Here is a 49,053-nt window from a genome sequence, read left to right on the forward strand (position 1 = left end):
TAAGAAATATCCTACAACCTCCAAAAAATACGCGCTGCGCAGTATTTTGCGCAGCCAAACGCCCAAAACGAACTGAATTAGCTGGCAAACCCCTATGCCATCAGGGTGCGCCCTATGAGCAACTAAGTGCGCACAGATGCGCAACCAGTTCCCCTTTTATTCAATTAAATCCTGCTCTCTGAGTTTAAAATGTTTCCCCGCGCGCACTCCGACTCTTGTTTTTATTGACTTTCATAGTTTCAGGCACACTTCTTGTTATAGGCATTTGCCCAGCCGGCACATTTATCGGTTGGAACTACCTCATCATTCAGGCAAGGAAACCCGTCATGCCAACACCCGCCTATCTTTCCATCACCGGTGTCAAACAAGGTTTGATTACGGCAGGCACTTTTACCCAGGACTCGGTAGGTAATATTTACCAGGAAGGGCACGAGGACCAGATTCTGGTGCAGGCCTTCGCGCACCAGGTGATCATCCCCCGCGACCCGCAGTCCGGCCAGCCAACCGGGCAAAGGGTCCACAAACCCTTAATGATCACCAAGGTCTTCGATAAGTCATCGCCCTTGCTGTTCAGCGCACTGACCAGCGGCGAGGAGGTCAAGTGCCGCCTTGAATGGCTGCGGACCTCCTCGGCCGGGACCCAGGAGCACTACTTCACTATCGAGCTGGAAGGCGCAACCATCGTGGATATCCAATCACGCATGCCCAATTGCCAGGACCCGGACAATGCCCACTTCACCCACTTGGAGGACGTGCACTTCACCTATCGCAAGATCGTGTGGACCCACGAAGTGTCCGGCACTTCCGGGTCGGATGACTGGCGCAGCCCGGTAGCAGGCTAAACCGGAGCGCTGGCGGGAACGGCGGCCATGGATGGCCGCCACTCCTGCCTGCTGGCTACACCATCGCCAGTGGATGCTTGCGCTTGGGCGCACCGAACACACGGTCGATGGCGTCCAGGTCGTGCTCATCCAGCACCAGCTTGGCAGCGGCGGCGTTGAGCCGCACGTGCTCGGGGCTGACCGCCTTGGGGATGGCGATCACTCCGTCTTGGCGCAATACCCAGGCCAGGGCAACCTGAGCGGGCGTAACGTCGTGGCGGCGGGCGATCTGCTTGAGGGTGGTGCTGGACAGTAACTCGCCACCTTGGGCAATCGGGCAGTAAGCCATCAACGGTAAATGGTGCTGTTGCCACCAGGGCAGCAGGTCGAATTCGATACCGCGCTCTTCGATGTTGTAGAGCACTTGGTTGGTCGCACAGGCGGGGGATGCGAGTTCCTGCAGGTCGGCCACGTCAAAGTTGGAAACACCCCAGCGGCCGATCTTGCCGGCCTCGCGCAGGCGTTCAAAGGCTTCGACGGTTTCTTCGAGGGGATACTGGCCGCGCCAGTGCAACAGATACAGATCGATATAATCCGTGCCCAGGCGTTGCAGGCTGGCCTCACACGCACGCGGTACGCCTTTTTGGCTGGCGTTGTGCGGGTAGACCTTGCTCACCAGGAAGACCTGGTCACGCCTGCCGCGAATGGCTTCGCCGACCACACTTTCGGCGCCGCCCTCGCCGTACATTTCAGCGGTATCGATAAGGGTCATGCCCTCGTCGATTCCCAGTTGCAAGGCCGCGACTTCGGCGCGATGGCGGTCCGGGTTTTCGCCCATGCGCCAGGTGCCCTGGCCGATGACAGGGACGGGCACGCCGGCCAGATCGATAGTTCGCATGACAACCTCCTGGTGAATTCGCGGATTAACAGTGTGGCATTGACCGGACAAAAGGGTTCAATCGAAGTATGGTTGCCCTCTGCCAAGTCGCCAGGAAGGACCTGCCATGCTGTTTGTGGTGATGCTCGGGGGCAAGCACCCCAGGGCCAAAATTGAAGTTCACGATGTGGTGTTCGCTGCGGCGGATACGTTGCAAGACACTTACCCGCAATTGCGCGAAGGATGGTTCGGCAGCCCCAAGGGCTTGCATATCGATGCGTGGATGGCGGTGGACGGAGTCGACGGCTGGAAAGTCGAACTCAGCCATTTGGCGCCGCAGGCGGGGGCGCAGCACCTGTACTTCATCAACCTGGGTGGTTATGAAGCCAGCAGCTTTGGTGAAGCGCACCATTACTTATTGGTGGTCGCCCGCAATAAACAGGAAGCAACCAGCAAGGGCAAGCAACAGATGCTGCGGCATTGGGCCCAGGCCCACACCGACGGGGTATTGGATATCGACGATTGCCTGCCTATCGACCTGGTGGAGGGTCGCTACCTGCACCTGGTGCAAGGCGTGCATCGGCCGATCATTCAGCAGAACGACTATATCGTGCTGCCTTGAGTGTTTTGCTGTTGCTCTGTCTTTGAGGGTGACCTCAGATCCAAATGTGGAAGGGGCGGTGCGAAGATTCGGCTTGCCCCCTATGGCAGTGGGTCAGCTATAGATTTATCAGCTGACACACCCTCATCGGGGGCAAGCCCCCTCCCACATTTCTGACCGATTTCAAACCTGAAATACCAGTCGGCTCTAAGGCCGCCGCGCTTTTGATTTTGATCTGCGATCGCCCCGTCAACCACGATGCCCGCAATCCGACAGTGATTTGGGCATGCCGAGCCTAGGCGAGGCACCGAGTGGTGGGGCGTGGACCTTTTGGTTACTTTTGGGTTCTTCTGTACCCGCTGTAAGAGCGGAACCATACGCGGCCGTTACCCAAATAACGGATATGCACACAATCATCCCCCCGCCATATGCTCCGAAATCCTGGCCCGCAACCACCGTTCAGCCGGGTCATTGTCATGCACCCCACTCCACACCATCGACAACTCCGCCGCATCAATCGCAAACGGCGGGTCCTCCGCGCGTAAGGCCGTACCCTCGGTCAACGCACACGCCGCATAATCCGGCACCGTCGCAATAATCTGCGTCCCCGCCAACAGCGCCCGCAACCCACTGAATTGCGGCACCGCCAACACCACCCGCCGCGCCCGGCCGATCCGCGCCAGGTCCAGATCAATATTGCCGCTCAGGTCCCCCGAAAACGACACCATCGCATGCGGCCGCTCGCAATAATCATCCAGCGTCAGCGGCTCAACCCCGTCATCCCCACGTAACACCTTGCACGGAATATCCCGCAGCTTCTTGCGCTTGGCATTCGCCGGCAACTCCGTGGTGTAACTCACCCCCACCGTAATCTCCCCGCTGGCCAGCAACGATGACATCAACAGGTAATTGGCCCGCCGCACCACCACGACAATCCCCGGCGCCTCTTCACGCAACTGGCTGAGCAACGGCGGAAACAAGCCGAACTCGGCGTCATCCGACAAGCCGATACGAAACACCGCACAACTGGTGGAAGGATCGAAATCCTTGGCGCGGCTGACCGCGCCTGAAATGGTGTCCATGGCCGGTTGCAGCTCCTTGAGAATCGCCAGTGCGCGTGGCGTGGGCTCCATGCCCCGCCCGTTGCGCAGCAGCAACGGGTCGTCGAACAAGTCTCGCAAGCGCCCCAAGGCCGCACTCACCGCCGGTTGGCCCATAAAGAGTTTCTCGGCCACCCGGGTCAGGTTCTTCTCGAACATCAGCGCTTCGAAAATCACCAGCAGGTTCATGTCGACGCGGCGCAGGTCGTTGCGATTCATGGGGATATCCAAACGGTTAGCAGTTCATAGGATAAGCATGCAAAACGCCATTTCGATTGCATGCCTGTGCTGTCTTTTTCGACGATTTTTGCCGCTGCACCTGGCGAAATTAACAACGATTAACTCGTCAGCCAAGCGGTCCGGCGACAAGAATGCAGGCGTCTACACTGCATCCAATCACCGGGAACGCTCCCATCGACTGCGGATATCCGTCATGGCCCGACTCGAGTACTGTACGCCCCGTTTATCCGCCACCGGTGGCCTATGCCCCCGGCGCGAGCGTATCGCCAAACAATTGATCCTCGCCAACCTCGGCGAAAGCCTGGCCATTGCCGACCTGGCCCAGGCCTGCGCGTTGTCGCGCAGCCACTTTTCCCGCGCGTTCAAGTGCACCACCGGGCTGTCGCCCCAGGAATGGATTCGCCAGCAGCGCATCCAGCGCGCCAAGGAGCTGATCACTCAGTCCTCCTTGAGCCTGACGCAAATCAGCCTGGAGTGCGGCTTCTGCGACCAGGCGCACTTCTGCCATATGTTCACGCGCAGCGAGGGTGTAAACCCGATGACCTGGCGAAATCACCAATTGCGTCACAAGCTGCATCACAAGCCTCAAGAGATCGCTGCCTAGTGGTCTGCACGCACCTGGAATATGCTGGCCGCTTACTTTCCCCAGAGCACGGCCACCCATGAGTGACCCACGCGACCAGGCCGTGCATTTTGGCCCCTACCGCATCCACCCGCACCAGCGCCTGGTGCTGGAGGCGGGTCGCCCGTTGCGCCTGGGGCGGCGCGCGGTGGATATCCTGCTGATCCTGCTGGAGCAGGCCGGCAATGTGGTGAGCAAACAGGAACTGATCGCCCGGGTCTGGCCCAAAAGCGTGGTCGAAGACGGCAACCTGCGGGTGCACATGGCGGCGTTGCGCAAGGCACTCGGCGATGGCCAGGCCGGGCAGCGCTATATCGTGACGGTGGCCCAGCGCGGCTACAGTTTTGTGGCACCCCTGAGCATCGAACCGATGAGCCTGCCCACCGAAGGTGAACCGCAACGCCCGTGCCACAACCTGCCGTTGCGACGAACCCGCATGATCGGCCGCCAGGCTCTGATCGACAGCCTGGTGCAGCAGTTGCCCGAGCAGCGCTTTATCACCTTGACCGGCGCCGGCGGTATCGGCAAGACCACCGTCGCGCTGCGCGTGGCGGAATTGCTGATCGGCCATTACCGCGACGGCATTCGCCTGCTCGACCTCGCGCCGCTGATCACGCCGTCGATGATCCTGCCCAACCTCGCCGCCCTGCTCGACCTGACCCACGCCGAGCATGAGCCGCTGGCCGAGTTTGCGCGGCGCTTGCAGGAGCACCAGGTGCTGCTGGTGATCGACAACTGCGAACACCTGCTGGACGACATCGCGCTGATCAGCGAAACCCTGCTGCGCCACGCGCCCAAGCTGCACATTTTGACCACCAGCCGCGAGGCCCTGCGCGCCGAGGGCGAATATGTGCAACGCCTGGAGCCCCTGGCCTGCCCGCCCGCCACCGGCAACCGCGCCCAGGCCCTGGGCTACCCGGCCCTGCAATTGCTGATCGAACGGGCCATGTCCCATCAGGACAGCTTTGAACTCAGCGAAGCCGAACTGCCCCTGGCAATTGATATCTGCCAGCGCCTCGACGGCATTCCCCTGGCCATCGAGTTGGTGGCGGCGCAGATCGAACGCTTCGGCCTGCCCGGCCTGCTGGTGCAGATGGAAGACAACTTCCGCCTGCTCACCCGTGGCCGGCGCAGCGCCCTGCCCCGTCACCAAACCTTGCGTGCCACGCTGGACTGGAGCTTCGACCTGCTCACCGGTTGCGAACAGATTTGCCTGCGCCGCCTGGCGGTGTTCCGTGGCGGCTTCAGCCTGGCCAGCGCGGCGGCGGTGATTGCCGGTGAACAGATGGCACCGGTCGAGGTGTTGGGGTCGATCACCCAATTGGTGGCCAAGTCCTTGCTCAATGTGGAGCCGGGGGATGACGAGATGGTCTACCGGCTGCTGGACATCACCCGCACCTACGCCCTGGAAAAACTCAGCGTGGCCGATGAACTCGACGCCACCCGTGAGCGCCACGCCAATCGCTGCCTGGCCCTGATGAACCAGGCGCAGGACGATTGGGAACAGACCGCCACCCAACTGTGGATCGACCGCTATGAGCCACTGCGTGAAGACGTGCGCGCCGCCCTCGACTGGGGCCTGGGCGATCAGGGTGTGCACCTGCTGGGTATTCGTCTCACCGTCAGCGCCATGCCGCTGTGGCAGGAGCTGTCGTTGCTGCGCGAACACGGCTTGTACGTAGGCAAGGCGCTGGAGCGGCTGGGGCAATCGAGTACACCGAGCCAACGCTTGCACATGGCCTTGCAACTGGCCCATGGCAGCTTCTGCTATCACACCCAGGGCGGTACGCCGCAGACCGTCGACGCCTTCGCCTGCGCACGACGCCTGGCGGAGGCCGGCAAGGACCTCGCCGGGCAGTTGCGCGCGGTGTCCGGGCAGATGGCGGTCAGCCTGTGCGACGGCAACTACCGCGAGGCCCTGGTGCAAAGCCTGCATTTCGATCAACTGCATTTTGACCCATCAGCCCCTCATGCCGAGCCCTTGCTGGCCCTGAGTGCCCAACGCCTGCGGGTGCTCGCGCAGCACTTCGCGGGCAACCAGGCGCTGGCGCAGCACAATGCCGAGCAGGTGATCCAGCGTATGGCCCAGAGCGGCCATCTCAACCGGTTTACCCATGGTTTCGGCGTGCAGTACGACCAGAGCGTGGCTTCGTTGACGATCCTTGCGCGCATCCTCTGGCTGCGCGGTTTCCCCGAGCGCGCCGCGCGCACGGCGGGCCAGGCGTTGGCGCTGGCATTGCAGATCAACCACGGTACGTCGATCTGCTACACACTGGCCCTGGCCGGGGTGGTGATCGCCCAGTACAACGGCGATGACGTCGCGGCGCGTGATCAGTTGGACCTGCTGTTGCAGCAGGCGCAAAAGCATTCGGTGCAGTTGTTCCATACCTGGGCGCGCTGCTACGAGGGCACCCTGCCCATCGCCGAAGTGCAAGGGCTGGGCCTGGTGGAAGACATCCTAGTGACCTTCAACGCGCACGGCGTGGATGACGCCCTGTTCGAACGCGCAAGGAGCGGCGCAGCCGGCTGGTGCACCCCGGAGATTCTGCGGGTGCGCGCCAACAGCCTGGCCGATACGCACGCCGCCGAGGCGCTGCTGCTCGAAGCCCTCGGCCTGGCGCACCAGCAAGGCGCGCTGGCCTGGGAACTGCGCTGCGCGATGTCGTTGGCGCGACTGTGGCAGACCCAAGGCCGTATACAGGCCGCCCGCGACCTGCTGGCTTCAGTCTATGCAAGGTTTACCGAAGGCTTTGCTACCCAGGACCTAGTCCGCGTACGCAGCCTGCTCGACGAGTTGCAGAACAAACGGCCGGCCTGAAAACGGCCCCAGGTAATGCCCATACCCTTGCTGCAAACGCGCCACCTGCACGGGGTCGCGCAGTTGCGCCAGGGCATAGCTGCGCAGGCAATTGAGCAGGCGGTAGCGCGGGTAGCCCGGGCCGGGTTCGAGGGTCAGCAGCGACGTACCGACCAGGCGTTCGAGCAGATAGGCCAGGTCGGCGTGTTCCAGCTCGGTGCCAGCGACCAGTTCGCTCAAAGTCGGCAAGCTCATCGCCATCTTGAACAAGCCCAATTGCAGGAACAGCCAGCGCTCTGGCAGGCTCAGGCGCTGGTAGGTCCAGTCCAGGGCGGCGGTCAGTGATTGGTGGCGCTCCACCGCCGTGCGGCGGCCGCGGGTCAGCACCTGCAAACCCCTGCACAACTGCGCCTGCACCCCGCGCACGCCAAGGGCGTCGACTTGTGCGGCGGCCAGCTCGAGGGCCAACGGGATACCGTCGAGGCGCCGGCAGATATCCCGCAGCGGCGCCAGATCCTGGCGGCGCAATGCAAATCCCTGTTGGCTGGCGCAAACCCGTGCGACAAACAATTGCACGGCGGGGTACGCCAGCGCCTGTTCAACACTGGCCAATGCCGCCGGTGCCGGCAGCGCAAACGCCGGCACACGCATCAGCCATTCGCCTGGGGCCTGCAAGGCTTCGCGGCTGCTGACCAGCACGCTGACCTGGGGCGCCTGTTCACGCAACGCCCGCAGCAGATGGCGACAGGAGCCAAGCAGCAGGTCGGCGCCGTCGAGTACCAGCAATAGCTGCTTGCCGGCCAATTGGCGGCACAGTTCAGTGGCGCTGCCGGCGGGCTGCAGGTGCAGCGCCGTGGCCAGGTGGCGCAACATCGCGATGGGCGCCTCGACGGTGGCCAGGTCGACCCACCACACGCCATCGCGGTAGCGCGGCAACACCCGCTCGGCGAGCGCCAGGGCCAGGGTGCTCTTGCCCACGCCGGCGCAACCGGTGAGGGTCATCAGGTGCTGGCCGGACAAACGCCGTACCAACACGCCCAGCAGTTCATCGCGACCGATCACCGGGCTGAGCCGTGCAACCAGGTTGTGCTGAGGGGTGAATGTCTGGATCACACCCTGCACGGGCGCCGCGAAGCAATAGCCGCGCAGGGGATCATTGAGGATCAAGCGTTGCCCGTCGAGGGCACGGCGCAGTGCGGCGATGTGCACCCGCAGGTTGTTCTCTTCGACCACGCTATGGGGCCAGACCCGCTCGATCAGCTCGACCTTGCTGAAAAACTGCCCAGGCGCCTCCAGCAACACCGCAAGGATATCCAGCGCACGCCCGCCCAGAGGCACCGGCCAGCCCGCCTTGCTGACCAGTCGCTGTTGCCGGTGGAAGACATAGGCGCCGAAGCGCACCGTGCCATCAGCGTCAATCGCCTGAGGGTTATTCATGACGGTCATCGCGCTGGAACCCCCGACCTTGGGCGTTCGCGCATCCTTTTCCATGGGCTTGACGTTATCTTGCCAGCTACCGATGACAGGACAATGCTGGCACAGGGAGCGATACGGACAATCGGGTGCGCCAGACGGACATTCTGTCGTTAACTGAACTGTTGTCGGTATTGGGTAGGGTTAAGGCCGAGTTTTTCGCTGAACAGAAAGCGCATATGCCGCACGCTGCCAAAGCCTGCGTGGAAAGCCACGGTCTTGAGCGGCAGGTCGGTGGTTTCCAGCAACTGCCGGGCGCGGTCGATGCGTGCGCCTTGCAGGAAGGCCATGGGCGTCATCTGCACGTCCTTGGCGAATAGCCGCGCAAAGTGGCGCGCACTCATGCCGGCCAGCTCAGCCATCGACTCGATGGTAAACGCCTGCTCCAGATGCGCCAGCACATGGGTCTGCACGCGGGTGATCGCGGTTTCCTGCGGCGCCACGGCAGCCGTCATAGGGCTGAACTGGGCCTGACCGCCCTGGCGCTTCATCACCACCAGCAGCACCTTGGCCACGTCTACCGCGACTTGCTTGCCATGGTCCTGGGCCACGATCGACAGCGCCAGGTCGATACCCGCAGTCACCCCGCCGGAGGTGATCAAGCGCCCGTCCTGCAGGTAGATGCGGTCGGTTTCGACGATGGCCTTGGGGAAGGCCTTGATCAGCCGTTCGGTGTAGTGCCAGTGCGTGGTCACGCGCTGCTCGTCCAGCAACCCGGCGTGGCCCAGCACAAACGCGCCGGTGCAGATCGAACCAAAGCGCCGCGCGCGTGGCGCCGCCGCCTTGAGCCAGGGCAGCAGCGCAGGGTGGCATTCGTTATAGGCACCCGGGCCACCGGGCACCAGCAGCAGGTCATAGGCGCCGTCGGCCTGCTCCAGCAGCAGGTCAGTCTGCACCACCACCCCATTGGACGCGCGCAACGGGCCGGGCTCGGTGCCAATGGTGAGGATCTGGTAGTGCGCCGCCGCCGGCAGGTAACGGTTGGCAATCGAAAACACTTCGAGCGGCCCGGCCATGTCGAGCAGCAGGAAGTCCGGGAACAGCGCCATGGCCACGGTTTTCATAAAGCGGGAAGTCCATCGAAAAGGGATGCGGCGTGCATTATGGCACGTTCAAAACTGTCAACTTAAAAGAGACAGTTATTCAGATTTCAGCTTCTTAATGAATATTTCGATAACCATTAACCTTCTTCTCAACGCACAAGCCCTGCACTTCGCAGCCCGCTTGCACTTGAGGACACCACCATGCTGACCCTTCGCAAAGCTTCCGAACGCGGCGCCGCCAATCACGGTTGGTTGAAGTCGTTCCACACCTTCTCTTTCGCCAACTACTGGAACCCCGAGGAGCAGGGTTTTTCCGACCTGCTAGTGATCAATGATGACCGAGTGGCGGCCGGCAAAGGCTTTGGCCAGCACCCGCACCGCGACATGGAGATTTTCTCCTATGTGCTCGAAGGCGCGCTGGAACACAAGGACACCCTGGGCACCGGCTCGGTGATCCGCCCCGGCGACGTGCAATTGATGAGCGCCGGCAGCGGCGTGGCCCACAGCGAGTTCAACCACAGCCAGACCCGTGGCGTGCACTTCCTGCAAATCTGGATCGTGCCCGCCGTGGCCGGTGCCGAACCGCGCTATCAACAAGAGCACTTCACTGAGGCGCAAAAACGCGGGCGCTTGCAGCTGATCATTTCGCCGGAAGGTGCCGACGGCTCCCTGAGCGTGCGCCAGGATGCACGGGTATATGCCGGGCTGTTCAACGCTGGCGAAAGCGCGAGCCTGGACCTGCCGCCGGATCGCCACGTGTACATCCATGTGGCCCGGGGCAGCGTTGAAGTCAACGGCCAGCGCCTGCAGGAAGGCGACGGCGCCCGGGTGCGTGATGAACGCCAGATTCGTCTGAGCCAGGGTGAGGATGCCGAAGTACTGGTGTTCGACCTGCGCCCTCAGGAACGGCCGCAGATGCCATGACTGGCCTTGCGATGGCCCGCCCACACGGGCCATCGCTGGCGTCGATAGTCACCATCAGCGCAATGAAGTTCTCTTAAAAAATGCAACGCGTAACATCCAACCCATACCAGCAACAACCCAACTAAAACACTCGGAGCACACAATCATGAAACGCCAAATCTTGCTTAGCCTCGCTTTCTCGGTACTCGCTGCAAACGCATTTGCTCACCCTGTTGTCGCTGAAGGCGGCGCGGATCGCCTGATGGAAAGCCGTGTTGCCGAAGGTGGTTCGGATCGCCTGCTGGACCGCCGTGTCGCTGAAGGTGGTGCAGATCGTCTGCAGGAACGTGGCCTGGCTGAAGGCGGTGCTGATCGTCTGCAGGAACGTGGCCTGGCTGAAGGCGGTGCTGATCGCCTGCAGGAACGTGGTCTGGCTGAAGGCGGTGCTGATCGTCTGCAGGAACGTGGCCTGGCTGAAGGCGGTGCTGATCGTCTGCAGGAACGTGGCCTGGCTGAAGGTGGTTCGGATCGTCTGCACAGCAACAACGCTTGACCCCGTGCTGTTCGCGGGGCACCCCAAACCGGCCTGATCAGCCGGTTTTTTTTCGTCTGCACTTTAACGGCGCAGGCTTATTCAGCCTTGCTGTGTGCCGTCTCCAGCCGCCAGGCGGGTTCCTGATGGGCCCGTTCAGCACCGGACAAGCTCACCGCGACGCGGTTGAGCAGTAATTCGGCGTTGTACTTGGGCAACATTGCGCAGGCGAGCACCACCACCAGGCCAAAGCCGATAAACCGGCGGGACACCTTGATGTCGCTGGCCTCGATCCGCCAAAGAAAGGCGATGGCTGCGACCGCACCCAAGAATGCGCCGGCCAATGCTTCATTGAGGGGATGGATATAGGGCGCCACGCAATAGGCGCTGAACCCGGCACCGATCAGTAAACCCCCGAGCGCCGCCGGCCAGCGCAACACCGGGTTGAACTGGCGCGCCACCAGGCTCAAGCCTACGGTCAGCATCAGGCACGTGTTCATCGCATGCCCACTGAGCACCGCAATGTCCAGGGATTGAATGGATAAACCCCAGCCCTTGAACAGCAACTTGCTGAACGCAACAATCGAGTACGTCACGCCGACGGTTACTACCCAGGCCCGCAAGGCCCAGGGGTTGGAATACCTCAACCACACGGCAATAATAATCGCGGCCGGAATCATGACGGTAATACCGCCATAGTGTGCAAGTTCTGCCCGCATAGTGCCCCACCCTGACGCGCCCGTTTCGGCGCCCATCAGACCTCAGGCCAGGGCAAATTACAACGTTATCGATGGTCAGGGTTCAGCCCTGGGCCACGCGGCGCAGATTGATCGCCGCAGGCCGCGCGGCGGGGGTGTCCACTGCTACGCCGAGCAGGTTCAGCAGGCGTGCGCGGATGGCCTGGAACCCGTCCTGGCCGGTGTCCCGCGCGCGGGGCAGGTCGATGTGCAGTTGCTCGGCGATCTTGCCATCGGCCAACACAATCACGCGGTCGGCCAGCAGGATCGCTTCATCCACATCGTGGGTCACCAGCAACACCGCCGGGGTGTGCTTGCGCCACAGCTCGATGATCAGGCGATGCATCTTGATGCGGGTCAGGGCGTCGAGGGCGGCGAACGGTTCGTCCAACAGCAGCAGCTTGGGCTCGCGCACCAGGCCGCGCGCCAGGGCCACGCGCTGCGCTTCGCCGCCGGAAAGGGTCGCCGGGTAAGCCTCCAGGCGGTGGGCCAGGCCGACTTCGGTCAAGGCTTGCACCGCACGCGCTTTGGCGTCGGGCACCCGCAGGCCGAGGATCACGTTTTTCCAGGCGCGCTTCCACGGCATCAGGCGCGGCTCCTGGAACACCGCAGCCCGCGCCCTGGGCACGCGCAGCTGGCCGCTGTCGATACTGTCCAGCCCGGCCAGGCTGCGCAGCAAGGTGGTCTTGCCCGACCCGCTGGCACCGAGCAACGCCACGAATTCGCCCGGGGCGATGTCCAGGTCGAGGCCGTCGATGACCCGTTGCTGGCCGAACTGGCGCACCACATTACGCAGCTGCACCGGCGCTTCACTTGTCGACATATCAGTTCCTAACAAAGGATGGACGCCAGGCCAGGGCAAAGCGTTCGAGGGTGCGGATCAGGCCGTCGATCAACAGGCCGAGCACGCTGTAGATCAGCAGGCAGATCACGATCACGTCGGTGCGCATGAAGTCGCGTGCATCACTGGCCAGGAAGCCGATGCCGGCGGTGGTGTTGATCTGCTCGACAAACACCAGCGCCAGCCACGAAATGCCGAGGGCATAACGCAGGCCGACGAAAAACGAAGGCAGCGACCCCGGCAGGATCACATGCCAGATCAGCTCGCGCCGGTTGAGCCCCAGGGTGTTGGCCGCCTCGATCAGTTTGGGGTCGATATTGCGGATACCGGCAAACAGGTTGAGGTACACCGGAAAGGTGGTGCCGGTGACGATCAACGCGATCTTGGTGAACTCGCCAATGCCGAACCACAGGATAAACAGCGGCACAAGCGCCAAAGACGGGATGGTGCGCAGCATCTGCATCGGCGAATCGAGGATCACCTCGCCGCGCCGCGACAGGCCGCTGATCAACGCCGCCACCACGCCGATGCTGACGCCGATACTCAAGCCGAACAACGCGCGCTGCAGGGACACCAGCAGGTGCTTGCCCAGCTCGCCGGACACGATCATCGCCCACAAGGTGCCGCCGATCTGCGAGGGCGCGGCGATCACGCGCGAGGGAATCCAGCCCAACTGCGAGGCCAGTTCCCACAGCAGCAACAGCACGATGGGGCTGACCAGCCGCAGCAACACATCCGGGGTGCGCCAGCTGCGCACCTGGTTCGGCCGGCGCTCGGCTTTATTGATGGAGAACGTCTCGGTCATCAGGCTTCCTTACTCAAAAGACACGGCCGCAAGCGCCGTGACGGACTGATGCTAAGCGCATAAAAAACCGTCGTGAAAGTCTTTGTAGGAATAACCTAATGCAATCAACATGCAAATTACTGATACACGCTCGAATACATGATTCTACTTTTTAATAATTAGGTTAGAACCAAACGGCATTTTACAGGCCCTGCCCCTGCCCCTACTTTGGACGCGAATAACCGACCCCCTGCCCGGCGCAGGTGCTAACCGCGAACACGACAAGGACAGACCATGAGCATTGAATTCATCGGCTACATCGGCGGCCACCACGCTTCCGAGATCCACCCGCGCAGCGGCCCTACCCTGCAACCGGACTACGTGGAAACCGTGGCCCGCGCTCACGAAGAAGCCGGCTTCGACCGCGCCCTGGTGGCCTTCCACTCCAACAGCCCGGACAGCACGCTGATCGCCTCCCATGCCGCCAGCGTGACTAAAAAGCTGCAGTTTCTGATCGCCCACCGCCCGGGCTTTGCCCAACCGACCCTGGCCGCGCGCCAGTTCACCACCCTGGACGTGTTCAACGGCGGCCGCACTGCCGTGCATATCATCACCGGCGGCGATGACCGCGAGCTGCGTGCCGATGGCAGCCACATCGGCAAAGACGAACGCTACGCGCGCACCGACGAATACCTGAGCGTGGTGCGCCAGGAATGGACCAGCGAACAGCCGTTCGATTTTGCCGGCACCTACTACCAGGTCGAAGGCGCGCACTCCACGGTGAAGTCGCCGCAGTTGCCGCATATTCCGTTGTATTTCGGCGGCTCGTCCAAGGCTGCGATTGAAGTGGCGGGCAAGCACGCCGACGTGTACGCGCTGTGGGGTGAAACCTATGAGCAAGTGCGCGAAATCGTGACCCAGGTGCGCGCCGAAGCGGCCAAGCATGGGCGCACGATTCGTTTCAGCTTGTCGCTGCGGCCGATCCTCGCCGAGACCGAAGAGCTGGCATGGGCACGTGCCGACAGCATCCTGCAGCAAGCCACCGCGCTGGCCGAAAAGAATGGTTTTGTACGGCGTGAACCGCCGAATGAAGGCTCGCGCCGGTTGTTGGCGGCGGCGGCGCAAGGGTCGCGGTTGGACAAGCGTTTGTGGACCGGGATTGCCGGGTTGCTGGGGGCGCAGGGCAACTCCACTTCACTGGTAGGTACGGCTGAGCAAGTGGCGGAGGCGCTGGTGGACTACTACGACCTGGGGATTACCACCTTCCTGATTCGTGGCTTTGATCCGCTCAATGATGCGATTGATTACGGTAAGAAGCTGATTCCGCTCACCCGCCAACTGATCGCAGAGCGCGAACAGGCCAAACAAGTCGCTTAAAAACACCACAAAACAAATGTGGGAGGGGGCAAGCCCCCTCCCACATTTTGATTTTCATTGGGTTCAAGATCAGTTTTTGTAGTCGGTATCACTACGCTCCAACTGCCGAATCAACGCATTCCAATGCCGCGCCACACCCGGGCCTTCGCCGCTGCTGTGGGCCTTGGCCTGTTCTTCCACTTTATCCACCACCTCTTGTGGCGGAAATACCAACTCCGCATTCCCCGCCGCCTGCGCCGCAATCTGGATATTGCATGCGCGCTCCAGGCCTTGCAGTTGCTGGAAGGCATGCTCGACGCTGATCCCGGCCGTCAGCAAGCCGTGGTTACGCAGGATCATCACGCTCTTGTCGCCCAGGTCCGCCACCAGCCGCTCACGCTCATCCAGGTCAAGCGCAATGCCTTCATAACCGTGGTAGGCCACGCGTCCGGAAAAGGCGATGGAATGCTGGGAGATCGGCAGCAGGCCGTCTTTTTGCGCCGACACCGCAATGCCGTCACGCGTGTGGGTGTGCAACACCGCCTGCAGGTCATGGCGTGCGCCGTGGATGGCGCTGTGAATCACGTAGCCGGCGTAGTTGATACCGAGGCCGGTCGGGTCGTCGACGATGGTACCGTCGAGATCGACCTTGACCAGGTTGGAGGCGTTGATTTCATCGAACAACAAGCCGAAGGCGTTGATCAGGAAATGCTCCTCCGGACCCGGCACGCGGGCGGAGAAGTGTGTGTAGATATGGTCGGTCCACTTGTACAAGGCCGCCAGGCGGTAAGCGGCGGCCAGTTTGACGCGCACGTCCCATTCTTGCGGAGTGACGCGCTGGCGAACATTGTTGGAAACGCTGGAGATCGAGGTGACGCTGCTCATGGCAAAACTTCCTGGATGGCCTTAAGGACTTCCAGGCAAGCCTAGGGGATGCAAAAAAATAATAAAAAGCACATTTTAATCTAAGCTAATTATCATAATTTTTTATATCCCCTTTCACCCTCATGCCGCGTTGCGGATCTTGTGCAGTGAATCCGCCACCAGCTTGCCAAAGGCGTCCACCGGCCCCTGCAGATTGCCGAGGAAGTGCGGGTAGATCAGCCACAGGTCCATCACCGGCTTGAAGTCCTTGAGCGGCATCACCGCCAGTTGCTCGCGGTGAGCGCTGCGCTCCAGTAAAGGGCGCGGCACCAGGCCCAGGCCCAGCCCGTCCGCCACCAAACCCAATTGCAGCTCGGTGCCGAAGGTTTCCAGGTTGACCCGCAAGGCCAGGCCCTGGTCCGACAGCGTGCGCTGCAGGCCGGCGCGGAAGCCGCAGCCATCCGGGTTGAGGATCCAGCCGCTCTGGTACACGTCGGCCAGCTTGCAGGGCTTTTTCGGCAACTGCGCCTTGGCGCAGACCACCACCAGTTCCATCTTGCCGATGGACTCGCCCACCACGTTATCCGGGAAGATCTTGCCCGCCGGGAACAACGCCACCGCCGCATCCAGCTCGCCGCGTTCGATCTTGCCCACCAACTGGCTGCCCCAGCCGGTGGCGACCTGGGCGCGCAAGTCGGCGTACTCGGTGCGCAGGTGCTTGAGCGCATCCAGCAACACCACATCGCCGATGGTTTGCGGCACGCCCAGGCGCAACAGACCGGTGGGCGGTGCGTCGGTGGCCACCAGCTCGCGCAGGGCATCCATCTCGCGCAGGATCAGCCGGCATTGCTCATACACGCGGGTGCCGATCAGCGTCGGCTTGAGGGGTTTGGTGTTGCGGTCGAACAACTCCACCCCCAGCGCCTGCTCGAAGTTCTGCACGCGGCGGGTAATGGCCGGCTGGGTCAGTTGCAACGACTCGGCGGCATGGCTGATGGACTGGCAACGAATCACTTCGACAAAGGCATCGATATCGTCAATTTTCATTTGGGCCGCACATAGAGAACAGTCATTAAGATGTGTGCGAAGCATAGTTGCAGGAACGCTGTCTGGATAGTCCGCACTGTGATCGATAACGTCTAACGCTATTCAGACCGGTTCTAAATTACCTTCAGCTATAAGCTAATCATTAAAAAATAGCATATTAACTATAAACATTATGCTTAGATAAACCCATCACCCGTGACCACGCGATGGAAGTGCCATGACCCAGGCCCGACACCCCGAGAGACTCAGAGCCTTTATAGGCGCCCTGGCGGAATTGATTGACGGCAACCCGCGTGAAGGCGACCTGTTGCACCGTGGCGGCAAGCTGCTGGCGCAACTGGTCAGCCATGATGACTGGCTCCCCGACGAATTCGCCCAGCCCAACCCCGAGCGTTACCAGCAATTTTTGCTGCATGCCGATTCGCGCCAGCGCTTCAGCATCGTCAGCTTTGTGTGGGGGCCGGGGCAAAGCACGCCGATTCACGACCACCGCGTGTGGGGCCTGATCGGCATGTTGCGGGGCGCCGAATTTTCCCAAGGCTTCGAACGCGCCCCCGACGGCAGCCTGGTCGCCGAAGGCAAGCCGATTCAATTGGTGCCCGGGCAGGTCGAGGCGGTGTCGCCCAAGGTCGGCGATATCCACCAAGTGAGCAATGCCCACAGCGACCAGGTGTCGATCAGCATCCATGTATACGGCGCCAATATCGGTGCCGTGCGCCGCGCGGTGTACCAACCCGACGGCAGCGAGAAACTGTTTATCTCCGGTTATTCCAACGCCTTCCTCCCGAACATCTGGGATTTGTCCAAAGAAAAGAGCCCTGCCCTATGAGCACCGTATCGACCCGAAGCTTCGCCCAGATTCGCCAGGCCCTGTTGGACCGTACCGAAGTCGCCCTGGTGGACGTGCGCGAAGAAGCGCCGTTTGCCGAATCGCACCCGTTGTTTGCCGCGAATATCCCGCTGTCCAAGCTGGAACTGGAGGTGTATTCGCGCATTCCACGGCGGGATACCCAGGTCACCGTCTACGACAACGGCGAGGGGCTTGCTCAACGGGCTGCCGCACGCTTGCAAACCTTAGGCTACACCGACGTCGCCCTGCTGGAAGGCGGCCTGGCCGGCTGGCGCAACGCCGGTGGCGAGCTGTTTATCGATGTGAACGTGCCAAGCAAGGCCTTTGGCGAACTGGTCGAGAGCGAACGTCACACGCCGTCCCTGGCCGCCGAAGAAGTGCAGGCGCTGCTCGACAGCCAGGCCGACGTGGTGGTGCTCGACGCCCGCCGTTTCGACGAATACCAGACCATGAGCATCCCCACCGGCATCAGCGTGCCCGGTGCCGAGTTGGTGTTGCGTGCCCGCGAGCTGGCGCCCGACCCGGCCACGCGCATCATCGTCAACTGCGCCGGGCGCACCCGCAGCATTATCGGCACCCAGTCGCTGATCAACGCCGGCGTGGCCAACCCGGTATCGGCCCTGCGTAACGGCACTATCGGCTGGACCCTGGCCGGGCAAAAACTCGCCCACGGCCAGTCGCGCCGATTTGCCCCGACCTCGGAAGAACACCGCCAGGTCGCCGCCGAAGATGCACGCCGCGTCGCCGACAAGGCCCGCGTCGGCCGCGCAACCCTCACGGACCTCCAGCGCTGGCAGCAGGAAACGACTCGCACCACCTACCTGTTCGATGTGCGCACCCCGGAAGAATTCGAAATCGGCCACCTGCCCGGCGCGCGCTCCACCCCGGGCGGCCAGTTGGTGCAGGAAACCGACCATGTCGCCAGCGTGCGCGGAGCGCGCCTGGTGCTGGCGGATGACGACGGCGTACGCGCGAATATGTCGGCCTCCTGGCTGGCCCAGCTGGGTTGGGAAGTGCATGTATTGGATGACCTGCACGCCGCGCACTTCAGCGAAAAAGGCGCTTGGGTCGCCCCGGTGCCCGCCCCGCCCCAGGCCGAACTGATCAGCCCGCACACCCTCGCCGAGTGGCAGGCCCACGGCGACACCGTGGTACTGGACTTCACCGCCAGCGCCAACTACGTCAAGCGCCATATCCCCGGCGCCTGGTGGGCCCTGCGTGCGCAACTGCCCGAGGCCCTGGCCAAGGTGCCGGCCGCCCAACGCTATGTGCTGACCTGCGGCAGCAGCCAATTGGCGCGCCTGGCGGTGGCGGAAGTCGAAGCCATCACCGGCAAGCAAGTGTTCCTGCTGCAAGACGGCACGGCCGGCTGGATCAACGCGCAATTGCCGCTGGAAGAAGGTGAAACCCACCTGGCCTCGCCGCGCATCGATCGCTACCGCCGGCCCTACGAGGGCACCGACAGCCCCAAGGAAGCCATGCAGGCCTACCTGGATTGGGAGTTCGGCCTGGTCGAACAACTGGCCCGCGACGCCACCCACGGTTTCTATGTGATCTGATCCATGCCCCACCTGCACCCACCCCGGGTGCAGGCCACCACATCCGACCCCTCTCCAGGCGGAGGCTGAACCCACACACGAGAGGACACCCGCATGACCCTGCATATCACCCGCCTGGAACCGACCCTCGGCGCCGAAATCGCCGGCATCGACCTGCGCCAGCCACTGACCCCGGCCTTGCGCGACGAACTGCGCAACCTGCTGCTGACCCACAAGGTGCTGTTCTTTCGCGACCAGGCTATTAACACCGAACAGCAGATCGCCTTCGCCAAGGAATTCGGCGAGCTGTACGTGCACCCCACCACCCAGCAGAACGACCCCACCCGCCCCCACGCCCACCTGATCGAAGCCCAGGACGAGCGCAAGCTCTACGGCCCGCGCATCAGCGGGCGTTGGCACACCGACACCAGCTGGCTGCTGCAACCCACCCTCGGCGCGGTGCTGCGTGCGGTGGACTTGCCGGAAGTCGGCGGCGACACGCTATGGGCCGACACCGGCGCGGTGTACCGCGCGCTGCCGGATGAGCTGCGCGCCGAGATCGACGACCTGCATGTGGTCCACGACTTCAAGAAGTCCCTGGACAAGGTCGGCTATGACTACCCGATCCTCGCCCACCCGCTGGTGCGCACCCACCCGGAAACCGGCGAAGACGGCCTGTTCATCAACTTCTCGCAGAACCCCTCGGTGATCGGCTGGACACCCCAGCAAAGCAAGCAGTTGATCGACCGCCTGCTGCTGGAATTCAACAAGCCGGAACACCAGGTGCGCTTCAAATGGCGCCCCGGTTCCGTGGCGTTCTGGGACAACCGCTCGACCCTGCACTACCCCGTCTACAACTACGGCGACTACCCGCGCCGCATGGAACGGGTGCTGATCGCCTATGACGATATTCCGCATCGGGTAAGAGCTGCCAACGCGGCCTGATCACTTATTCCAACTCCACACAGATCCCACTGTGGATTGTGGTCCCTTGTGGGAGGGGGCTTGCCCCCGATAGCAGAGTGTCAGCCACAGGTGTTGTGACGGATGCACCGCCATCGGGGGCAAGCCCCCTCCCACAAGGGGTCGCAACCACAGACGGGGTAGCGGCGCTCTATCGTCTTCAGGAATCTGCTCCATGCCTCCATCGCGCTTCCAGTATTGCGCAGCAGCGCTGAGCCTGCTCGCCGTCACCGTCCCGGCCCAGGCCGAAGACCCCGACAAAACCCTCGGCACCGTGGTGGTCACCGGCAACCGTGGCAACCAGGCGCGCACCATCGCCGACAGCCCCTCGCCCATCGACGTGATCAGCGCCGAACAACTGCAGGCCAGCGGCAAGGTCGGCCTCAAGGAGCTGCTGGCGCGCCTGCTGCCGTCGTTCAACCTGCCGGCCATCAACGGCGGCGGCACCTCGTGGTCGGTGCGCGGGGTGACGATGCGCGGGCTGTCGGGGGACCAGGTGCTGGTGCTGGTCAATGGCAAACGACGCCACAACACCGCACTGATCAACAACCTGGCGCGCATCGGCACGGCGGCGGTGCCGGTCAACCTGGACCTGATCCCGGTGTCGGCCATCGACCATATCGAAGTGCTGCGCGACGGCGCCTCCGCGCAATATGGCTCGGATGCGATTGCCGGAGTGATCAACATCATCCTCAAGGAAAACGACAGCGGCGGCAGCGCCGAAACCTCCTTCGGCCGCTACGGCGCCGGTGACGGCGACACCGTGCACCAGACCGTCAACTACGGCCTGGCCCTGCCCAACGACGGCTTTGCCAACCTGGCGCTGGACAGCAAGGAGCAAGAACCCTTCAACCGCACCGGCAGCGCCACCGGCCGGTTGTATGGCACGGCCGCCGCCCCCGACAGCCGTGACCAGAGCGTCAACCGCCACGGTTGGAACCCCAGCTACGGCCTGGGCCGCGAGAAGGTCACCAACGCCAGCTACAACCTCGAACTGCCGCTGCAGGACGACCTCAAGTTCTACTCGTTCTCCACCGCCAGCTACATGGAAACCACCAAGGTCACCGGCAACTATCGCCCCAACGAAATCACCTCGCTGGCTGGCGACCCGAACACGCCCTACCCCGACGGCATCCACGCCCAGCGCCGCAACCGCACCAAGGATTTCCAGGTGGCGGGCGGCTTCAAGGGCCTGGTCGGCGGTTGGGACTACGACATCAGTTCCACCTGGGGCGAGGACGACTCCACCCTCAACGCCAACAACACGTTGAACCCGTCGCTCGGCCCTACCAGCCCGACCTCATTCAACCTGGCCTCGCAGATCTTCGACCAGTGGACCAACAACCTCGACCTCAGCCGCAGCTTCGACATCGGCCTCAGCCACCCACTGCAAACCGCGTTCGGCTTTGAATACCGCTGGGAGAAATACCAGATCGAGGCCGGTGACTATGCCTCCTACACCCCCGGTAATTACGTGCTGCCCAGCGGCCCGTTCGCCGGGCAAACACCGCTGCCCGGCCTGGCCTCCTACAACGGCACCAGCACCGCGGATGCCGGCGAGATCAGCCGCAGCAACGTCGCCAGCTACCTCGACCTCGGCCTGGACGTGACCGACCGCTGGTACGTCGGCGCCGCCGCGCGCTACGAGCGCTACACCCAGGACATCGGCAGCACCTGGAGCGGCAAGCTGTCGACGCGCTTCAAGCTCACCCCGGAATTCGCCCTGCGCGGCACCATCAATAACGGCTTTCGCGCGCCGTCGCTGGCGCAGACCATTTACGCCTCGTCCACCTTCACCTCCGGCGGTGTGGTCAACGGCCAGCAGGTGTCGGTGCCGGTCAAGGTGTTGCCGGTGGACACCGCCGAAGCCCAGGCCCTGGGCGCGGAAAAACTCAAGCCCGAGAAGTCGCTGAACTACAGCTTCGGCTTCACCTACGAACCCACGCAGAACTACCGGCTGACCACCGACCTGTACCAGATCGGCATCCGTGACCGCATCGTGTCCACCAGCCTGCTCGGCGGGCCGGCGGTGTCGCAGATTCTGGCCGCCAACGGCCTGTCGCCGGGGCTCTACGCGCAGTACTACACCAACGCCGTCGACACCCGCACCCGTGGCATCGACATCATCAACGAGTACCGCCAGCAGCTCGACCAATACGGCCAAGTGCGCTGGAGCCTGGCCTACAACTGGAACCAGACCAAGATCGAAAAACTCCAGGACACCCCACCCGCGCTCGCCGGCCTGGGTTCCAACTACCAGATCTTCGATCGCCGCCTGCAAAAGGACCTGACCGTCGCCACCCCCCAATCCAAGCTGATCCTGGCAGCCAACTGGAAGGTCAGCGCCTACACCCTCAACCTGGCCCTGACCCGTTTCGGCAGCTACATCGAAGGCGACAACAACCCGATCAACGACCGCAAGTTCAGCGCCAAATGGATCAGCGACCTCGACGCCGCCTACGACATCAACAAACACTTCACCGTGGCCCTGGGCGCCAACAACCTGTTCAACGTGTACCCGGATAAAAAAGGCATCAAGGACTGGGCCGGCGCCTATGAGTACGGGCAGTTTTCGCCGTTCGGCTTTGGCGGTGCGTATTACTACACGCGCCTGGCGTACAACTTCTGAGGCCTGGGTGATGACTGAATTGAGTTGCGATGTGTTGATCGTCGGCGGCGGCCTGGCTGGCACCTGGGCCGCCATCGGCGCAGCCCGTGAAGGCGTCAAAGTGATCCTGGTCGACAAAGGCTACTGCGGCACCAGCGGTGTGACCGCCACCGCCGGCCCCGGCCATTGGTGGGTGGCGCCCGAGGGCCGCGCAGCCGCCATCGACAAACGCCTGGGCAGCGCCCACGGCCTGGCCGATGCACGCTGGATGGCACGCGCCATCGACACCACCTGGACCAGCCTGCCAGGCCTGCGCGACTACTACGCATTCCCCCAGAACGAACAGGGCGTGACCCAGTTTCGCGGCCTGCGCGGCCCGGAATACCTGCGCGGCCTGCGCCGCCTTGTACTCGACAGCGGCGTGACCATTCTCGACCACCACCCCGCCCTGGAACTGCTGCGCGACGACCACGGCGCCGTCGTCGGTGCGCGCGGCTGGCGACGCCAGGCCGGCGGCAACTGGTTGATCCGCGCCGGCGCGGTGGTGCTCGCCACCGGCGGCTGTGCGTTCCTGTCGCGCCTGCTGGGCAGCCACACCAACACCGGCGACGGCTACCTGATGGCCGCCGAGGCCGGCGCCGAGCTGTCGGGCATGGAGTTCTCCAACTACTACTGCATCGCCGCCGCCGGCAGCAGCATGACCCGCTCGATGGTGTACAGCTTCGGCGAGTACTTCGACGCAGCCGACCGCCCGCTGGGGATCGCCACCGGCCCCGCGTTTACCGAAGACCTGGCCCGCGCGCTGCTCAATGGCCCAGTGTATTGCCGCCTCAACCGCGTGCCGGCGGACATCCGCGCGCAACTGCCGAGCATCCAGCCCAACCTGATGCTGCCGTTTGACCGGCGCGGGGTCGACCCGTACCGGGAACGGTTTGCGGTGACCCTGCACCCCGAAGGCACCATCCGCGGTGTCGGCGGTTTACGGTTGATCGACGACGATTGCCAGACCAGCGTGCCCGGCGTGTTCGCGGCCGGTGATGCCGCCAGCCGCGAACCGATCGCCGGCGCCACCTCCGGCGGCGGCGCGCAGAACTCGGCGTGGGCCTTGTCTACCGGGCAATGGGCCGGGCGCGGTGCGGCGCGGCTGGCACGTCAGAAGGCGGCCTATCACGGCGCCGTGCACGGCTTTGACGGCGCGGCGGGCGGTGGCGCCGGGCTGATTCAGCGCATCCAGGCCGAGGTTCATCCACTGGACAAAAACCTGTTTCGCTCGGGTGCCCAGCTGGAACGCTCGCTGCGTGAGCTGGACAATGTCTGGGATCAGATCAGCGCAAGCACCTCCACCCACGACAACCCCCTGCGCGCCCGCGAAACCGCCGCCATGGCTGCCACGGCCCGCTGGTGCTACACCGCCGCGGCCCTGCGCAAGGAGAGTCGCGGCATGCACCAACGCAGCGATGCGCCGGCGCAGAGCGAAGGGTATGACGCGCATTTGCGGCTGTCCGGCGTGGCGCAGGTTCAAGCGCGCTTCGATCCACTTTTATCCAGTGAATGAATTCCCTGCAGATCACTCACTAGAGGTCCCCAACCATGCTCGAACTGATCTACTCCGACCTGTGCAACGGCTGCGGCCAGTGCGTCGCCGTGTGCCCCACCAATGTGCTGGCCCTGGACGCGATTGGCACGCTGCAAATCGCCAACCAGCAAGCCTGCCAGACCTGCTTCATGTGCGAACTGTATTGCAGCAGCGACGCGCTGTACGTCGACCCGGACGTCGAACACCTGCACCACCCCGACCCCGTGGCCGTGCGCGAGTCAGGCTTGCTCGGGCAGTATCGAAGGGATTCCGGCTGGGATGAATGGGCGGATGATCCGCGCCATCGGAATGAGCATTGGCGCATGGATGGGATTTTTGCGTTGGCGCGGGCGACTTCAGCTCAATGAACAGAACGTGGGCAAATTTAATATTCGTCCACGCCTGTTCCAGGCAGCTGCCCAAATGCGCCCCTAGAAAGGCAATGTTTTTCTTATTACTGTGAATTTTTCTATCACAGCACCTTTACCAACCAAATACTCCAATGCAGCATCCAAACTAAAATGCGTTTTCACCTCTTCATTTTCGTCATCCTCAATCATGTCCATTCGCGACACCTCCACCACAAAAAAATATGTGCAGTAAACATCATTTTGTTTTTTTATAGCGCATTGAAAAAAAACCTCCTCACCACTAATGTTGCGTCGCTCTTCGTAGCCTCTAATCTTCCCGGCATTAATCGCCCTTATGAGTTCGTTCATTTTCTAACCCTCGATATCAATACGAACCATTGTTCCGTCAGCACGCTTGATATTGACGTGTGGTAGTTCACCATGGCCAGTGCCTTTCGGGTCGTCATGACCGTAAACACGCCCTGTTTCCTTGTTGATTGGATAATCTTTTCTATAACGGGCTCTTCCATCTCTCTTTTTAAATTGATCCATCTTATGCTTCTTCCTTATACCGTCAGCATCTTGCGACCCAACACCCCGGACTTTTTGTATATCAGGAAATGCTGCGACCAATAACTCGCTTGCCTCTCTTTTATCCTTAACCCTTACGACTGTTTTTTGAGGGCCATTACGCAAGGCCTCCACTTTCTTTGGACAGGCTGTCAGCCCCAATGGATCTAACCACATAAATGGATTAGGCGAGTAGGCGTAAGTATTTACTCCCCCCATCAACCCAATCGGATCCGGCGTCGTAAACCGCCCCACTTCCGGGTCATAAAACCGGAAAGTGTTGTAGTGCAGCCCCGTCTCCCGATTTCGATCATTCGACCGAAGCCATCGTAGCGATAGCGTTTGTCCTGATACGCCAGCAGTTTGTTATGCCGCACCCAGCCCGCCCCGGGCTGTGGGCCGTCGAGCAAATTGGCGGCGGCATCGTAGGCAAACGTTTCCTGTTGGCCTTGGGTGTTGTCCTGGGTGGCCAGGATTCGGCTGGTGGCGTCGTAGTGCAGCAGTTGGCGCTGGCTGCCTTGCTGGCGGGCGATCAGGTGGTCGGCCGGGTCGTATTCGAAGATTTTCTGGTGCGCTGCCGGCAGTTGTCTGGGCTGGCCTGTGGGGCTGCGTTTGCGCAGGCGCAGGCGGCCGCAGCGGTCGTATTCGCTGCGGGTGGTGAGCTGGCCCTGGGTGCGCAGCACTTCGCGGTGCAGGCGGTCGCGCTCGAAGTCGCTGATGACCTGGCCGTCGAGGTTGATCTGGTGCAGGTGGCCGCTGCCGTAGTACAGGCGATTGAGCCAGCGGCCGTCGGGCAATTGGGTCTGGAGCCGGTTGCCGAGCTCGTCGTAGTAGTGGTTGAGGCGGCCGCCAGCGCTGTGCTCGCTAAGCAGTTGGCCAAGCGGGTCGTAGCTGAAAGCCAGGGCCTGAGTGGCCTCATCAGCAGCGCTGAAGCGGACGGCGATGAGTTGGTCGACGGCATCGTAGGTGTATTCGGTACGACCATCGTCGGTCACTTTCACCAACAGGCGGCCAACCGCGTCGCGCTCCAGGCGATGCACGATAGACGCCGCGTCGTTCAACGGCACGTAGTCGACAGCCGCCAGGTTGTTCAGCGCGTCATAGGTATAACGCCGGGCGCTGCCGTCGAGGTCTTGTTGCTCGGTGAGGCGATCGCCGCGATCCCAGGTAAAACCGTAGTGCTCGCCGTTTTCGTTGGTCAGGGTTTGCAGGCGGCCATAGGCGTCGTAGCGAAACCCAACCTGCCGGCCGTGGGCATCGACCCGTTGGCGCAGCTGGCCGCGGCGGTCGTATTGATAGCGAGTGGTGTGGCCGGCGGCGTCGGTCTCGATCAGCGGCAGTGACCAATGCTCCAGCCAGGCGATTGACTCGATACGGCCCAGAGGATCCTGGGTGCTGCACAGGTTGCCGGACTCGTCGTAGCTGAACTGCCAGCGGCCGCCTTGGGGGTCAGTAGCACCGAGTAACTGGCGCTGAGCATTCCAGTCGAATCGCCAGGTCTGCCCCAGGGTGTCGGTGTACTCGGTGATCTGGTACTGCGGGTTCCAGCGGCGCGTGCTGACGCGTTGTAAACCGTCGGTAATGCGCGTAACCCCGCCCGACATGTCGTAGTCGAACCTGTACTCGTCACCGTCGTCGGTCCAGTGCCGCGTCACACGCCATTCGCGGCCATCTACGCAGGCCCACTGGTAAAAGCAGCGCAGCCCGGTGGGCAGCTGGTGTTCGACCAGGCGCTGGCCGCTGTCATAGGCGAAGCGGCGCTGCGTGAGCCCTGCGGCGTCGCGAACTTCGGCCAGATCACCGCGCGCGTCATAGGCATAGCTGGCGAGGGTTTCTCGGCTGTGATCGGGATAGAGGCGCTCAATCTGCTCAACCCGTGCGGACCATTGCTGGCTGTAAGCCAGTTCGATTCCCACATCGTTGAAGGTGTCGCGCAACTGGCTCAGGCGGCCCTGGACGTCATAGTCGAAAAGGAGCCGGTTGTCATTGCGGTCACCCAGCTGGCTCAAGCGCAGGTGCGAGGGGTTGCCGGGTGTTGGCTCGAATAGCCGGTAGATGCCGTCTACACTTTCAATCAGCAGTGGGCCGTTGGCATGGCGCCGCACGCTCAACCCTTCACCGGCACTGAACACCGCGCACCCCAAAGGAATCACGCCCATGTCAATTTGCCGCGCCTGTTCATCGGTGTAGAGCAGTCGCTCGCCCCCCTCGGGGTGAATGCCAATCTCGACACAGACCTCGTAGATCACACTCCAACCGGTACCGAACAGCCCCTCGCGACGCTCATCGCGGCTGCTGTAGTAGCGCTGCCACTCAATCGCCAGCAGACCGGGTAAAGCAAAGTCCAGGTCTTCTGCACCGTCGAGGATCTTCGCGCCGGTGGCGCTGTGTACCGGGTTGGGTGAGCCCACCGCCGCCGACGTTAAAGCGCCGGTCACCTGGCTGCTGCCCCACGACACCAGCCCGCCCACCGCCATGCACGGCAACTGGCTGAAAAATCGTGTGCCACCACCGCGCAGCATCAACAGTGCCGAGACCGCCAAACCGACTCCGGGCGTCTTGCCGCTGCGAATTTCACGCACCACCACCGGCGCGCCGCCGATGCTTACATTCGAGGAGATCTGTACGTTGCCGACCTTCGCCTCGCAGGTACTTCTATCGCCGCTGCGCACGGCCGGCTGGCCATTGATGAATACAGAACTTGAGCCCTCGGCGAGGTATTGCGCGGGCATTGCCGGATGTTTATTGCACTCAATCGTGTCAGCAGGGCAAGGCATTGCGCCCGCAACCGGAGCCGCCACCGTTGGGCGCCACAGTTGCGAGAAAAAGCTCGCGGCGATATCCAGATAGCCTCACCGACTCAAATGCAATAAGAGAATAATCAATCAGCACATAATCAATTATTTTAATAATTACCTTATAACCAAAAAGAACTTCACAGCAGGTTTTTATGGGAATAACGTGAACTCCTCACCGACCCCTTCTCCAGGCGGAGGTAGCCGAACCCTTTTTCGATCTGCCTGGAGCCTGCCCCCCATGGTTTTTAGCACTCCGTTCAAACGCCTGCTCCTGGGCACCGCCCTGGCCCTTGGCCTGGCGACTACCGCCCACGCCGCCGACCTGCAACCGCTGCGGGTGGCCAACCAGAAATCCACCATCAAGGCGCTGCTGGAAGTCTCCGGCGAAACCAAGAATGTGCCGTATGAAATCCAATGGTCGGAATTCCCCTCCGCCTCGCCCCTGGGCGAAGCCCTGAATGCCGGGGCCGTGGATATCGGCGCGTTGGGCGATGCGCCGTACGTGTTCGCCCTGGGCGCCGGCGCGTCGCTCAAGGTGGTCAGCATCATCCACGCCGAAGGCCGCAACACCACCGCCGTGCTGGTGCCCAAGGATTCGCCGATCAAGACCGTGGCCGACCTCAAGGGCAAGAAAATCGTCACCGGGCGCGGCTCTATCGGGCATTACCTGGCGATCAAGGCCCTGGCCAGCGCCGGGCTCACCACCAAGGATGTGCAGTTCATTTTCCTGCTGCCCAGCGAATCGCGCCTGGTGCTGGATAACGGCACCGCCGACGCCTGGGCCACGTGGGACCCGTATACCACCGTGGTCACCTCGCAAAGCCAGGCCCGTGTGCTGATAAGTGGCAACAAACTGCTCAGCAACCACCTGTACCTGGCCGCCACCAGCCAGGCCATCGCCGACAAACGCCCGCAACTGGACGATTTTGTCGCACGCCTGGACCGCGCCTACGCCTGGGCCAACGCCCACCCCAACGAATACGCCGCCGCCCAGGCCAAGATCACCGGCCTGCCCTTGGCCGTGCACGTGGAAGTGGCCAAGGACACCCACCTGACCCCCGTGGCGATTGACGACGCGGTAATCCGCGGCCTGCAAGCCACGGCCGACACCTATCAACAAGAAGGCCTGCTGACCAAACACATCGACGTGTCGCAAGGTTTCGACAAGAGCTTCAACGCCAAGCGTGTCCCACTTTCCCAAGCGTCTCGCTAAAGGAGCAGAACATGAGCAAGCAACGTAGTTTAAAACTGGGCGCCATGGTCCACGGTGTGGGCCACGGCTGGGGCGAATGGCGCCACCCGCACGCCCAACCGAACGCCAGCACCAACTTCGCGTTTTATAAGCAGCAGACTGAGCTGGCCGAAGCGGCCAAGTTCGATTTCGTGTTTATCGCCGACAGCCTGCATATCCACGCCAAGTCCAGCCCGCATTACCTCAACCGCTTCGAGCCGTTGACCATCCTGTCCGCCCTCGCGGCGCTCACTACCCATATCGGCCTGGTCGCCACCGTGACCGTCAGCTACACCGAGCCCTACCAGGTGGCGCGCCAGTTCTCGTCCCTGGACCATATCAGCGGCGGCCGCGCCGGCTGGAACGTGGTCACCTCGTGGCTCAGCGGCACCGCCGACAACTTCGGCAAGGCCGAACACCCGCCCCACGCCGTGCGTTATCGCATCGCCAAGGAACACCTGAATGTGGTCAAGGGCCTGTGGGATTCCTGGGAAGACGACGCCTTTGCCTACAACAAACAGAGCGGCGAATTTTTTACCCCGAGCAAGCTGCATGCGTTGAACCACAAGGGTGAATTTTTCTCGGTCAAGGGCCCGCTGAACATCGCACGCTCACGCCAGGGCCAGCCGGTGATTTTCCAGGCGGGCACCTCGGAGGCCGGGCGTAATTTTGCCGCCGAGAACTCCGATGCGATTTTTGTGCACGTGGAAAGCTTCGAGGAAGGCCTGGCGTACACCCAGGACCTGAAACGCCGCGCCAAAGGCTTTGGCCGTGACGTCGACAGCCTGTCGATCCTGCCGGGCATCCGCCCGATTGTCGGGCGCGACGAGGCTGAAGTGGAAAACCGTTACCAGCAGGCCGTGGACCTGGTCACCGTGGAAGACGCGATCGTCGCCCTCGGCCGGCCGTTCAACGACCATGATTTCAGCCAATACCCGTTGGACGCCCCGTTCCCGGAGCTCGGCGACCTGGGCTCCAACAGCCAGAAAGGCGGCTCCGACCGCATCAAGCAACTGGCCAGGGACGAAGGCCTGACCTTGCGCGAAGTGGCCCTGCGCTTCTCGCGGCCCAAGCGTGATTTTGTCGGCACCCCGGAGCAAGTCGCCGATGCGATCCAGGCCTGGTTCGAAAGCGGCGCCAGTGACGGTTTCATCATCAATTCAGTGCTACCGGATGGCTTGCAGTACTTCACCGAACTGGTGGTGCCGGTGCTGCAACAGCGCGGCCTGTTCCGCACTGAATACACCGGCCACACCCTGCGCGACAACCTGGGCCTGGAAGCACCGGCCAACCGTTACAGCGTCGAGGTCGAAGAACCCCAGGAGGCACTGGCATGAGCGAATCCCTCAACGGTCAGTTGGCTGCTTTGCACGCCGAGCGTGTAGCCACGTGGGCGCCGGCGGCGCTGCAGATCAATATCGACCAGCGCCAGCGCCTGGTGGATGAAGCCCGCCCCGATGACTACGTGCAAGTCGGCGATGAGCTGGACCCCTTTACCCTGCTCAGCGTGGAAGGCGGCGAACTGACCCGCGACCTGCTGCTGGCCGACGGCCCGGCGGTGCTGGTGTTCTTCCGCTTCGCCGGTTGCCCGGCGTGCAATATCGCCCTGCCCTATTACGAACGCCAACTCTACCCGCGCCTGCGTGAGCTGGGGGTGCCGCTGGTGGCAGTGAGCCCGCAAGTGCCCGAACGCCTGGTGGAGATCAAGAACCGCCACGCCCTGCAATTGCTGGTCGCCAGCGACCCGGACAACAACCTCGGGCGGCGCCTGGGGATTCTCTACAGCTTCGATGAAGCGTCGCGTAATGCCGCGTTGGCCAAGGGCAATCACATCGGCGAAACCACGGGTACCGGCACCTGGGAGTTGCCGCAGCCGACGGTGGTGGTGATCGCCAGGGATGGCAGCGTGGCGTTTGTGGAGGTCAGCCCGGACTGGTTGGTGCGCACCGAGGCGGAGCCGGTGTTGCAGGCTGTGGAGCGGCTGCTGGAAGAGCAGCCCGTCCGCCTGGCCATCTAAGCCCACAAATCTCCTGTGGGAGGGGGCTTGCCCCCTCCCACATTTTTGAATGAGTACATTCTGATGACCCAACCGTCTCTACGCTCCGTGGAAGTCGCCAACTTCGAAGCCCTGCTCGAACGCCTCACCACCGAGCTGGCCAGCACCGCGCCCCTCTACGACGAGAGCGGCGCCTTCCCCCACGCCAACTTCCAGCTGCTGCACGAACACGGACTGGTCGCTCTCACCGTGCCCAAGGCCCTCGGCGGTGGCGGCGCGAGCCTGCCTCAAGCGCGCAAGGCGATCAGTGCGATTGCCAAGGGTGAACCCTCCACCGCGCTGATCCTGGTGATGCAATACCTGCAACACACGCGCCTGCAAGACAGCAAGACCTGGCCACATCACCTGCGCACCCAAGTGGCCGAAGACGCGGTGCGCAACGGCGCGTTGATCAACGCGCTGCGCGTCGAACCCGACCTCGGCACCCCGGCCCGTGGCGGCCTGCCGGCGACCACCGCCGTGCGCACTGCCGAAGGCTGGCGCATCAGCGGACGCAAGATCTACTCCACCGGCAGCCACGGCCTGAGCTGGTTCAGCGTTTGGGCACGCAGCGACGACGCCGACCCCTTGGTCGGCGCCTGGCTGGTGCCCAAGGACAGCCCCGGCGTGAGCATCATCGACACCTGGGACCACCTGGGCATGCGCGCCACCTGCAGCCATGAAGTGGTGCTCGACAACGTGCTGGTACCGCTGGACCACGCGGTCAGCGTCAGCCCCTGGAGTGCGCCGTCGCCGGAGCTGGATGGCGAAGGTTTCCTGTGGATGTCGGTGTTGTTGTCTTCGGTGTATGACGCCGTGGCCCAGGCCGCGCGAGACTGGCTGGTGAACTGGCTGGAAGAACGCCAGCCGTCCAACCTCGGCGCCGCGCTGGCCAGCTTGCCGCGCTTCCAGGAAACCGTCGGCCACATCGACACCCTGCTGTTTGCCAACCGCAGCCTGCTCGACGCCGCCGCCGAGGGCCACACCCCGGCCGCCAACGCCGCGCAGTTGAAGTACCTGGTGACCAACAACGCCATCCGCGCCGTGGAGCTGGCCATCGAAGCGTCGGGCAACCCCGGCCTGTCGCGCCATGGCCCACTGCAACGGCATTACCGCGACGTGCTGTGCAGCCGCGTGCACACGCCGCAGAACGACGCCGTACTGCAAGGCGTCGGCAAAGCTGTCTTCACCCAACGCCAGAAGGAACGCACATGACCCAGGTGATTATTGCCAGCCAGCTGGACGAGGACTACAACGACGTCATTCGTGCGCAACTGGCCGCCACTCACCCCGAGGCTCAGGTGATCGGCGTACCCGCAGGTGTGCCGAGCGACCTGCCGCCGCAGGCGAATATCCTGCTGCTGCGCCCGATCAACGTGCGCGGCTACACCGCCCCCGATACCCCACCGCCCGGCTGGCCGTACGGCGCGCAGTGGGTGCACCTGGTGTCGTCGGGCATCGACTTCTACCCGCACTGGCTGTTCAACGGCCCGCCGGTGACCACCTCGCGAGGCAGCGCCGCCGACAACCTGGCCGAGTTCGCCCTGGCGGCAATCTTTGCCGCGTCCAAGCACTTGCCGGATATCTGGGTGAAGGATGCGCAGTGGAATTTCACTCCGTTGCGTCCGCTAAAGGGCACCACGTTGGGCATTCTCGGTTTTGGTGCGATTGGCGCAAGCCTGGCGCAAAAAGCCTTGGCACTGGGCATCAAGGTGGTCGCGCTGCGCCAGAGCCAGGCGCCGTTCGGCGAGGGCGTGGAAGCAGCCAGGGATATCCACGACCTGTTCACCCGCGCCGACCACCTGGTGGTCGCCGCGCCGCTGACCGAGGCCACGCGGCACATCATCAACCGCGATGTGCTCGGCAGCGCCAAGCCGGGGCTGCATTTGATCAATATCGCGCGCGGTGGCTTGCTGGATCAGGAGGCGCTGCTGGAGGCGCTGGATAACGGGCAGGTCGGGCTGGCGTCGCTGGACGTGACCGAGCCGGAGCCGTTGCCGGATGGGCATGCGTTGTATAGCCATCCAAGGGTGAGGTTGTCGCCGCATACGTCGGCGATTTCGACCAATAGCAAGCAGGAGATAGCCGATACATTCCTGGCGAACCTCGAGCGGCATGTTGCCGGTCAGGAGCTGACGAACCTGGCGAATAGATAACGTCGAACAAAGTTCAAAATGTGGGAGGGGGCTTGCCCCCCGATAGAGGTATGTCAGCCAGTGCATGGGTCACTGACTAACCGCTATCGGGGGCAAGCCCCCTCCCACATTTGGTATGTGTGAACCCGGAGTGTAATTATTTTTGTGCATTTTAAGCACCAATAAGATGCATATTATTAATACTTAACATATAACAAAACGGACTTTTACGAACGCCTTTCATATCCATATCGTTACCACCAGCACCGACCCCTGACCAGGTGGAGGCCTTGCCTAACTCCACCACTTACTCAGGGATCCACCATGAGCCACACCCTCGCGCCCAACCGCCTCACCCTTGCCGTGTCACTCGCCCTGTTTGGCGCTTATGCCCAGGCCGACGACGCCGCCCTGCCGGTGGTCAACGTCACCGCCGAGCACCGCAGCGAAGACCTGCAGAAAACCCCGCTGGCGATTTCCGCATTCGATGAAAAAACCCTCGACGACAAGCAGATCCGCAGCGTGCGCGACCTTTCGGGCCAGGTGCCAAACCTGACCCTCAGCCGCCAATCGATCTCCTACAGCGCACAGACCTACGGCATTCGCGGCATCGGCGAAACCGACCCGATCCAGGAAGCGGCCGTGGCGGTTTATGCCGACGATTTGTACATCCCACGGGCGATTTCCTCGATGCTCGACTTCAACGACGTGGAGCGCGTCGAAGTGCTGCGCGGCCCACAAGGCACGCTGTACGGACGCAACAGCAGCGCCGGCGCGATCCGCGTGATCACTCGTGACCCCAACCAGGAAACCCGCGGCTTCGTCGAACTCGGCGCAGGCAACTACAACGCGCAGAACGGCCGCTTCCTGATCAGCGGCCCGCTGGTGGACAACGCCTTGTTCGGCAGTTTTTCGGCGATACGCCTGACCCGCGACGGCACCGTGTCCAACCCCACGCGGGACAAGGACGTGAACAACGTGGATATCCAGTCCTATCGCGGCAAGCTGCGCTACAAGCCGGAGGACTCGCCGTGGGATGTGCAACTGACCCTGGCCGGCACCTTTGACCGCGGCGATACCTCCAGTTACTCACCGTTTGATGCCAACGGGCGTTTCGACAAATTCAAGAGCTACAGCAGCCTCGACCCGAAAAATCGCCTCGACCAGGGCAGCTCGGTGCTGCGCGCGATCTACGCGATTGACGATCATTTGAACTTCAAGTCGGTCACCGCCTGGTCGTCCTTCAACCAGCCGGTGGACTATGACAACTCGGGCCAGGCCGCGCTGATCCAGAACAACCTGATCCTCTACAAACAAAACTACGCCACCCAGGAATTCCAGCTCAACGGCGACTACGACGACTTCAGCTTCAGCACCGGCCTGTACCTGTATCGCGAGCGCTTCGACGCCGACCGCGACAACCTCACCTACTCCATCGCGCGCAACCGCGTGATCGGCCAGGGCCAATACAGCACCACCAACACCGAAAGCTACGCGCTGTATGGCCAGGGCACTTACAAAGTCACCCCGCAACTGTCGTTGATCGCCGGGTTGCGTTTTACTCGCGAGCACAAGAACTTCGAGTTCACCAACTATGCGATCAATACCGACCGGCAGATCACCGGCACCAACTTTACCGCCGAGTCGAGCAAATCCTGGCAGTCCACCAGCCCTAAAATCGGCTTCGAATATGCCTGGACGCCGCACCTCAACCAGTACGCCTACGTCGCCAAGGGCTTCAAGGCCGGCGGCTACGACAACCGTGCGCCGACAGCCGCGGCCGCCGAGCAGGCGTTTTCGCCGGAAGACGTGACCACCTGGGAAACCGGTTTCAAGGGCGACTTTTTCGACCAGCGCCTGCGCGCCAACGTGGCGCTGTTCTACAACGACTACAAAGACCTGCAGACCAACGCCTACGACCCCGCGCTGGGGGTGAGCCTGCGCACCAACGTCGGCCAGGCTCACACTTACGGTGTCGAACTGGAAACCATCACCGCGCTGACCCAGGCACTGCAACTGACCGCCAACCTCGGCTACCTCCAGAGCAAGTACGACGACTTCCAGAACGCCAGCGGCGCCGGGGTGGACGCCAATGGCAAGCAACTGGTGTTCTCGCCACGCTGGAACGCCAGCGTCGGCGTCAACTACACCATCCCCGCCGGGTTGCCGGGCACGTGGCTGGCGGGTACCGATGCGCAGTTCCAGACCAAGTCGTATGCCAACGCGCTCAACGACGATATCCAGGAAGTGCCGCAGCAAACCTTCTGGAACGCCAACACCCGCTATATCAGCGGCGACGGCCACTGGACCACCACCCTGGCGGTGAAAAACCTGCTGGATCGCGCCTACCCACAGTCCGTGGGCTACGTGCCGTCCAGCGGCGCGCGCTATTACTCGGTCAACGACCCGCGCACGCTGCTGCTGTCGGTGCGCTACGACCTTTGAACCCAGCGTTATTTGATGCGGTAGTGGAAGGTGTTGCGCACCGACGGCACGGCAACGGGTTTGCCATCGACGATACGGGGCTGGTAGCGGAAGGTATTCGCCGCCGCCAATGAAGGCCGCATAAACAAAGGGTGGCAGCCGTCCAGCACCTTGGGGTTTTCCACCCTACCCTGGGTATTGACGCTGTACTCCAAGGTGCAATCGCCTTCGAGGTTCTTGTCCAGCGCGCGCTCGGGGTAGTCCGGCGCTTCCTTGCTCAAGGGTTGGTATTGGCGGCTGTCGAACGCTGGCGCCGGCGCCGGTGCAGGCGTGGCGACGCGGGCTTTTTCGGCGGCCAGCCGCGCCTGGTCCTGGCGTTGTTGCTCCAGCTCGCGGTTGCGCTGTTCGGTGGCCAGGCGCTCTTGTTGCTGCTCGATTTTCTTTTCTTCCACGCGTTTGCGCGCCAAGGCGGCCTTCTCGAGTTTCTGTGCCTGGATCTGCGGGTCGACGGTGGGTTTTACCGGCACCGGAACAGGCACCACGACCGGTTCAGGCGGCGCCACCGCAACGGGTTCAGGCACCGGCGCTGGCGCCGGGGGCAGCATCACCAGTTGGGTATGCATCACCCGCGGTGCGTCCACCACGGGTTTCTCCGCCGTCCAGCCGAGCATCAACGCCGCCAACACAGCCACGTGCAAGGCCACCGCCAGGCTCGCGGCGAAGCTGTTTCTCCAGAACCCGGAGGTCTCCCGGGGCGCCATCACAAGGGTTGGACTGTGCATGATCATCGCCGTCATTGCGGGGCCTCGGTCACCAGCCCCAGGTTGCTGACACCGCCCTTCTGCAGCACCGCCATGGCGGCGACCACGCGGCCGTAACCGGCGTTGTCGTCGGCGCGGATGTACACCTGGGTGTCGCTGCGCGCTGCCACCACCTGCATGACCTTGGCGCCCATTTCATCCAGGCTCAGGGCGCTGTCGGTCTGGTGTTGGGTGTCGAGCTCGCCGCCGAGGTTCCAGTAGTAACCGCCGTCGGCCTTTACCGAAAGGGTGAGGATCTGCTGGCGGGTGTCGGTGGCCAACGCTTCGGCGGCGACCTTGGGCAGCTCGATCTTCACGCCCTGGGTCAGCATGGGCGCGGTGACCATGAAGATCACCAGCAGCACCAGCATCACGTCGATGTACGGCACCACGTTCATTTCGGCCTTGGGCCCGTGCTTGCGTTGCGGCCTGACTAGCATGGGAGAACTCCTGTTCAGGCGGCCACGGCCAAGTTGATCGGCGTACCGCGCAGGCTGCGGTGCAGGCGCACTTGCAGCTCATTGCCGAAGGCGTAATAGCGGGTGAGCAAGGTCTGGCTGCGCGCCGAGAAGCGGTTGTAGGCGATGACTGCCGGAATGGCCGCAAACAAACCAATGGCCGTGGCGATCAGCGCTTCGGCGATGCCCGGCGCCACCGTGGACAGCGTGGCCTGTTGCACCTGGGACAACCCCAAAAATGAGTTCATGATGCCCCACACCGTGCCGAACAGGCCGATATACGGGCTCACCGAGCCCACGGTCGCGAGAAATTGCAGGCCCTTTTCCAGCTCCAGTTCCTGCTCGGTGATCGCCACCTGCAATGCGCGTTCAACCCCTTCGAGCACCGCCGGATCATGACTGTGCAAGTGCTGGTATTCCTGGACCCCGGCGACAAACACCGGGGCAATCCCGCCCTCGCCCGCCTGCACGGTTTCGCGGCACAGCGCCGGTAAATCCGGCGCGGCACGAAAACGTTGGGTAAAGGCGTTCATCTGACGCTCCAGGCGGCGCAACACGCTGCCGCGCTGGATAATCAGGTACCAACTGAGCAATGAAGCCAGCAGCAACGTGACCATCACCGCCTTGACCAACAGGCTGGCGTCGCTGATAAGTCCCCAGATCGTCATATGTTCCATCGTTGCGTGCATGGTGAACCTCCTATTCGATTAAAAAGTAATGACCGGGTGATGACGGCTCAGGGCAATTTCAGTGCGCGGGTCACCTCGGCCCACGGCACGAACTTGAAGTTCTGGGTTTGCTCGGGCATGCGCTTGCGCCCGTCCTGTACCACCAGCATGCCCTGGCTCCACGGCCCGCCGAGGTTGATGGCGGTGACTTCGAGACCATCGGTTTCCGAGGCGCCATCGATGCCGGCGGCGGCGTTCAAGCCAACACGGAAGGCGCCATGCACGGCAAACGGCGGCTCGGCATCCACCACCAGGTAGCTGTCGTTGCCCTGGCTGGAGATCACCAGGTAGTCGCGTTTGTCGCTCTGGTACAGCGCCAGGCCCTCGACGTCCGCATGCAACTGCGGACCGACCTTGATCACGCTGGTGAGCGTGGCCGGCTGGTCGGCGCGGGCATCCAGCGCCCACACGCCCACGTCTTCCTCGCCGAGAAACAGGCGCTGGCGCTGGTCGTCGGCCACGCAGCCTTCGGGCTGGGTGTCGACCTTGAACTGGCGCACCAACTCGCCGTGCACACGGCCGTCCGGCGCGCTGAGGCGGTATTGCAGGAAAGTGCCGTCCTTGCCGTTGGCGATGGCGTAGATCTCACCGCTGGCCGGCTGGAACAGACAGATGCCGTAGATTTCCTTGAGCGGCGTGGGCACTTCACCGGCTTCACGCAGCTCGCCGGTCTGGCGGTCGATGCTGAACAGGCTGAGGCTGTTGTGGTCGCGATTGCTCGCCACCGCCAGGTCGACGGTGTGCTGGCCGAGCTTGAAGTTGGGGCGCACGTCGACATTGTTGAGGCGCCCTACCGCCAGCTCCTGCAACAGCTTGCCGTCGAGGTCGTAAGCCAGCAGGCCCTGTTTTTTGTTGGTGCCGAGCACGCGGCTGTTGGCCGGGGTTTGCGGGTGAATCCAGATCGCCGGGTCATCTGCCGCATCGCCCTGGCGGCCCACTGGCTCGGTTTGGCGCACGGCGGCGACTTGCGCCAGCACCGGTTCGACGGCGACCGGCTTGGCCTGCCAGTCGAGTTTGGCCTGGTAGAGCTTGCCGGTATCGTCGTCGCGGACCAGCACCTGCCGGCCCTGGATCGTCAGTTGCTCAGGCTCTTTCAAACCGGGCAGCGTCAGGCTCGATTGCTCGACCCAGCGCTCGCCGGTCTGCTGAAACAGGTGCAATTGTGCGGTCTTGGGATCCAGCGCAACCACGCCGCCCGGTACCAGCGCCATGGCCCCGGCTTCGCGCTTGGGGTTGTCGAACAGCGCCACCGGCGCGCGTTTCACCTCGGCTTCCGGGTGCGCCGGGTAGGCCCACCAGCCGACGTTTTCTTCATTCACCACCAATTGCTGCGTGGTGTCATCCACCTGGCAGAACTGCGCCGACGGCGGCAATGGCATGCCGCGTACGCGCTGGGGTTCACTCAATAACGTGGCGCCATTGCCCACCAGCCATTGTTCGCCCTTGCCCTCTTCGCCCACCAGGAACACAAACAGGTTGGCCGCCGCGTCGCGGTACAGGCACAGGCCGTTCACCGGGTAGTCGCGGGTTGGCAGGTACAAGGGTTTGCCGAAGGTTTTTTTGCCGGTATCCAGGCTGATCAGCAGGGCCTGTTGGCGGTCGTTATCGAGGCTGGCGACCAGCACCTGGGAGCCGGCGGCGCGGGTATCGAGGCTGCTGAAATTGCCGTTGAAACGCGCCAGTTCGGTGCCTTTGCTGTCGAGCAACTGCAGGCCGTCGCGGGTGCTCGCGGCCAGGCGTTGGTTGCCGACGGGCAGGAAGGCCACGGCCTCGGCGTTCAAGGATGGCGCCCAGGGAGCCAAGGCCAGGTCGGCGGCGAAGGCATTGCCGCCGGTAGCCAGGGCGATCAGCAAATACAGCTTGGAAATTCTCATGTACGCACAAATCCTTCGAATACGCTGAAGATCCAAATGTGGGAGGGGCAAGCCCCCTCCCACATTTGAACCGGGGTGTGGGTTAGAAATGGGTGAAGGTCAGGCCCAGCTTGTAGGTGGGGCCGTACTCTTCGTATTGGCCGTTGTAGCTGCGGTGGCCGGTGTAGACGAAGTACGACTCATCCGTCAGGTTCTGCGCCTCGAAGCTGACTTGCAGGTTCTTGGTCAGCGAGTAACGCGCGCTGAAGTCGACGAAGGTCTGCGCGTCGACGTGCAGGTCGTGGGCCTTGTCATTGATCGAGGCCAGCTCATACAGGTAGGCAGACTTGTAGTTGGCCGACAGGCGCAGGCTGAGCTTGTCGTCTTCCCAGCCGAGCATCAGGTTGCCGACGGTGTCCGACTGGTTGGGCAGGCTGATATTGCGTTTGCGGTTCGTGCCACTGGCCGCGTCGAAGCCTTCGATGTCCGCACTGGAGCGGCTGAAGGTGCTGTTGGCGCCGATCAGCAGGCCGTTCCACGGCGCGGGCAGCCAGTCGAATTTCTGCGAGTAGGCCAGTTCCAGGCCATACAGCTTGGCGCTGTCGCCATTGGCGAAGGTGTGCGCCTCGGCGAAATTGGTCCAGGCGCCGGTACCGGCTAGGTCAGTGTTGTAGACGAAGTTCTTGATGTCTTTGTAGAACACGAACGCCGACACCGTACCGGCGTGGCCCATGAAGTGTTCGATGCCCAGGTCCAGGTTGCTCGACTCCAGGGGCTTGAGATCCGGATTGCCGAAAGTGGCTTCGTCATCGTCAATCACAAAGCCCGGCGCCAGTTGGCCGAAGGTCGGGCGCACTACGGATTTGGTCCACGCTGCGCGCAACTGGGTGTTCTTGTCGATTGTGTAGCGCGCATGCAGGCCCGGCAGCCAGTGATGATATTGGCGCTTGGTCTCGGTGGCACTGAACACACCGTCGGTGGCGCCGGTGCCCTTGGCCTCGAACTCGGTGCCCTCGTAGCGCAGGCCGGCAATGAAGCGCCAGTCGTCGATATCGATCGTGTTCATCAAGTAGCCGGCGTTGATGTCTTCGCGGATGGTGAAGTCGTTGACCCGCGATTCGGCCTCGTTATAGAAGTCTGCCGGGTTGAGGTTGCCGATCAAATCCTTGATTGCGCCTGGGCTGATACCGGGGCCGAAGTTGCCCAGGCGATAGTCGACGCTGCCCTTGCGGAACTGGCTGAGGTTGAGTTGCTCGGGAGTGAACCCGAGGGTGTCGAAGTCCTCGTAGGACCAGACTTCGAGGTCGTTGTCCTTGTTGCGGCGGCTGACCTTGCCGCCGAATTTGACCTGGGAGGCGTAGCCGCTGAGGTCGTAATCACGGGCCAGGTCCAGGCGCAGGTTTTTCTCGGTGTCTTTAGTGTTCTGTTTTTCCCAGTCGACTTTTTCCAGGGTGAAGTTGTTGGGGTCGTAGAAGCCTGGGCCGACGATTGGGCGGGGTTTGCCGTTGTCGTAGAAACCGCTGTCGGCAAAGTCGCCGCCGTCGAACGTGGCCCCGGCGATATGCCCCGGGCTGTCTTCGCTGGACTGGCTGTAGCCGGCCTGGCCGCTCAGGGTCCAGAGACCGAGCATGCGTTCGCCGCCGAACACGTAGGACTGGATTTCCTGGGTTTCCTCGCGGTTCTTCAGCTTGCGTTTGGCTTCGGCGTCGCCCAGTTCACCGGCGGCTTGCGGGTCGGCGAATTCGAGGCTGGTGGAGTTGCGGGTTTCGGTGTCGGTGTAGCGGCTGTAGAGGGTGCGCAGGTAGTAGCTGCTGAGGTCATCGGGCTTGTAGTCGAAGTTCAGGCCGCCACCGGCGCGTTCGCGGCTGATGTCGTAGTCGCGCTGTTCGAATTCGTTGAGTTTGGCGCCGTCGGTGAAGTCCCAGGCGCCACCGGTTTCGACGTTGTCCGAGCCGAAGTCGCGCTTCTGCCAACTGAGGGCAGCAGCCACGCCGAAGTTGTCGATGCCGTCGCCGAGGCTGAAGCGGTTGCTGGCGGCGCCGGAGAATTTGGGGCTGGTCTGGCGGGTATTTTTGTCGTAGCTGGCTTCGGTGCTGCCGGTGTAGAACAGGCCTTTGTGGTCGAAGGCCGACAGGCTTTTCACGTCGACGGTGCCGCCGAGGGAGTTGGCGTCCATGTCCGGGGTGAGGGTCTTGATCACCGACAGCGACTGCACCAGCTCCGAGGGCAGCACGTCGAGAGCCACGGCGCGGCGTTCGCTTTCCGGGCTGGGCACCAGGGTGCCGTTGATGGTCACGCTGTTCAGATCCGGGCCCAGGCCGCGCACGCTGACAAAGCGCCCTTCGCCCTGGTCGCGCTCCACGCTGATGCCGGGCAAACGTTGCACCGCTTCGGCGACGTTTTCGTCCGGTAACTGCGCCACGCCGTCGGCATGCACCACGCTCTTGATGCTGTCGGAGCGGCGCTGCTCCTTGAGCGCCTGGTCGATGGCAGCCGCCTGGCCCACGACTTCCACATGCTCGGTATTGGCCACCTCGGCCGCATTGAGTCGCTCGCTGGCCATCGCCAGGGCCAAGGCAGTAAGCGTAAAGCTGACGAGCCCGGTGCGCTTGTACATGCAATCCTCCCCAAAGAATCCGTTGGCGCCAGGCAAGGGGCCCGGCAACTGGGAGGGCACGCTAGGGGTGGGGGATGACGGTTCTGTGACAAGGGTTGGCGGCAAGGCCCGTAAACCGGGACTTTCACCGCGTTCTCGAGCTGAAATGAGCTGATATGACCTGTGGAGATCAACTGTGGGAGGGGGCTTGCCCCCGATGGCTGTGGGTCAGCGGGTAAATCTGTTGACTGACACACTGCTATCGGGGGCAAGCCCCCTCCCACATTTTTGATGTTTATTGTCAGTGAGCTGAGCTGATTCGACCCTCCCCCACCGTCACGCAACCGTCACATCCATCTGCTGTGCTGGCGCCCATCGCTTATTTGCCCAAGGACTCGCGGCCATGTTTTGCGTGCTCAAACCCCACCGCTGGAAACTCGCCCTGTTACTCATCGCCGCCAATGCCGGGCTGATCCTGCACCTGGCCTGCGGCGAACTCAAAAGCTTCAGCGAATGGGTGTGGCTGGACATCTTCGGCGAAGGCGGCTCCGCCCTGCTCGCCCTGGTGTGGCTGGGCCTGGTGCTGAAAAGCCGCCCCGCCGGGCGCGTCACCAACTACCTGGCGCTGGGCCTGTCGTGCATCTTTTTTTCCTGGTGGATCGACAGTCTCGACGAATTTATCCGCCTGCCCGACAGCATCACCTGGGACCACTGGCTGGAGTCCGGGCCGATGCCGGTGGGCATGGTCCTGCTGACCATCGGCATCTACCACTGGCACCGCGAGCAGCTGGCGATCAGCGCGCAAATGGAAAAACGCGAGCGGCTGTTCCGCGAGCATCGGCTGTTCGACAAACTCACGCCGCTGGCCGGCGCCGACTACCTCAAGCGCCAGTTGGCCGACAGCCTGCACGACAGCCGCGAGCAACAGCAGCCGCTGTCGCTGCTGGCCCTGGATCTGGACAACTTCGCCGCCATCAACCAGGCCTACGGGCATGCCGAGGGCGACGCGGTGCTCCAGGCCCTCAGCCATTTGCTGCTGCTCAACCTGCGCCGCCAGGATTTGCTGTGCCGCCTGGCCGGCGACCGCTTTGTGGTGTTGCTGCCCAACACCGGCGAGCGCCAGGCCCAGGTCCTTGCGCTGGAGTTGCAGCAAGCCGTACGCGGCCTGGCCCATAAAACCCGACAACAGGGCGAGCGTCTGCAACTGGCCGCCACCACCGCCGTGGTGATGGCCCTGGACGAGCCGCCCCACGACTTGCTCAAGCGCCTCAACCTGGCGCTGGCCAGGGCCAAGCAACCGCTTGCGAAAAGCGCCTGAGATGGCGCTTAAAACCAGTTGGTATGAGGCCGATACACGCTTCATCCCCGGGCACTACCAACCCGCCACGTTGATCGACCTGGCCTTGTCTCGCGACATCGACAGCCATCGCCTGCTGCGCGGCACCGGGCTGTTCCACGAAGACATCCTGGCTGGCAACGCGCGGTTGAGCCCGCAGCAATTCCTGGGCTTGATCGGCAACAGCCGCAAATTGCTCGACGCCGACGACAGTAGCTTTCTGTTCGGCCAACGCCTGCTGCCCGGCTACTACGGCGCGGCCAGCCACGCCCTGGGCCATGCGCAAAACTTGCATCAGGCGCTGGACATCCTGATCGAGCAACAGGTGCTGCTCAGCCCGCTGGTGACCCTGCAACTGGAGCTGGATGAGCACCACGCCTACCTCTACTGGCTGGACAGCTGCGGCGCCGGCGAGCACTGGCGCTTCTTGCTGGAAGCGAGCATGACCTCGCTGATTGCCATGAGCCAATGGCTCAGCGGTGAGCGCCTGCCATGGGTGTGCAGTTTCAGCCATGCCGAGCCGCGTTATGTCGAGCAGTATTGGGTGCACCTGGGCGAAGACACGCGCTTTGAACGGCCCCTGGACATGATGAGTATTCCCCGCGAATACCTGACCCGCGCCTGGCCCGGCGCCTCGGCCACGGCCGGCCAGGTCGCACGCCGCCAGGCTCGCGAGCAGATCGACCAACTGGGGTTCACCGGCAGCTTTCTTGACTGCCTCCACGACTATCTACGCGACCACGTCCGCCAGCCGCCGAGCCTCGAGCAGGCGGCCCAGGCCTTTTCCATGAGCCCGGCGACCCTCAAGCGCAAGCTGCACAAGCACGACACCGGTTTTCAGCAACAGGTCGACCGGGTGCGCAAGCAAGTGGCGCTGCACCTGTATCAGGTCAAGGGTTACAGCAATGAAGAAGTGGCGGCGTACCTGAACTTCAACGATGCGGCCAACTTCCGGCGCTCGTTCAAACGCTGGACCGGCAGCACGCCGAACCTGATCCGTCAGCTGTTCAACAGCCGCTAGCCAGTTGCTCGCGCAAGAACTCCACCAGCGCCTGCACCGGCCGTGAGCTTTGCCGGTGCTGGGGATACACCGCCGACAGCGTCAGGTCTTCGGGGGCGAATTCATCCAGGATGCTGACCAGGCGCCCATCCTTCAACGCCTCGCCGACGATAAAGGTCGGCAAATAAGTGACGCCCAACCCGGCAATCGCAGTATCGCGCAGCAAATCGCCGTTGTTGACGCGCATGCGCCCGCACACGTTCAGCGCCTGCAGCTTGCCCTTGAAACGCCATTGCACCTGGCGGCCATGGCCGTAGGGCAGGCAGTCGTGTTCGGCGAGGTCATCGGGTTTTTGCGGGGTGCCGCGCCGGGCCAGGTAGTCGGGGCTGGCGCAGTACGCGCGCGGGATGCTGGCGATGCGGCGGGCAATCAGGGTGGAGTCTTCCAGGGTGCCGATGCGCAGCACCAGGTCGTAGCCTTCGCCGATCAAGTCCACGGGGCGGTCGCTGAGGTCGACTTCCACCGCGACCTGCGGATGGCGCTGTAGAAACAAAGGCAGCAGGCAGCCCAAGTGGGCCATGGCAAACGACAACGGCGCGCTGAGGCGAATGGTGCCGCGCGGTTCGCTGTTCTGGCCGGCGATGCCCTGCTCCACTTGCTCGACTTCACTGAGCAGGCGCAAGGCCGATTCGTAGTAACTCTGGCCCAGGGGCGTGACGTCCAGGCGCCGCGTGGAGCGGTTGAGCAGGCGCACGCCCAAGCGGTCTTCCAGCTGGATCAGGCGGCGGCTGACGAACTGCTTGGACAGGCCCAACTGCTCGGCGGCGGCGGTAAAGCTGCCGGACTCCATGACCTGGCAGAACAGGCGCATGTCTTCAAAGGGGTTCATTGTCGCGTCTCGGTGGACAGTTTGGGGGTTTATAACCGGATGGTCGCAACACTACAAATCAAATGTGGGAGGGGGCTTGCTCCCGATAGCGGTGCATCAGTCAACAATACTGAGACTGACACACTGTCATCGGGGGCAAGCCCCCTCCCACATGGATTACCTACAGCCTGCGGGGCAGCTTATTTGGCGGTGAATGCCGAGTAGCTGTTCATCAGGTTGCGGTAGTTGGGGATGCGCGGCGACAGCAGGTTGGCCAGGCCTTCCATGTCGTTGCGCCAGTCCACTTGCAGCTCGCAGGCCACGGAGAACCAGTTCACCAGTTGTGCACCGGCGGCGGTCATGCGTGCCCAGGCAGCCTGTTGCACGGTTTCGTTGAAGGTGCCGGAAGCATCGGTGACCACGAACACCTCGAAGCCTTCAGCCAGGGCGCACAGGGTTGGGAACGCCACGCACACATCCGTCACCACGCCGGCAATGATGATCTGCTTGCGGCCGGTGGCCTTGACGGCCTTGACGAAGTCTTCGTTGTCCCAGGCGTTGATCTGGCCAGGGCGGGCGATGTACGGCGCGTCCGGGAACAGGGCTTTCAGCTCTGGCACCAGCGGGCCGTTGGGGCCGCTTTCGAAGCTGGTGGTGAGGATGGTCGGCAGGTTGAAGAACTTGGCCACGTCGGCCAGGGCCAGCACGTTGTTCTTGAACTCGTTGGGGGAGAAATCCTGCACCAGCGAGATCAAGCCGGTCTGGTGATCGACCAGCAGCACAACGGCGTCATCTTTGTTCAAGCGCGAGTAAGTAGTCATGGGTTAACTCCTGTGGGGGTTTGGGAAATCAGAACGCAAAGCACGAACAGCCAAACGCACCCCAGAAACCCTGGAAGTCGCTGACGGGCACGCTGGAAAGCCGTGCTTTTTCGTGGCTGTGGGAATGCACGCCGCACGGGCCGCTGCACTGGTGAACCTGCGCTTGCAGCGGCGATGTCGGACGCCAGTGACCCGGCACCTTGACCACCGGCGACCAGTCCGGCAGCACCGGCACGCGTGGCGGGGCGAAGTCTTCGAAGTCGCCGGCGCCGTACACCACCTTGCCGCCGACTACGGTGAGTACCGATTCGATCCACTTGATGGCTTCTTCATCGACGCTGAAAAAGTCCGCCGACAGCGCAGCAACGTCCGCCAATTGGCCGACCTTGATCTGGCCCTTCTTGCCCTGCTCGGACGAGAACCAGGCGCTGCCATGGGTGAACAGCTCCAGCGCGGTGAGGCGCGGCAGGCCTTCGGCGTGCAGCTCCAGGCCACCGACGGTGCGGCCGCTGACCATCCAGTACAGCGAAGTCCACGGGTTGTAGCTCGACACCCGCGTGGCATCGGTGCCCGCGCCGACCGGCACGCCTTCGGCGAGCATGCGCTTGATCGGCGGCGTGGCTTCGGCCGCCTTGGCGCCATAGCGCTCGACGAAGTACTCGCCCTGGAACGCCATGCGGTCCTGGATCGCAATGCCGCCGCCGAGGGCGCGCACACGTTCGATGTTTTTCGGCGTGATGGTTTCGGCGTGGTCGAAGAACCACGGCAGGCCATTGAACGGGATATCGCGGTTGACCTTCTCGAACACGTCGAGCATGCGCGAGATGGACTCGTCATAGGTGGCGTGCAAGCGGAACGGCCAGCGCTGCTCCACCAGATGGCGCACCACCGGCTCCAGCTCCTGCTCCATGGTCAGCGGCAGGTCCGGGCGCGGCTCGAGGAAGTCTTCGAAGTCGGCGGCCGAGAACACCAGCATCTCGCCGGCGCCGTTGTGGCGCAGGTAGTCGTCGCCCTGGTGCAGGGTGACGCTGCCGGTCCAGTTCTTGAAGTCGCTGAGCTCTTCCTTGGGCTTCTGGGTGAACAGGTTGTAGGCGATGCGCACCGTCAGCTGTTCGTCCTTGGCCAGTTGCTCGATCACCGCGTAGTCGTCGGGGTAATTCTGGAAACCACCACCGGCGTCGATGGCGCTGGTGAGGCCGAGGCGATTGAGTTCACGCATGAACTGGCGGGTCGAGTTGACCTGGTATTCCAGCGGCAGTTTCGGGCCTTTGGCGAGGGTCGAATACAGGATCATCGCGTTGGGGCGTGCCACCAGCATGCCGGTGGGGTTGCCGTTGCTGTCACGCACGATCTCGCCGCCCGGCGGGTTCGGCGTGTCCTTGGTGTAGCCAGCCACACGCAGGGCGGCGCGGTTGAGCAAGGCGCGGTCGTACAGGTGCAATACGAACACCGGCGTGTCCGGCGCGGCCTGGTTGAGTTCTTCCAGGGTCGGCATGCGTTTTTCGGCGAACTGGAATTCGTTCCAGCCACCGACCACGCGTACCCATTGCGGCGTGGGGGTGCGGTCGGCCTGGTCCTTGAGCATGCGCAGTGCATCGGCCAGGGACGGCACGCCTTCCCAGCGCAGTTCGAGGTTGTAGTTCAGCCCGCCACGGATCAGGTGCAGGTGCGAGTCGTTGAGGCCGGGGATTACGGTGCGGCCCTTGAGGTCGATGACCTGGGTGCCGCTGCCGCGCAGGGCCATGGCTTCACCGTCGGTGCCGACGGCCACGAAGCGCCCCTGGCTGATGGCGACGGCGGTTGCGCGCGGGTTTTCACGGTCCACAGTGTGGAATTGGCCATTGAACAGAATCAGATCGGCGTTCATAGGGTTTCCTTTACAGAGGCTTCAAGCCAGGGAGCGAACAGGCGGGTAGCCGCCGGCATCAGCAGGTAGACCACCAGCAACACGATGGTCACGGTGACCAGGAAGGTGGCGACCACGTAATTGGACAGGAACGGGTGCAGGCGCAGGATCGGGCCCCACACGATGGGCACCAGCAGGGTCAGCGGCAGGATCACAAACAGGGTGACCACCGCCTGCTTCCAGCGCGGCGGCTTGGCGGCGTTTTCGGTGTCGGGGTTGAACCAGAACTCGTTGACCGCGCCGACTTCGGTGTTGTCGCCGTCGGCCAGCATGGGGGTGGCTTCGGTGATCAGGGTTTTACGCTCGGGGGAGTCGAGCCAGGTTTCCAGATCATCGGTGGAGCGGTAGCGCAATATGCAGGTGAACAGCGCCAGGCCGGCCTGTTTGCTGCGGACCACGTCGACCCCGAGGTGGCCGGGGCGCTCGCCGGCGATCCGCACGATGCGGCGCAGCCAGGCTTCGTAGTCGGCTTCGCGGCCTTGTTTGATCAGGTGTTTGACCACCAGGGTGACGACTTCGTCGGGCCCTGTCTTGGGTGCTGGGTCCATGGGGTGCCCCTCTGCCTTGAGTTTTAGCGATGAGGGCAGTTTGCAGGGGATGGGGGTGGGAAAATTGGATGTACGTGCTGTTTGGGGCTGAGTACATATCCGTTGTTTGGGTAACGGCTGCCTATGGTTCCGCCCTTACGGCGGCTCACTTTGGAAAAGCCCCAAAGTAAGCAAAGGGCTCTTGCCCCAACACTCGGCACGTCGCTTAGGCTCGGTGTGCCCGAACGAAGGCGTGTTTAACGGGGCGCCTGAGATCAAGATCAAAAGCGCAGATCAAAAGACCGCTGACTTCGTCAGCGAAACGGATGTAAGGGCCAGATCAAAAACAGAGCAAAGCCAGATTGATATCTATCTGAGGTATGGAGATCCAAATGTGGGAGGGGGCTTGCCCCCGATGGCAGTGGGTCAGCTGCAGATTTATCA

The 49,053-nt window shown here is 62.8% G+C and carries 42 protein-coding genes and 1 pseudogene; 22 read left to right on the top strand and 21 right to left on the bottom strand.

Translation table 11 applies throughout. From position 1 onward, the window contains the following. Positions 1–326 precede the first annotated feature (326 nt). Positions 327–842, top strand: coding sequence for an Hcp family type VI secretion system effector (locus AC0IYH_RS17030; protein ID WP_116628951.1), 516 nt, complete (start codon positions 327–329; stop codon positions 840–842). Between the two features lie 55 nt (positions 843–897). On the opposite strand, the gene AC0IYH_RS17035 is transcribed toward AC0IYH_RS17030, so the two are convergent. Beyond that, positions 898–1,719, bottom strand: coding sequence for an aldo/keto reductase (locus AC0IYH_RS17035; protein ID WP_471835290.1), 822 nt, complete (start codon positions 1,717–1,719; stop codon positions 898–900). A 106-nt stretch (positions 1,720–1,825) separates the two neighbouring features. On the opposite strand from AC0IYH_RS17035, the gene AC0IYH_RS17040 reads away from it, so the two are divergent. Further along, complete coding sequence (locus AC0IYH_RS17040) at positions 1,826–2,320, top strand: DUF1543 domain-containing protein (protein ID WP_471835292.1); 495 nt, start codon at positions 1,826–1,828, stop codon at positions 2,318–2,320. 392 nt (positions 2,321–2,712) lie between these two features. On the opposite strand, the gene AC0IYH_RS17045 is transcribed toward AC0IYH_RS17040, so the two are convergent. Then, positions 2,713–3,618: a LysR family transcriptional regulator gene (locus AC0IYH_RS17045; RefSeq protein WP_122771923.1), complete on the bottom strand. Its 906-nt coding sequence runs from the start codon at positions 3,616–3,618 to the stop codon at positions 2,713–2,715. A 214-nt stretch (positions 3,619–3,832) separates the two neighbouring features. Between AC0IYH_RS17045 and AC0IYH_RS17050 the strand changes: the two genes are divergently transcribed. Together AC0IYH_RS17050 and AC0IYH_RS17055 are read left to right on the top strand one after the other, a co-directional pair. Then, positions 3,833–4,243 (top strand): helix-turn-helix domain-containing protein, encoded by a 411-nt coding sequence (locus AC0IYH_RS17050; RefSeq protein ID WP_116628947.1) that lies wholly within the window; start codon positions 3,833–3,835, stop codon positions 4,241–4,243. Between the two features lie 58 nt (positions 4,244–4,301). Beyond that, positions 4,302–7,079 carry an ATP-binding protein gene (locus AC0IYH_RS17055; RefSeq protein ID WP_471835295.1) on the top strand — a complete coding sequence of 926 codons (2,778 nt, stop codon included), beginning with the start codon at positions 4,302–4,304 and terminating at the stop codon, positions 7,077–7,079. On the opposite strand, the gene AC0IYH_RS17060 is transcribed toward AC0IYH_RS17055, so the two are convergent. Both AC0IYH_RS17060 and AC0IYH_RS17065 read right to left on the bottom strand, forming a co-directional pair. Next, positions 7,026–8,549, bottom strand: coding sequence for a winged helix-turn-helix domain-containing protein (locus tag AC0IYH_RS17060; RefSeq protein WP_471835297.1), 1,524 nt, complete (start codon positions 8,547–8,549; stop codon positions 7,026–7,028). The two genes, AC0IYH_RS17055 and AC0IYH_RS17060, sit on opposite strands and share 54 nt — an antisense overlap. Before the next feature lie 95 nt (positions 8,550–8,644). Next, entirely contained in the window at positions 8,645–9,595 is a 951-nt protein-coding gene (locus AC0IYH_RS17065; protein ID WP_471835299.1) for a GlxA family transcriptional regulator, read from the bottom strand. A gap of 180 nt (positions 9,596–9,775) precedes the next feature. Here AC0IYH_RS17065 and AC0IYH_RS17070 point away from each other — a divergent pair, with 180 nt between their 5' ends. Together AC0IYH_RS17070 and AC0IYH_RS17075 are read left to right on the top strand one after the other, a co-directional pair. Then, the gene (locus AC0IYH_RS17070; RefSeq protein WP_122771919.1) at positions 9,776–10,498 is read left to right on the top strand and encodes a pirin family protein; all 723 of its coding nucleotides are present in this window, start codon (positions 9,776–9,778) and stop codon (positions 10,496–10,498) included. A gap of 145 nt (positions 10,499–10,643) precedes the next feature. Beyond that, a complete protein-coding gene (locus AC0IYH_RS17075) occupies positions 10,644–11,030 on the top strand; it encodes a hypothetical protein (RefSeq protein ID WP_116628942.1) in 387 nt (128 codons plus the stop codon). A gap of 77 nt (positions 11,031–11,107) precedes the next feature. Here AC0IYH_RS17075 and AC0IYH_RS17080 read toward each other — a convergent pair whose 3' ends face one another. The 3 genes from AC0IYH_RS17080 to AC0IYH_RS17090 form a co-directional block, all read right to left on the bottom strand. Beyond that, positions 11,108–11,728, bottom strand: a complete 621-nt coding sequence (locus tag AC0IYH_RS17080) for a hypothetical protein (RefSeq protein ID WP_471835301.1) — start codon at positions 11,726–11,728, stop codon at positions 11,108–11,110. Positions 11,729–11,810: 82 nt separating this feature from the next. Then, positions 11,811–12,569, bottom strand: a complete 759-nt coding sequence (locus AC0IYH_RS17085) for an ABC transporter ATP-binding protein (RefSeq protein WP_116628941.1) — start codon at positions 12,567–12,569, stop codon at positions 11,811–11,813. A 1-nt stretch (position 12,570) separates the two neighbouring features. After that, positions 12,571–13,392, bottom strand: coding sequence for an ABC transporter permease (locus tag AC0IYH_RS17090; RefSeq protein WP_471835303.1), 822 nt, complete (start codon positions 13,390–13,392; stop codon positions 12,571–12,573). 273 nt (positions 13,393–13,665) lie between these two features. Here AC0IYH_RS17090 and AC0IYH_RS17095 point away from each other — a divergent pair, with 273 nt between their 5' ends. Then, positions 13,666–14,748 (top strand): LLM class flavin-dependent oxidoreductase, encoded by a 1,083-nt coding sequence (locus AC0IYH_RS17095; RefSeq protein ID WP_122771893.1) that lies wholly within the window; start codon positions 13,666–13,668, stop codon positions 14,746–14,748. Positions 14,749–14,817: 69 nt separating this feature from the next. Here AC0IYH_RS17095 and AC0IYH_RS17100 read toward each other — a convergent pair whose 3' ends face one another. Both AC0IYH_RS17100 and AC0IYH_RS17105 read right to left on the bottom strand, forming a co-directional pair. Beyond that, positions 14,818–15,612, bottom strand: a complete 795-nt coding sequence (locus AC0IYH_RS17100) for a class II aldolase/adducin family protein (protein ID WP_116628938.1) — start codon at positions 15,610–15,612, stop codon at positions 14,818–14,820. A 120-nt stretch (positions 15,613–15,732) separates the two neighbouring features. Beyond that, positions 15,733–16,638: a LysR family transcriptional regulator gene (locus tag AC0IYH_RS17105; protein ID WP_101269132.1), complete on the bottom strand. Its 906-nt coding sequence runs from the start codon at positions 16,636–16,638 to the stop codon at positions 15,733–15,735. Positions 16,639–16,855: 217 nt separating this feature from the next. On the opposite strand from AC0IYH_RS17105, the gene AC0IYH_RS17110 reads away from it, so the two are divergent. The 6 genes from AC0IYH_RS17110 to AC0IYH_RS17135 all read left to right on the top strand — a co-directional run bounded on the left by AC0IYH_RS17110 (position 16,856) and on the right by AC0IYH_RS17135 (position 24,541). Then, a complete protein-coding gene (locus AC0IYH_RS17110; protein WP_122771892.1) occupies positions 16,856–17,467 on the top strand; it encodes a cysteine dioxygenase family protein in 612 nt (203 codons plus the stop codon). Further along, entirely contained in the window at positions 17,464–19,047 is a 1,584-nt protein-coding gene (locus AC0IYH_RS17115) for a rhodanese-related sulfurtransferase (RefSeq protein WP_471835306.1), read from the top strand. Before AC0IYH_RS17110 ends, AC0IYH_RS17115 begins: the two co-directional genes overlap by 4 nt. A gap of 93 nt (positions 19,048–19,140) precedes the next feature. After that, positions 19,141–19,971, top strand: a complete 831-nt coding sequence (locus AC0IYH_RS17120) for a TauD/TfdA dioxygenase family protein (RefSeq protein ID WP_471835308.1) — start codon at positions 19,141–19,143, stop codon at positions 19,969–19,971. Between the two features lie 193 nt (positions 19,972–20,164). Further along, the gene (locus AC0IYH_RS17125; RefSeq protein WP_471835310.1) at positions 20,165–22,618 is read left to right on the top strand and encodes a TonB-dependent receptor plug domain-containing protein; all 2,454 of its coding nucleotides are present in this window, start codon (positions 20,165–20,167) and stop codon (positions 22,616–22,618) included. Between the two features lie 10 nt (positions 22,619–22,628). Then, the gene (locus AC0IYH_RS17130) at positions 22,629–24,152 is read left to right on the top strand and encodes an FAD-binding protein (RefSeq protein WP_471835311.1); all 1,524 of its coding nucleotides are present in this window, start codon (positions 22,629–22,631) and stop codon (positions 24,150–24,152) included. Between the two features lie 35 nt (positions 24,153–24,187). Further along, positions 24,188–24,541, top strand: coding sequence for a 4Fe-4S dicluster domain-containing protein (locus AC0IYH_RS17135; protein WP_471835313.1), 354 nt, complete (start codon positions 24,188–24,190; stop codon positions 24,539–24,541). A gap of 63 nt (positions 24,542–24,604) precedes the next feature. Here AC0IYH_RS17135 and AC0IYH_RS17140 read toward each other — a convergent pair whose 3' ends face one another. From AC0IYH_RS17140 to AC0IYH_RS17150, 3 genes and pseudogenes are all read right to left on the bottom strand, one after another. After that, on the bottom strand, positions 24,605–24,892 hold the full coding sequence (locus tag AC0IYH_RS17140) for a hypothetical protein (RefSeq protein ID WP_471835315.1): 288 nt from the start codon (positions 24,890–24,892) through the stop codon (positions 24,605–24,607). Positions 24,893–24,895: 3 nt separating this feature from the next. After that, complete coding sequence (locus tag AC0IYH_RS17145; protein WP_471835317.1) at positions 24,896–25,348, bottom strand: RHS repeat-associated core domain-containing protein; 453 nt, start codon at positions 25,346–25,348, stop codon at positions 24,896–24,898. Between the two features lie 50 nt (positions 25,349–25,398). Beyond that, positions 25,399–27,942: pseudogene (locus AC0IYH_RS17150) on the bottom strand (DUF6531 domain-containing protein); the annotation flags it as partial. Positions 27,943–28,129: 187 nt separating this feature from the next. Between AC0IYH_RS17150 and AC0IYH_RS17155 the strand changes: the two are divergent. The 6 genes from AC0IYH_RS17155 (at position 28,130) to AC0IYH_RS17180 (ending at position 35,737) form a co-directional block, all read left to right on the top strand. Next, positions 28,130–29,104 (top strand): ABC transporter substrate-binding protein, encoded by a 975-nt coding sequence (locus AC0IYH_RS17155; protein WP_471835319.1) that lies wholly within the window; start codon positions 28,130–28,132, stop codon positions 29,102–29,104. 11 nt (positions 29,105–29,115) lie between these two features. After that, the gene (locus AC0IYH_RS17160) at positions 29,116–30,459 is read left to right on the top strand and encodes an LLM class flavin-dependent oxidoreductase (RefSeq protein WP_471835321.1); all 1,344 of its coding nucleotides are present in this window, start codon (positions 29,116–29,118) and stop codon (positions 30,457–30,459) included. Then, positions 30,456–31,139, top strand: coding sequence for a peroxiredoxin-like family protein (locus AC0IYH_RS17165; RefSeq protein WP_471835323.1), 684 nt, complete (start codon positions 30,456–30,458; stop codon positions 31,137–31,139). Before AC0IYH_RS17160 ends, AC0IYH_RS17165 begins: the two co-directional genes overlap by 4 nt. Before the next feature lie 63 nt (positions 31,140–31,202). Then, positions 31,203–32,372, top strand: coding sequence for an acyl-CoA dehydrogenase family protein (locus tag AC0IYH_RS17170; protein ID WP_471835325.1), 1,170 nt, complete (start codon positions 31,203–31,205; stop codon positions 32,370–32,372). Beyond that, positions 32,369–33,313, top strand: coding sequence for a D-isomer specific 2-hydroxyacid dehydrogenase family protein (locus tag AC0IYH_RS17175; protein ID WP_471835327.1), 945 nt, complete (start codon positions 32,369–32,371; stop codon positions 33,311–33,313). Before AC0IYH_RS17170 ends, AC0IYH_RS17175 begins: the two co-directional genes overlap by 4 nt. Before the next feature lie 303 nt (positions 33,314–33,616). Then, positions 33,617–35,737 (top strand): TonB-dependent receptor, encoded by a 2,121-nt coding sequence (locus AC0IYH_RS17180; protein ID WP_471835329.1) that lies wholly within the window; start codon positions 33,617–33,619, stop codon positions 35,735–35,737. Between the two features lie 8 nt (positions 35,738–35,745). On the opposite strand, the gene AC0IYH_RS17185 is transcribed toward AC0IYH_RS17180, so the two are convergent. The 5 genes from AC0IYH_RS17185 to AC0IYH_RS17205 all read right to left on the bottom strand — a co-directional run bounded on the left by AC0IYH_RS17185 (position 35,746) and on the right by AC0IYH_RS17205 (position 42,172). After that, positions 35,746–36,513 (bottom strand): energy transducer TonB, encoded by a 768-nt coding sequence (locus AC0IYH_RS17185; protein WP_471835331.1) that lies wholly within the window; start codon positions 36,511–36,513, stop codon positions 35,746–35,748. After that, positions 36,510–36,956, bottom strand: coding sequence for a protein TolR (gene tolR / locus AC0IYH_RS17190; protein ID WP_471835333.1), 447 nt, complete (start codon positions 36,954–36,956; stop codon positions 36,510–36,512). Before tolR ends, AC0IYH_RS17185 begins: the two co-directional genes overlap by 4 nt. Positions 36,957–36,970: 14 nt before the next feature. Further along, positions 36,971–37,663: a protein TolQ gene (tolQ, locus tag AC0IYH_RS17195; protein ID WP_471835335.1), complete on the bottom strand. Its 693-nt coding sequence runs from the start codon at positions 37,661–37,663 to the stop codon at positions 36,971–36,973. Positions 37,664–37,710: 47 nt separating this feature from the next. Next, positions 37,711–39,576: a phytase gene (locus AC0IYH_RS17200; RefSeq protein ID WP_471835336.1), complete on the bottom strand. Its 1,866-nt coding sequence runs from the start codon at positions 39,574–39,576 to the stop codon at positions 37,711–37,713. 82 nt (positions 39,577–39,658) lie between these two features. Then, positions 39,659–42,172, bottom strand: coding sequence for a TonB-dependent receptor (locus tag AC0IYH_RS17205; RefSeq protein WP_471835338.1), 2,514 nt, complete (start codon positions 42,170–42,172; stop codon positions 39,659–39,661). A gap of 382 nt (positions 42,173–42,554) precedes the next feature. Here AC0IYH_RS17205 and AC0IYH_RS17210 point away from each other — a divergent pair, with 382 nt between their 5' ends. Beyond that, complete coding sequence (locus AC0IYH_RS17210; protein WP_471835340.1) at positions 42,555–43,469, top strand: GGDEF domain-containing protein; 915 nt, start codon at positions 42,555–42,557, stop codon at positions 43,467–43,469. 1 nt (position 43,470) lies between these two features. Then, positions 43,471–44,508, top strand: coding sequence for an AraC family transcriptional regulator (locus AC0IYH_RS17215; RefSeq protein ID WP_116628919.1), 1,038 nt, complete (start codon positions 43,471–43,473; stop codon positions 44,506–44,508). On the opposite strand, the gene AC0IYH_RS17220 is transcribed toward AC0IYH_RS17215, so the two are convergent. The 4 genes from AC0IYH_RS17220 to AC0IYH_RS17235 form a co-directional block, all read right to left on the bottom strand. Then, entirely contained in the window at positions 44,495–45,376 is an 882-nt protein-coding gene (locus tag AC0IYH_RS17220; protein WP_471835342.1) for a LysR family transcriptional regulator, read from the bottom strand. The two genes, AC0IYH_RS17215 and AC0IYH_RS17220, sit on opposite strands and share 14 nt — an antisense overlap. Positions 45,377–45,555: 179 nt before the next feature. Beyond that, positions 45,556–46,176 carry an isochorismate family cysteine hydrolase YcaC gene (ycaC, locus tag AC0IYH_RS17225; RefSeq protein ID WP_116628917.1) on the bottom strand — a complete coding sequence of 207 codons (621 nt, stop codon included), beginning with the start codon at positions 46,174–46,176 and terminating at the stop codon, positions 45,556–45,558. Between the two features lie 28 nt (positions 46,177–46,204). Then, positions 46,205–48,043, bottom strand: coding sequence for an amidohydrolase (locus tag AC0IYH_RS17230; protein WP_116628916.1), 1,839 nt, complete (start codon positions 48,041–48,043; stop codon positions 46,205–46,207). Then, on the bottom strand, positions 48,040–48,630 hold the full coding sequence (locus AC0IYH_RS17235) for an antibiotic biosynthesis monooxygenase (protein WP_471835345.1): 591 nt from the start codon (positions 48,628–48,630) through the stop codon (positions 48,040–48,042). The genes AC0IYH_RS17230 and AC0IYH_RS17235 overlap by 4 nt, the downstream gene beginning before the upstream one ends. Before the next feature lie 232 nt (positions 48,631–48,862). Here AC0IYH_RS17235 and AC0IYH_RS17240 point away from each other — a divergent pair. Continuing rightward, the coding region (locus tag AC0IYH_RS17240) for a hypothetical protein (RefSeq protein WP_471835347.1) at positions 48,863–49,053 on the top strand (191 nt) is incomplete at its 3' end.

It is taken from the genome of Pseudomonas sp. AC463 (assembly GCF_979253585.1).

What these genes read in the sequence shown, in the direction of transcription:
- tolR (WP_471835333.1), bottom strand. Translation starts at nt 36,956, where the DNA reads ATGCTAGTCAGGCCGCAACGCAAGCACGGGCCCAAGGCCGAAATGAAC.
- AC0IYH_RS17215 (WP_116628919.1), top strand. Translation starts at nt 43,471, where the DNA reads ATGGCGCTTAAAACCAGTTGGTATGAGGCCGATACACGCTTCATCCCC.
- tolQ (WP_471835335.1), bottom strand. Translation starts at nt 37,663, where the DNA reads ATGCACGCAACGATGGAACATATGACGATCTGGGGACTTATCAGCGAC.
- AC0IYH_RS17090 (WP_471835303.1), bottom strand. Translation starts at nt 13,392, where the DNA reads ATGACCGAGACGTTCTCCATCAATAAAGCCGAGCGCCGGCCGAACCAG.
- AC0IYH_RS17115 (WP_471835306.1), top strand. Translation starts at nt 17,464, where the DNA reads ATGAGCACCGTATCGACCCGAAGCTTCGCCCAGATTCGCCAGGCCCTG.
- AC0IYH_RS17205 (WP_471835338.1), bottom strand. Translation starts at nt 42,172, where the DNA reads ATGTACAAGCGCACCGGGCTCGTCAGCTTTACGCTTACTGCCTTGGCC.
- AC0IYH_RS17075 (WP_116628942.1), top strand. Translation starts at nt 10,644, where the DNA reads ATGAAACGCCAAATCTTGCTTAGCCTCGCTTTCTCGGTACTCGCTGCA.
- AC0IYH_RS17030 (WP_116628951.1), top strand. Translation starts at nt 327, where the DNA reads ATGCCAACACCCGCCTATCTTTCCATCACCGGTGTCAAACAAGGTTTG.
- AC0IYH_RS17100 (WP_116628938.1), bottom strand. Translation starts at nt 15,612, where the DNA reads ATGAGCAGCGTCACCTCGATCTCCAGCGTTTCCAACAATGTTCGCCAG.
- AC0IYH_RS17230 (WP_116628916.1), bottom strand. Translation starts at nt 48,043, where the DNA reads ATGAACGCCGATCTGATTCTGTTCAATGGCCAATTCCACACTGTGGAC.
- ycaC (WP_116628917.1), bottom strand. Translation starts at nt 46,176, where the DNA reads ATGACTACTTACTCGCGCTTGAACAAAGATGACGCCGTTGTGCTGCTG.
- AC0IYH_RS17210 (WP_471835340.1), top strand. Translation starts at nt 42,555, where the DNA reads ATGTTTTGCGTGCTCAAACCCCACCGCTGGAAACTCGCCCTGTTACTC.
- AC0IYH_RS17135 (WP_471835313.1), top strand. Translation starts at nt 24,188, where the DNA reads ATGCTCGAACTGATCTACTCCGACCTGTGCAACGGCTGCGGCCAGTGC.
- AC0IYH_RS17055 (WP_471835295.1), top strand. Translation starts at nt 4,302, where the DNA reads ATGAGTGACCCACGCGACCAGGCCGTGCATTTTGGCCCCTACCGCATC.
- AC0IYH_RS17120 (WP_471835308.1), top strand. Translation starts at nt 19,141, where the DNA reads ATGACCCTGCATATCACCCGCCTGGAACCGACCCTCGGCGCCGAAATC.
- AC0IYH_RS17060 (WP_471835297.1), bottom strand. Translation starts at nt 8,549, where the DNA reads ATGGAAAAGGATGCGCGAACGCCCAAGGTCGGGGGTTCCAGCGCGATG.
- AC0IYH_RS17220 (WP_471835342.1), bottom strand. Translation starts at nt 45,376, where the DNA reads ATGAACCCCTTTGAAGACATGCGCCTGTTCTGCCAGGTCATGGAGTCC.
- AC0IYH_RS17035 (WP_471835290.1), bottom strand. Translation starts at nt 1,719, where the DNA reads ATGCGAACTATCGATCTGGCCGGCGTGCCCGTCCCTGTCATCGGCCAG.
- AC0IYH_RS17180 (WP_471835329.1), top strand. Translation starts at nt 33,617, where the DNA reads ATGAGCCACACCCTCGCGCCCAACCGCCTCACCCTTGCCGTGTCACTC.
- AC0IYH_RS17110 (WP_122771892.1), top strand. Translation starts at nt 16,856, where the DNA reads ATGACCCAGGCCCGACACCCCGAGAGACTCAGAGCCTTTATAGGCGCC.
- AC0IYH_RS17185 (WP_471835331.1), bottom strand. Translation starts at nt 36,513, where the DNA reads ATGACGGCGATGATCATGCACAGTCCAACCCTTGTGATGGCGCCCCGG.
- AC0IYH_RS17080 (WP_471835301.1), bottom strand. Translation starts at nt 11,728, where the DNA reads ATGCGGGCAGAACTTGCACACTATGGCGGTATTACCGTCATGATTCCG.
- AC0IYH_RS17155 (WP_471835319.1), top strand. Translation starts at nt 28,130, where the DNA reads ATGGTTTTTAGCACTCCGTTCAAACGCCTGCTCCTGGGCACCGCCCTG.
- AC0IYH_RS17095 (WP_122771893.1), top strand. Translation starts at nt 13,666, where the DNA reads ATGAGCATTGAATTCATCGGCTACATCGGCGGCCACCACGCTTCCGAG.
- AC0IYH_RS17170 (WP_471835325.1), top strand. Translation starts at nt 31,203, where the DNA reads ATGACCCAACCGTCTCTACGCTCCGTGGAAGTCGCCAACTTCGAAGCC.
- AC0IYH_RS17165 (WP_471835323.1), top strand. Translation starts at nt 30,456, where the DNA reads ATGAGCGAATCCCTCAACGGTCAGTTGGCTGCTTTGCACGCCGAGCGT.
- AC0IYH_RS17070 (WP_122771919.1), top strand. Translation starts at nt 9,776, where the DNA reads ATGCTGACCCTTCGCAAAGCTTCCGAACGCGGCGCCGCCAATCACGGT.
- AC0IYH_RS17235 (WP_471835345.1), bottom strand. Translation starts at nt 48,630, where the DNA reads ATGGACCCAGCACCCAAGACAGGGCCCGACGAAGTCGTCACCCTGGTG.
- AC0IYH_RS17040 (WP_471835292.1), top strand. Translation starts at nt 1,826, where the DNA reads ATGCTGTTTGTGGTGATGCTCGGGGGCAAGCACCCCAGGGCCAAAATT.
- AC0IYH_RS17200 (WP_471835336.1), bottom strand. Translation starts at nt 39,576, where the DNA reads ATGAGAATTTCCAAGCTGTATTTGCTGATCGCCCTGGCTACCGGCGGC.
- AC0IYH_RS17160 (WP_471835321.1), top strand. Translation starts at nt 29,116, where the DNA reads ATGAGCAAGCAACGTAGTTTAAAACTGGGCGCCATGGTCCACGGTGTG.
- AC0IYH_RS17175 (WP_471835327.1), top strand. Translation starts at nt 32,369, where the DNA reads ATGACCCAGGTGATTATTGCCAGCCAGCTGGACGAGGACTACAACGAC.
- AC0IYH_RS17125 (WP_471835310.1), top strand. Translation starts at nt 20,165, where the DNA reads ATGCCTCCATCGCGCTTCCAGTATTGCGCAGCAGCGCTGAGCCTGCTC.
- AC0IYH_RS17065 (WP_471835299.1), bottom strand. Translation starts at nt 9,595, where the DNA reads ATGAAAACCGTGGCCATGGCGCTGTTCCCGGACTTCCTGCTGCTCGAC.
- AC0IYH_RS17085 (WP_116628941.1), bottom strand. Translation starts at nt 12,569, where the DNA reads ATGTCGACAAGTGAAGCGCCGGTGCAGCTGCGTAATGTGGTGCGCCAG.
- AC0IYH_RS17130 (WP_471835311.1), top strand. Translation starts at nt 22,629, where the DNA reads ATGACTGAATTGAGTTGCGATGTGTTGATCGTCGGCGGCGGCCTGGCT.
- AC0IYH_RS17140 (WP_471835315.1), bottom strand. Translation starts at nt 24,892, where the DNA reads ATGAACGAACTCATAAGGGCGATTAATGCCGGGAAGATTAGAGGCTAC.
- AC0IYH_RS17045 (WP_122771923.1), bottom strand. Translation starts at nt 3,618, where the DNA reads ATGAATCGCAACGACCTGCGCCGCGTCGACATGAACCTGCTGGTGATT.
- AC0IYH_RS17050 (WP_116628947.1), top strand. Translation starts at nt 3,833, where the DNA reads ATGGCCCGACTCGAGTACTGTACGCCCCGTTTATCCGCCACCGGTGGC.
- AC0IYH_RS17105 (WP_101269132.1), bottom strand. Translation starts at nt 16,638, where the DNA reads ATGAAAATTGACGATATCGATGCCTTTGTCGAAGTGATTCGTTGCCAG.